Raw genomic sequence first — 56,044 nt, forward strand, 5'->3', positions numbered from 1 at the left:
CGCCCGGTTACATTCCGAACCCGGAAGCTAAGCCTTACAGCGCCGATGGTACTGCAGGGGGGACCCTGTGGGAGAGTAGGACACCGCCGAACAATCTTTGGGAAGGACCCCTGGTCACCAGCGTTCAGCTGGGACCAGGGGTCCTTTCGTTTTTACAATGCTTGTGTACCGAAGACAGGAGTCACCGATGTCCACCAACTCTCCCGACGACCGACCGGAGCGCGACCAGCGGCGACGGGACAGTGGTGACCGCGGCGGCTACCGAGGGGACCGTGGCGGCTTCCGTCGCGACAACGACCGTGGTGGGGACCGAGGCAGCGACCGAGGCCGCTTCCGGCGTGACGACAGCCGTGGCGGATACGGCCGCCGCGATGACCGTCGCGATGACCGTGGAGAGCGTCGGGACGACCGGCGTGATGTCCGCCGTGACGACCGTCGTGACGACCGCCGTGATGGGGACCGTGGTCCCCGGCCCTCCTTCCGGCGGGACGACCGGCCGGCCGGGCCTCGTCGGGACGACCGGGACCGTGATCGCGGGTTCCGGCGGGACGGCGACCGTCCGTCCTACCGTCGTGACGACCGTGGGGAGCGTCGGGACGACGACCGTGGCGGTTATGGCCGGCGCGATGACCGCGGTGGCTACGGCCGCCGTGACGACCGGCGCGGCGACGACCGTGACCGTGGCTTCCGCCGCGACGACCGGCGTGACGACCGCCGCGATGACCGACGAGACGACCGCGACCGCGGGTTCCGTCGGGACGACCGACGTGATGACCGACGCGACGATCGACGTGACGACCGCCGGGATGACCGCCGCGACGACCGGCGTGATGACCGTCGTGACAGCGACCGTGGTGGCTACCGCCGCGACGACCGCGACCGTGGCTTCCGGCGTGACGACCGTGGTGAGCGCGGTGACCGGGACCGTGGGTTCCGCCGCGATGACCGTCGGGACCAGGACCGCAGCGACCGCGGTGAGCGCAGCGAGCGTGGCGACCGTGGTGGCTTCCGGCGCGATGACAGCCGGGGCGAGCGCGGTGGATTCCGTGGGCGCGACGACCGTGGCGGGCGTGGGCCCCGTCGGGACGACCGCGGTGGGCGTCCCGGAGGGTTCCGTGGGCGTGACGACCGGCGTGACGACCGGCGTGGCGGTGGGCGGTTCCGTGATGAGCGGGACCGGGACCGGGACCGTGAGCCGATCAAGCGGCTGCCGATCCCCGAGGACGTCACGGGTGACGAGGTCGACAAGGACGTACGGCAGGAGCTGCAGAGCCTGCCGAAGACGCTCGCCGAGGATGTCGCCAGGAACCTGGTGATGGTGGCGCGACTCATCGACGAGGACCCCGAGGGTGCCTACGGCTACTCCAAGGTGGCCCTGCGGCTGGCGTCGCGCGTCGCCGCCGTACGAGAGGCGGCCGGGTTCGCGGCGTACGCGAACCAGAAGTACTCCGAGGCGCTCGCGGAGTTCCGGGCCGCGCGGCGGATGACCGGGACCGTGGATCTCTGGCCGCTGATGGCCGACTGCGAGCGTGGGCTCGGGCGGCCGGAGAAGGCGCTGGACATGGCCGGCGCGCCCGAGGTGCACAAGCTCGACAAGGCCGGGCAGGTGGAGATGCGGCTCGTCGCGGCCGGCGCCCGGCGTGACATGGGGCAGCTGGACGCGGCCATCGTGACGCTGCAGAGCCCCGAGCTGGCCTCCAACGCCGTACAGCCGTGGACGGCGCGGCTGCGGTACGCGTACGCCGACGCGCTGCTTGCCGCCGGGCGGCAGGGTGAGGCGCGGGAGTGGTTCGCGAAGGCCGTCGAGGCCGACAAGGACGGCAGCACGGATGCCTCCGACCGGCTCGCCGAGCTGGACGGTGTCGACTTCGTGGACGCCCTCGACGAGAACGACGGGCAGGGCGAGGGCGACGAGGGCACCAAGGGTGAGCAGGCTCCGGTCGACTCCGAAGAGGACGACAAGGAGTGAGCCGCGTGTGACGTGAGAAGGGCGGGATCCCGGGCTGGGATCCCGCCCTTCGGCGTTTCAGGCGTCCAGTGCGCGCAGTACCAGGCCCGATGCCGGCTTCGGGCCGAACGACGTCGACTTGCGGGGCATCGTGACTCCCTGGCGGGCGAGGTCGCGTACGACGTCCTCGCGGACGGGGTGCATCAGGACGGCCGTACCGCCGTCGCGTTCGGCCTTTCTGACGGTCGCGGCCGTGTCGTGGATGTAGGCGATGCGGGTGGGGTCGTCCTCGGGGATGTGCCAGACGTGGGCGAGGAGTGTCGCGTGCAGGACCGTCGCGTCCAGGGTGCGCCAGGCGGTGGGGCGGTCGGCCGGGACCGTACGGGCGAGGAGGCGGGGGTCCGGTCGGTCGACGAGGTGGAAGGAGCCGTCTCCGGCGAGGAGGAAGGCGTTGCCCGCGCAGGCCGCGTCGGCCAGCGCTTCCAGGGCCTCGGCCAGCGGGACTTCGAGGCGGCGTACGCGGAAGTGGCCGTCGAGGGCGGTGACGGCGTCCGGCACCGGCAGCGTGTGCAGGAGGCGGTGGATGGCGCGGACGCGCAGGGGGTAGCGGGCGGTGTCGACCAGGAGGACCAGGCCGTAGTCCCAGGGGCTGGGCGAACCGTGCTCCGCGCGTAGACGTCGATAGGTCGCCCAGCGGTGGTGGCCGTCGGCGATCAGTGCCTGGCGGCGGGTCAGGTCCGACTGGATGCGGGTGAGGTCCGCGGGGTCGGTGATCGACCACAGGCGGTGGCTGAAGCCGTCCTCGGTCGTGGTCGCGAGGAGGGGCGGGCCCTCGATCGTGCGCTCGATCACGGAGCTCGTGTCGGCCGTCGTGCCGTTGCCACGGTAGGTCAGCAGCAAGGGTTCCAGGTTGGCGGACGTGGCGCGCATCAGGGCCGCTCTGTCGGCGACCACGTGCGGCATGACGTCCTCGTGCGGCAGGACCAGGCCCTCCGAAGGGTCCGACACGCGCAGGGCGCCGATGACGCCGCGCTGGATCATGCCCTCGCCGTCCTGCTGTTCGTAGACGTAGAGGCCGGGCTCGCGGTCGGTGGTGAGGACACCTTCGGACAGCCAGCGGCGCAGGGTCTTCGCCGCCTGTTCGTTGCGGGCGTCGGGTGTGTCGGCCTGGGGGAGGATCAGGCGGACGATGTTGTGCGGGTCCGAGTCCTGGAGTTGGTGCAGGCCGTCAGGGCGGACCACGACGTCGTACGGAGGGGATGTCACGGCGGCCAGGCTGCCGACCCGGTCGGGGTCGTAGCGAAGCCCTCGGAAGGGGGTGAGTTCGAGGCCTCGGCGCGCCGTTGCTTCCGGGTGACCTGCTGTGTTCATCCAGGCATCGTACGGGTGTCAGTGGCATGGGGGATGATCGGGGGAAAGCCGTCGAACGAGGAGCGATGTCAAATGAGCCAGAGCGTCAGGAGGAGGCCCGAGGGCAGTGGCCAGGCCCTGAGCGAGGCGTACGACACGGCGCTGCTCGACCTCGACGGTGTGGTGTACGCGGGTGGGAACGCGATCGCGCACGCGGTCGACTCGCTCGCGGTGGCCCGCGCGGGCGGGATGCATCTCGCCTACGTCACCAACAACGCGTTGCGGACGCCTGACGTCGTGGCCGCGCATCTGACGGCGCTGGGGATACCGACGGGCGCCGATGACGTGATCACGTCGGCGCAGGCGGTCGCGCGGCTGATCAGTGAGCAGGTGCCGGCGGGGGCCCGGGTGCTGGTGATCGGCGGTGAGGGGCTGCGGGTCGCCCTGCGGGAGCGCGGGCTGGAGCCGGTGGAGTCGGCGGACGACGATCCGGCGGCGGTCGTGCAGGGCTTTGGCGGGCCGGAGCTGGTGTGGGGGCGGTTCGCGGAGGCGTGCTACGCCATCGCCCGCGGGGTGCCGTGGTTCGCGTCCAACACCGACCTGACGATCCCGAGCGCGCGCGGCATCGCACCGGGGAACGGGGCGGCGGTGGAGGTCGTCCGGATCGCCACCGGCGCGGAGCCGCAGGTCGCGGGCAAGCCGTTGCCTCCCATGCACCGGGAGACGATCCTGCGGACCGGCGCCGAGCGGCCGCTGGTGGTCGGGGACCGGCTGGACACGGACATCGAGGGCGCGTTCAACGGCGATGTCGACTCGCTGCTCGTCCTGACCGGCGTCACCGACGGCGCGCAGCTGCTGGCCGCGCCGCCGCAGCACCGGCCGACCTATGTCGACGCCGATCTGCGAGGGTTGCTCACCGGCCAGCCGGAGGTGGCCGAGGACGGGGAGGGTTTCCGGTGCGGCGGCTGGACGGCGACGGCGGGGGCGGAGCGGCTGGAACTGGCCGGTGACGGAGTGCCCTTGGACGGGCTGCGGGCGCTGTGCGCGGCGGCCTGGACGGCGGCGGGAGACGGCTCGTGTGCGCTGGACTCGGGGAAGGCGCTGGCCAGACTGGGTTGGTGAGGTGTCGCCCGGCGGGGCGGGCGTGACCCTCGCGAGGGCTTGCAGCGGGATCGTGGCTGAATGGGAGGGTAGGCTAACCTAACCGGGTGTTGGTCGACAGTCCTCCCGAACAGCGCGCGGAGTCCGTGTCCGCGCCCCCAACCCGACGGGCGATACGTGCCGTTGGGCTGCTCGTCTCTGTCCTGATTCTGGTGGTCGTCGTGGTGGCGAGCATCGCGATCGGGGCGAAACAGCTGTCCGTGGGGGAGGTCTGGCACGGTCTGTTCCAGAGTTCGGGGACCTACGGCGACGTCGTGGTCGACGACCGGATCTCGCGCACCGTCCTCGGACTGCTCGCCGGCGCCGCGCTCGGTCTCGCCGGAGCCGTGCTCCAGGCCCTGACCCGTAACCCGCTGGCCGACCCCGGACTGCTCGGCATCAACGCGGGCGCGTCCGCGGCGGTCGTCACCGCCATCACCTTCTTCGGCATCACCAGCCTGAACGTCTACGTCTGGTTCGCCTTCCTCGGCGCGGCCGCGGTCGGGGCGCTGGTCTGGTTCCTCGGCGGCAGCCGGGGCGCCACACCGGTCCGGCTCGCGCTGGCCGGCACGGCGATCAGTGCCGCGCTCTACGGCTATCTCCAGGCCGTAATGATCATGGACGACGTGGCGCTGAACAAGATGCGCTTCTGGACGGTCGGTTCGCTCGCCTCGGCGACGGACTCGACCATCAAGCAGGTACTGCCGTTCCTCGTCGCCGGCATGGTCCTCGCGCTCGCCCTCGCCCGGCCGCTGAACGCGATGGAGATGGGCGACGACACCGCCAAGGCCCTCGGCGCCAACCTGAACCGCACCCGGGTGCTGGCGATGCTCGCGGCCACCGTGCTGTGCGGTGCCGCGACCGCCGCCTGCGGGCCGATCGTGTTCGTCGGCCTGATGGTGCCGCACGTCGTGCGCTCGTTCACCGGGCCCGACCTGCGCTGGATCCTGCCGTACGCGGCCGTCCTGTCGCCGGTGCTGCTGCTCGGCGCCGATGTCCTCGGCCGGATGGCCGCCCGGCCCTCCGAGATCCAGGTCGGCATCGTCACCGCGATCCTCGGCGGACCGGTCTTCATCTTTCTCGTACGACGGCGGAGGACGGCCCAGCTGTGAGGACCGCAGTGAAGAGCGAAGCGAAGACCGCGGCGCCGGGCTCGGCGAGGTCCGCCCGCGCGGGCCGTGCCCTGCGGACCCCGGGCGGGCTCTCCGTCCGCCTCGACGTGCGGGCGCTGACCGTCGTCGTGCTGTTGCTGCTCGCCGGGCTCGGCGCGAGTGTCCTGTTGATCGGCACCGGCGACTTCCCGATCGGGGCGGGCGACGTGCTGAGAACGCTGTTCGGCGGGGGCAACGCCGGTCAGGAGTTCATCGTCAACGAGCTGCGGCTGCCGCGCGTGCTGGTCGGGCTGCTGGTCGGGGCCTCGCTCGGCCTCGGCGGGGCGCTGTTCCAAGCGCTGTCCCGCAACCCGCTGGGCAGCCCCGACATCCTCGGTCTCGGCCAGGGGGCCACGGCCGGCGCGCTCGTGGTGATCGTGCTGTTCTCCGGGAGCGCGGGCCAGGTGACCGTCGGCGCGCTCGTAGGCGGCCTCGCGACCGGTCTCGCCATCTATCTGCTCGCCTGGAAGCGGGGCGTGCACGGCTACCGACTGGTCCTGGTCGGCATCGGCATGTCCGCGATCATGACGGCGGTCAACGGCTATCTGCTGACCAAGGCCGACCTGGTCGACGCCGCCCGCGCGGTCGTGTGGATGACCGGCTCCCTCAGCGGCCGTGACTGGGCCCAGGTCTGGCCGCTGCTCGCGCTGTGCGCCGTCCTCGTGCCGCTGGTCCTCGCCAACGCGCGCGGGCTGCGGATGATGGAGATGGGCGACGACGTCTCGTACGCCCTCGGGGTGCGTGTCGAAGGCGTACGGCTGCTGCTGATGCTGGCGGCCGTGCTGCTCACCGCGGCCGCCACCGCCGCCGCCGGTCCCGTCAGCTTCGTGGCGCTCACCGCCCCGCAGCTCGCCCGGCGCCTGACCCGCTCGCCCGGCCCGAACCTGCTGCCCTCCCTGTGCATGGGCGCCGCCCTCCTCGTCACCGCCGACTGGATCTCCCAGCGGGTCTTCGGCGCGGACCAGATGCCCGTGGGCGTGGTCACCGGTGTGCTCGGCGGCGTATACCTGCTGTGGCTGCTGGTCACCGAGCGCAAGGCGGGACGGATATGAGCGCCGGCCGCACCGACAAGAACAGCAGTGGGCTGAACCACCGAAGGAGCACCGTGAACCGCCTGTCCGCCGACAACGTCACCCTCGCCTACGACCAGCGGGTCATCGCGGAGCAACTGTCGGTCGAGATACCCGACAACTCCTTCACCGTGATCGTCGGCCCGAACGCGTGCGGCAAGTCCACGCTGCTGCGGGCGCTGTCCCGGATGCTCAAGCCCAGCCAGGGCCGGGTCCTGCTGGACGGGCAGGTCATCCAGTCGATGCCGGCGAAGAAGGTCGCGCGCACCCTCGGGCTGCTGCCGCAGTCCTCGATCGCGCCCGACGGGATCACCGTCGCCGACCTGGTGGGCCGCGGCCGCTACCCGCACCAGGGGATCCTGCGCCAGTGGTCGACCGAGGACGAGCGGGTCGTCCAGGAGTCGATGGCACAGACCGGGGTCGCCGAGCTCGCCGATCGCTATGTCGACGAATTGTCGGGTGGGCAGCGCCAGCGTGTCTGGATCGCGATGGCGCTCGCCCAGCAGACGCCGCTGCTGCTGCTCGACGAGCCGACGACCTACCTCGACATCCAGCACCAGATCGACGTCCTCGACCTGTGCGCCCAGTTGCACGAGGAGCAGGGGCGCACGCTGGTCGCGGTGCTGCACGACCTCAACCACGCCGCCCGGTACGCCACCCACCTGATCGCCCTGCGCGGCGGGTCCGTGATCGCCGAGGGCGCGCCCAACGACATCGTGACGGCCGAGCTGGTCGAGGACGTGTTCGGGCTGCGCTGCCAGGTCATCGACGACCCGGAGACGGGGACCCCGCTGGTGGTGCCGGCGGCACGCAAGGCGCGCACGCAGGCGAAGGTGGCGGCTACAGAAGCTTCCTGAGCTGCAGCAGGTCGCGCACGCCCGCGTGCAGCTTCACCCGGCCCGAGCCCCAGGCCTTGGCGAAGTTCAGGTCGCCGCCGACCAGGGCGACCAGGTCGTCGCCCGTCATGCTCAGCCTGATCTGGGCCTTCTCGCGGGGCGGGCCCTGCAGTGTGTCGTGGACGTGGATCCTGCCGTCCTCCATGCGGCCGACGAACGTGACGTCCAGGTCGGTGATGTGGCAGCTCACCGAGCGGTCAAGGGCGGCGGCCGCACGGGCGTCCCCTTCGGCGCGCTGCATGTTGTCCGAGAGCTTTTCGAGTGCGACGCGGCACTCCTCAATCGTGGCCATCGCGATCGACGGTACCCCAGCGGTTCGGGGTAGCGTCTGGGCATGAGCGACACGGTTTGGCAGACGGAGCCCCCGCAGGAGGCCGCCGAGGCGGAGGCCGGGCCCGCGGCGGAGCCCGAGTACGACCCGGCCGCCCCCGCGCCGCTGAACGTCCCACTCGCCCCCACCGGCAACGCGGAGGTCGACGCCCAGCTGGAACGGCTCGGTGACGCCGACCACCTCGCCACCGACGGGCACCTGGAGGTGTACGAGGATGTACACCGGGGGCTGCGCGACGCGCTCACCGCGCTCGACGCCCGCCCGGGACCTCCGGTTCCCACCCGCCACCCGACCACCACCCCTCAACGAGACCCTTCGGGTCACACCTTTTGATCGTCGTACGGACAACACAGGAGCTGAACCGAACGTGGCAGGAGCCGCACGCCTCCGTCTCGACGCCGAGCTGGTCCGCCGGAAGCTCGCGCGTTCGCGTGAGCACGCCAGCCAGCTGATCGCCGCCGGCCGGGTGACCGTCGGCAAGACCGTCGCGACCAAGGCGGCCACGCAGGTGGAGACCGCCGCGGCGATCGTCGTCCTGGCCGACGACAGCGATCCCGAGTACGTCTCCCGGGGCGGCCACAAACTCGCGGGCGCGCTGGCGGCCTTCGTGCCCCAGGGGCTCGCGGTGGAAGGGCGCCGGGCGCTGGACGCCGGCGCGTCCACGGGCGGCTTCACCGATGTGCTGCTGCGGGCGGGAGCCGCGCACGTCGTCGCCGTCGACGTCGGATACGGACAACTGGCCTGGACTCTCCAGAGCGATGAACGCGTCACCGTCAAGGACCGTACGAACGTACGCGAGTTGACGCTCGAAGCGATCGATGGGGAACCAGTGGATCTTGTCGTGGGGGATCTGTCCTTCATCCCGCTCGGACTGGTGCTGCCCGCCCTCGTGCGGTGCGTGAAACCGGACGCCGATCTGGTGATGATGGTGAAGCCGCAGTTCGAGGTGGGGAAGGAACGGCTGGGCAGTGGGGGAGTCGTACGGAGTCCGCAGCTGCGGGCGGAGGCCGTGCGCGGTGTCGCCGAGAAGGCGTGGGAACTCGGACTCGGGGTGAAGGGGGTAACGGCGAGTCCGTTGCCCGGACCTTCCGGGAATGTCGAGTACTTTCTGTGGCTGCGTGCCGGGGCGCCCGCCCTGGACCCGGCCGACGTTGACCGTGCAGTGGCGGAGGGGCCGCGTTGATGCAGAACCGAGCTCGTACTGTTTTTCTCCTCGCCCACACGGGGCGGCCGGCGGCCATCCGCAGTGCCGAGCTGGTGGTCAAGGGGCTGCTGAGGGAAGGCATCGGGGTCCGCGTCCTGGAGTACGAGGCCGCCGACCTGCCGCTGCCCGACGAGGTGCAGCTGGTCAAGGAGGCGACACCGCAGTGCCTCGACGGGTGTGAGCTGCTCATCGTGCTGGGCGGCGACGGGACGCTGCTGCGGGGCGCCGAGTTCGCGCGGGCGTCCGGGGTGCCGATGCTGGGCGTCAACCTGGGCCGGGTGGGGTTCCTCGCGGAGGCCGAGCGGGACGATCTCGACAAGGTTGTCGACCGGGTCGTGACCAAGGCCTACGAGGTCGAGGAGCGGATGACCGTCGACGTCGTCGTGCATCAGAACGGCGACATCGTGCACACCGACTGGGCGCTGAACGAGGCGGCCGTGCAGAAGGCGGGCGCCGAGAAGCTGCTCGAGGTCGTGCTGGAGATCGACGGGCGGCCGGTGACGGGGTTCGGGTGCGACGGGATCGTGCTGTCCACGCCGACCGGGTCGACGGCGTACGCGTTCTCCGCGGGCGGGCCTGTGGTGTGGCCCGAGGTCGAGGCGCTGCTGATGGTGCCGATCAGTGCGCACGCGCTGTTCGCCAAGCCGTTGGTGACCTCGCCGGATTCGGTGCTGGCGGTGGAGGTGCTGCCGCACATTCCGCCGGGCGTGCTGTGGTGTGACGGGCGGCGGACCGTTGAGCTGCCGCCGGGGGCGCGGGTGGAGGTGCGGCGGGGGGCCGTGCCCGTGCGGTTGGCCCGGCTGCATCACGCGTCGTTCACGGATCGGTTGGTGGCGAAGTTCGCGTTGCCCGTGTCCGGGTGGCGGGGGGCGCCTCACTAGCCGATTCGCAGGGGCGTGCGGGGGTGCGTCGGCGGCTGCGGGACCGTCGTGCTTGGCGCGCCCACGCGGCGGAGCCGCAAATCGATACAGCCCCGCGCCCCTGGCGGCGCTCCACTCGGCTGGGTGACATGTGCGCCCGATACACATTCGTCACCTGCACCTTCACATCACGGACCCGGGGGCCGTCGCACTTCCGGCCCCCGACCTCGTAAGGTCGTGTCCGTGTTGGAGGAGATGCGGATACGGTCGCTCGGAGTCATCGACGACGCGGTCGTCGAGCTGTCGCCGGGGTTCACCGCCGTCACGGGCGAGACGGGTGCGGGCAAGACCATGGTGGTCACCAGCCTGGGGCTGCTGCTCGGCGGGCGGGCGGACCCGGCGCTCGTGCGGATCGGGGCCGACAAGGCCGTCGTGGAGGGGCGGATCGCCGTGCCCGAGGGCGCGCCGGTCGTCGTACGGGTCGAGGAGGCCGGAGCCGAGCTCGACGACGGTGCGCTGCTGATCAGCCGTACCGTTTCCGCCGAAGGACGGTCCCGGGCGCACCTCGGCGGGCGCAGCGTGCCCGTGGGCATGCTGGCCGAACTCGCCGACGAGCTGGTGGCCGTGCACGGGCAGACCGACCAGCAGGGGCTGCTGAAGCTGACCCGGCAGCGGCAGGCGCTGGACCGGTACGCCGGGGACGCCGTCGCCGTGCCGCTCGCCAAGTACGGCGAGGCCTACCGGCGGTTGCGGGCGGTCTCCGTCGAGTTGGAGGAGATCGTCACGCGCGCGCGTGAGCGGGCCCAGGAAGCCGACATGCTGCGGTTCGGGCTCGACGAGATCGCCGGAGTCGAGCCGCGCCCCGGGGAGGACGTGGAGCTCGCGGAGGAGGCCGAGCGGCTCGGGCACGCCGAGGCCTTGTCGTCCGCCGCCACGGCCGCTCACGCCGCTCTCGCGGGCAACCCGGAGGACCCCGAGGGCATCGACGCGGCCACGCTCGTAGCGGGCGCGCAGCGGGCCCTGGACGCCGTGCGCTCGCACGATCCGGCGCTGGCCGCGCTCGCCGACCGGATCGGGGAGATCGGGATCCTGCTGGGCGACGTCGCCGGGGAGCTGGCGGGGTACGCCGACGACCTGGACGCCGATCCGCTGCGGCTCGCGGCCGTCGAGGAGCGGCGGGCCGCGCTGAACGCGCTGACCCGGAAGTACGGCGAGAACATCGCCGCCGTGCTCGCCTGGGCCGAGGAGGGCGGCTCACGGCTGACCGAGCTTGACGGTGACGACGACCGGATCGGCGAGCTCACGGCCGAGCGGGACGCGCTGCGGACCGAGCTGGGCGGGCTGGCGCAGGCGCTGACCGACGCGCGGACCGAGGCCGCCGAGCGGTTCGCCGCCGCCGTGACGGCGGAGCTGGCGTCCCTCGCGATGCCGCACGCGCGCGTGTCGTTCGCGATCCGGCAGACCGAGGACCCGGAGGGCGTCGAGGTCGGCGGCCGCGCGGTCGCCTACGGGCCGTCGGGCGTGGACGAGGTCGAGCTGCTGCTCGCGCCGCACCCCGGCGCGCCGCCCCGGCCGATCGCCAAGGGCGCCTCCGGCGGTGAGCTGTCGCGCGTGATGCTCGCCGTCGAGGTCGTGTTCGCGGGCACCGATCCCGTGCCGACCTACCTCTTCGACGAGGTCGACGCGGGCGTCGGCGGCAAGGCGGCCGTGGAGATCGGCCGGCGGCTGGCCCGGCTGGCCCGGACCGCGCAGGTCGTCGTCGTGACCCACCTGCCCCAGGTCGCCGCCTTCGCCGACCGGCAGTTGCTCGTCGAGAAGACCAACGACGGCTCGGTCACCAGGTCCGGCGTGAAGGTCCTGGAGGGTGAGGAACGGATCCGGGAACTCTCCCGCATGCTCGCCGGCCAGGAGGACTCGGAGACGGCACGGGCCCACGCGGAGGAACTGCTGGAGACGGCCCGGGCGGACGCGTAGTCCGGGCCGGGCCGTAGGGTGACCGGATGATCAGGCAAGCCGTGTCCTTCGGTCTCTCCGCCACTCTCACGCGCGCCGCCGTCACCGCCCTGCGCGCCAAGGCCCCCGGCGGACGCGACCGCTGGGAGCGGAAGAACTACGCCGGGCGGAGCGTGGAGTTGTACGCCGGGCCCGCCTCGGCCCTGGCCACCGCGGCCGGGGCCGGGCGGGTGTCGCCGGCCGCCGGGGTCGCCGTGGCCGTCGCCGGGATCTGCGGGGCGTACGACGACGTCGCCGGGGCGGACGACGTACGGCGGGGCTTCAAGGCGCATCTGCGAGCCCTGCGGGACGGCGAAGTCACCAGCGGGGCCGTCAAGTTGTTCGGGATCTCGGCCGCCGGACTCGTCGCGGGCGCGTTCCTGAAGGAGCGGCCGCTGGACAAGCTGCTCGCCGGGGTCGTGATCGCCGGTGCAGCGCACTTCGTCAACCTCGTTGACGTACGGCCGGGTCGGGCCGCCGCCGCGGTGCTCGCGCTCGGCGCGCCGGGGCTGCTGCGCACCGGGCCGGGTGCCGAACTCGCCGCGACCGCCATGGGAGCCGCCGCTGCCGTCCTGCCCGACGACCTCGGTGAACGGGCGATGACCGGCGACACCGGGGCGCATGCGCTGGGCGCGGCCCTGGGCGCCGCCGTGGTCGCCGGGAACGGGCGTGCCGGGCTGGTGGCGCACGCAGCCGCCGTGGTCGCCGCGGCGGTGTACGGCGACCGGGTGAGCGAGCTCTCGCGCCGGGCGCTGGGGTGACACGGCGGCACCGGCGCGGAGTGCGCCACGCGCGCGTGTTCGTGCACCGCCGTCACCCCGGCTCACTCGTCCAGGTGACTCGGCCCGCCGCGTTGCCCGGCTCCCGTCCTCCCGCCGGTCCCGGAACGGCCGTGCGTCCTGGCATCCTTGGCGTAAACACGTCGTACGCGTAGGGATCCTCGCGGTACACCCCCTCCGCCCGATCCTTCTGTACTTTCTTCGTGACCGCCCCACCCACGACCAGGAGCCCCGGCCACGTGACCCCCGTGAGCAGCCACTCACCGCACGGCCAGTCGTCGCTGCGCACCGTGCAGGTGCTGGGCGGCGGCAACGCCGGCAGCAGCGCGCATGTGCGATCGCTGGCCTCGGGGCTGGTCGCGCGGGGTGTGCGGGTCACGGTGTGTGCCCCCGTCGAGGCCGACCGGGCCTACGACTTCACCGGAGCCGGCGCCGAGCATGTGCACGTGCCGCGCCGGAGCGATCCCGCCTCCGTGGCAGCGCTGCGGGCCGCCTGCGTGGACGCCGACCTGGTGCACGCGCACGGGCTGCACGCCTCCTTCCGCGCGGTCCTCGCGCTGAGCGGGCGGCGCATCCCGCTCGTGGTGACCTGGCACGACCGGGCGCACGCGGAGGGCGCCCGCGCCCATCTCGTACGGCTGTTGGAGCGGCGCGTCGTCAAGGCGGCCTCCGTGGTCCTCGGTTCCACGTCGGCCCTGGTCGACCGGGCCCGCCGGACCGGGGCGCGGGACGCGCGGCTCGCCGCCGTCGCGTTGCCCGGCCGGCGCCGCTCCGTCGAGCAGGACGACCCCGACCGGCTGCGGCCCAAGGTGCGCGCCGAACTCGGCGCCACCGGGCGGTCGTTGCTGATCGCCGTCGGCTCGCTGGAGCGGCACCGCGGGTACGACGTGCTGCTGGACGCCTCGCGTTCGTGGCGGCGGCTCGATCCCGCCCCGCTGGTCGTGATCGCGGGGGAGGGGGAGCTGCGGGCCGAACTGCAGCGCCGTATCGAGGACGAGGAGCTGCCCGTGCGGCTCATCGGGCGACGGGACGACGTCGCCGAGCTGCTCGCCGCCGCCGACATCGCGCTGCTGCCCAGCAGTTGGGAGTCCCGGTCCGTCCTCGCCCAGGAGGCCCTCCACGCGCGCGTGCCGCTCGTCGCCACCGACGTCGGCGGCATGCCGGAACTCGTCGGCGACGCGGCCGAACTCGTCCCCTACGGCGATCCGGAAGCCCTCGCCGACGCCGTCGTACGCCTGCTCGGCGATCCCGAGCGGCGGGAACTCCTCCGGGAGCGGGGCGTGCGGCAGGCGGCCACCTGGCCGAGCGAGGACGACACCGTGGCCCAAGTGCTCAGCGTCTACGACGAGTTGACGCAGCCCCGGCCCATGATCTAGGGCACGTGCCGGCGCGCCCGCAGCGCCAGGCTCAACGCCAGCACCGTCTGCGGGTCGTCGAGGTCGGTGCCGAGCAACTCACCGATGCGGGCGAGGCGGTTGTAGAGCGTCTGCCGGTTGAGGTGCAGCTCGCGGGCCGTCTCCGCCTTGCGGCCCGCGTGTGCCAGATACGTCTCCAGTGTGGGCAGCAGGGGTGGCCTGGAACGGTCGTCGTGGTCGCGCAGCGGGCCGATCGCGCGGTCCACGAAGGCCGCGAGGTCGGGATGGTCGCGCAGCCGCCACAGCAGCAGGTCGATGTCCAGGCGACGGGCGTCGTACCAGGGGCGGTCGGCCAGGCCCTGCGCCGCCGTGGCCGTCTCCGCCGCGTGTCTGAGGCCCACCGAGGCCGCCGGCCAGCCGCCCGCCACCCCGACGACCACCACCGGCGGCCGTGCCCCGGGCCGCTGGATCCCGGCCCGCTCCACGCCCGCCCGCAGCGCCGCCGCGACCTTGTCGGCGACCGCCGGCCGGTCCGCCTCCGCACGCAGGCCCAGCAGCAGCGGAACGCGGCCCTCCACCGGCCGTACGCCCAGCAGCACCGGCACCCCCACCGAGGCCAGCTCCTCCCCGACCGCGCGCGCCAGCACCGCCCAGCCGCCCGGCGCGGGCCCGTCGCCGAGCCGCATCACGACCGGCAGCAGCGGGGCCTCCCCGGGCTTGAATCCCAGGACGCGCGCCTGCGCCGGGGCGTCCTCGGCGGCGATCCGGCCCTCCGCGAGGTCGGTCAGGAAGTCACCCCGGCCACGGGCGGCCAGCTCCTCCTCCTGGCGTGCCTGCATCAGCACCACGGCGAGGATGCCCGCGGCCCGCTCGGCGGCGATCCGGTGCACGGGCGCGAGCGGGCCCAGCACGGGCAGGAGGGCGAGCCGGGCCCGGATCGCGCCGGCCCCCTGGCCGCCGCCCGGCACGTCCACCAGGACCGCCCCGGCGGGCGGCGGCACGTCCTTGTGCTGCCCCCGCAGCCCCTCCCACACCTGCAACGGATCCGTGCCCTGCGGACCGGCCCCTGCGGCGTACAGCAGCCGTCCGTCGGTCGTCTCAAGGAAGACCGGGTTGCCGCTGAAGTCCGCCAGGATGCCGAGCACTTGGGGCACTCCGCCGCCGCCGAGCAGGGCCTCGGTGCAGCGGCGGTGCACCTCCTCCGCGCGTTGCAGCAGCGCGTAGTGCCCGTTGACGATCTCCGTGTGGATCTCCTCCGTGACCGTCACGAACGGCACCTGGCGGTGCAGTTGCACGAGCGGGAGACCGGCCGCGCGTGCCGTGTCGACCAGTGCGGCGGGCAGCCGGGTGAAGCGGGCGCCGAGTTCGATGACGAGGGCCGCGATGCCGCGCTCGGCCAGGGTGCGCACGAACGCGCGCTGGTCCGCCGGGCGGGTACCGAGGCCGTAGCCCGTGGTCAGCAGCAGCTCCCCGCCCTTCAGCAAGGACGCGATGTTCGGCACCTCGCCCGCGTGCACCCAGCGCACGGTCCGGCCCAGCCGGTCGGCGCCCGCGAGGATCTCGGGCAGACCACTGCGCAGGCCGGGCAGCTCCAGCGCCCGCCGGACGGTGATCCCGGCGCCCTGGGTGTCGAATCCGCTGTTCATGCCGCTGTCCATGTGCGGACGCTACCCGTGCCGATGGCGTCCTGACATCTTCGAGGGCGTTCACGAGAGCAGGGGCCGGGGTAGCCGCGTCGGCATGGACTACAGCGTGGTAGCCGTGGCGCGGGAGGACGACAGCGCGATCGAGGAACCGCTGCGGGTGGCGGTGGCCGCCGATCGGCTCGGGTATCGCGAGGTGTGGGCGGGGGAGGGGCCGACCTGGGACTCGTTCGTCCTCGCCACCGCCATCGGGCGGGACACCGGACGGGTCGCGCTGACCGCCGGTCCGGTGGCGGTGTCGGTGCGCGACGCGTTCGGCATCTCGCGGGGTGCCGCCTCGGTCGCGGCCGTGACCGAGGCGGCCGGTCGGGGTGGCGCTGGGGACGTCCAGCAAGCGGGTCGTGGAGGGCGTGCACGGGGTGCCGCGGGTGCGGCCCGCGGCGGCGATGGAGGCGTCGGCGGCGGCCGTACGCGGCTTCCTGCACGGCGAGCCGGGCCGGCCGCTGGTGCCCGGCAGCGCTTTCCGGCGCCGTCACCGGCCGCCGGGCGGCCCGCTCACCGTGGCCGCTTTCGGGGACCGCGCCATCGCCACGGCGGCGGTCCACGCCGACCGGATGCTGCTCGACCTCGTCTCGCCGGATCAGGTCAGGGTGCTGCGGGCGAAGCTCGACGCCGCCGCCGAGCACGCGGGCCGCACGTCCCCGCCGGTCCTGGCCGCCTGGCTGCCAGCGGCCGTGGATCCCGACCCGGCCTCCCTCGCCCAGGTCCTGCGGAGCATCGCCGGGTATCTCACGGTGCCCGGCTACAGCGACATGTTCGAGGCGGCCGGCTTCGGTGAGGCGGTCGAGCTGGCCCGCACCGGCGCGGACCCCGACACGCTGGTGCGGGCCCTGCCCGCCGAGGCGGCCGGCACGGTCGGTCTGGTGGGCGACCTGGACGCCGTACGCGCGCGTGCCACCGAGTACGCCGAGGCCGGACTGGACGAGATCGCCCTGGTGCCGGCGACGGCGGGGGATCCCGGCGGGGAGCGGACGCTGACGGCGCTCAGGCCGGCCTGATGTTGTGGTTGAACCGGAAGACGTTGTCCGGGTCGTAGCGCCGCTTGAGATCCGCCAGCCGGCGCGTGTTCTCCGGGCCCAGCCCGGCCACGACCCGCTCGGCGCCCTCGTCCCCGATGAAGTTGAGGTAGACCGCGCCGGTGCTCCACGGCCGTGCCGCCGCGCGGACGTCGCGGACCCAGCTCACGCAGCGCTCGTCGTCCGCGGGGTTCTCCCAGATCGCGAAGGGGTGCACGGCCCAGGGCGCGTCCCGGTAGGGCACGGGGTACTCGTGGGGGCCCGCCGCGATCGCCCCGCCCTGGGGGAACAGCACATGGATGGTGCCGGTCGGCGGCAGCGCCTCGCCCCCGGCGCAGAACGCGTCAAGGTATTCGTCGGGCGCGCTCGTCAGATACTCCGCCGACCAGTAGTTACGCATCCCCGGCGGATCGTCGAGCATGCACTGGACGTCGGCGTACGGCATGACCCCGACGATCTCGGACTCGTGCGGCAGTGCCAGCAGGGGCTCGGCCAGCTTGCGCATGTCCTCCTCGGGCCCGGCGTACGTCAGCAGGGCCCCGCACAGGAGTGTGCCGACCAGGTGCGGCGGTACGAAGTCCTCGGGCGGACCGGTGAGATACAGCACGCCGCCGCTCGCCTCGTCCGGGGCGGCGGTGATCAGCTCCCGGTAGGTGCGGACGGCCTCGGGGCCGAACTCCGGGCGGTACAGCACCAGCGCGATGGAGAACACGGGCAGCTCGTGCAGCTTCAGGGTGAGCGCGGTCGCCACGCCGAAGTTGCCGCCACCGCCGTGCAGTCCCCAGAACAGCTCCGGGTTCTCGTCGGCGCTGGCGTGCACCCGCTCGCCGTCCGCGGTGACGAGTTCGACGCCCAGCAGGTTGTCGACGGCCAGCCCGCACCAGCGGTCCAGCCAGCCGGAGCCGCCGCCGAGGACGAACCCGCCGACCCCCGTCGTCGAGGCCCGCCCACCCGTCGTGGCCAGGCCGTGCGGCTGGCAGGCGCGGTCCAGGTCGCTCATCGTGGCGCCGCCCGCGACCCGCACCGCCTCGGCCCCCGGATTCACGCTCACCGCGCGCATGTGCCGCAGGTCGACGACCAGCCCGGCGTCGTTGACGGCCATGCCCGCGACGCTGTGTCCGCCGCCGCGCACCGCGATGTTGAGGTCCAGCTCCCGGCCGAACCGCACGGCCCGTACGACGTCGTCCTCGTCCACGCACTGGGCGATCACCGCCGGCCGGCGGTCGATCATGACGTTGAAGACGGCCCGGGCCTCGTCGTAGCCCGGGTCACCCGGAGCGAACACGTCGCCGACCAGATCCTCGCGCAGCGCGGCGAGGGCCGCGCCCGCCTTCGATGGGGAGGCCATGGGGCGCCCCCTTCCGTGCAGGGGCTGATGGATCCCAGCGTAGGCAGGCTTCGGCCGGTGGTCCTGTTCAGCCTCCGTAGGCCCCCGACGCCGTCAGACGCAGCGCCGTGTCGATCAGCGGAACGTGGCTGAAGGCCTGCGGGAAGTTGCCGACCTGGCGCTGACGGACCGGGTCCCACTCCTCGGCCAGCAGCCCGAGGTCGTTGCGCAGCGACAGCAGCTTCTCGAACAGCTTGCGGGCCTCGTCGACGCGGCCGATCATCGCGAGGTCGTCCGCCATCCAGAACGAGCAGGCCAGGAAGGCGCCCTCGTCACCGGGGAGGCCGTCGACGCCCTCGTGCTCGCCCTCGGTCGGGTAGCGCAGGATGAAGCCGTCCGAGGTGGACAGCTCGCGCTGGATCGCCTCGATGGTGCCGATGACGCGCTTGTCGTCCGGCGGCAGGAAGCCCATCTGCGGGATCAGCAGCAGGGAGGCGTCCAGCTCCTTGGAGCCGTAGGACTGCGTGAAGGTGTTGCGCTCCTTGTCGTAGCCCTTCTCGCAGACGTCCCGGTGGATGTCGTCGCGCAGTTCCTTCCAGCGCTCCAGCGGGCCGTCCGCGTCGCCGGACTCGATCAGCTTGATCGTGCGGTCGACGGCCACCCAGGCCATCACCTTGGAGTGCACGAACTGGCGGCGCGGACCGCGCACCTCCCAGATGCCCTCGTCCGGCTCCTGCCAGTGGTCCTCCAGGTAGCGGATCAGCTTGAGCTGGAGCAGGGAGGCGTAGTCGTTGCGGGCCAGGCCCGTCATGTGCGCCAGGTGCAGGGCCTCGGTGACTTCGCCGTACACGTCCAGCTGGAGCTGGTGCGCGGCGCCGTTGCCGACCCGCACCGGTGCGGAGTTCTCGTAGCCGGGCAGCCAGTCCAGCTCGGCCTCGCCCAGCTCGCGCTCACCGGCGATGCCGTACATGATCTGCAGGTTCTCGGGGTCGCCCGCGACCGCCCTGAGCAGCCACTCCCGCCAGGAGCGGGCCTCCTCGCGGTAGCCGGTGCGCAGCAGCGAGGACAGGGTGATCGCCGCGTCGCGCAGCCAGGTGTAGCGGTAGTCCCAGTTGCGGACGCCGCCGATGTCCTCCGGCAGGGAGGTGGTGGGTGCCGCGACGATGCCGCCGGTCGGGGCGTACGTCAGCGCCTTCAGCGTGATCAGCGAACGGATCACCGCCTCGCGGTACGGGCCGTGGTACGTACAGTGATCGACCCAGTCCCGCCAGAAGTCCTCCGTCGCCTCCAGCGACTGCTCCGGCTCCGGCAGCGCGGGCGGCTCCTTGTGCGAGGGCTCCCAGGAGATCGTGAACGCGATCCGCTCCCCAGGGGCGACCGTGAAGTCGGAGTACGTCGTGAGCGACTTGCCGTAGGTCTCCGCCTCGGTGTCGAACCACACCGAGTCCGGGCCGGCCACGGCGACCGTACGGCCCTCGTGCCGGTGCACCCACGGCACCACCCGGCCGTACGAGAACCGCATCCGCAGCGTCGAGCGCATCGGGACCCGGCCCGAGACGCCCTCCACGATCCGGATCAGCTGGGGGGCGCCGTCACGCGGAGGCATGAAGTCGATCACCCGGACCGTGCCGCGCGGCGTGTCCCACTCGGACTCCAGGATCAGGGAGTCGCCGCGGTAGCTGCGCCGCGCCGCGGTGGGTGGCTCGGCGTCGGAGGCGTGCGCGGGGCCGAGCCGCCAGAAGCCGTGCTCCTCGGTGCCCAGCAGGCCGGCGAAGATGGCATGCGAGTCGAAGCGGGGCAGGCACAGCCAGTCCACTGTGCCGTCCCGGCAGACCAGTGCGGCGGTCTGCATGTCTCCGATGAGTGCGTAGTCTTCGATGCGCCCGGCCACGTGCAACTCCAGTCGAACGGCCACGTCACCCCCTTGTCGAAAGGGGGTTCTCGCTAGTGCGGTCAAGGGGTGGTTGTAATGCTTGGTTGAGCGGTGAAGCAAAGCAGTCGTCCGCGCTGTGAGGCAAAACGACAGTCTCTTCTCGACGATCTCTGCTCAACGAACTGACGAGCTCTCGTTGTTCCGGTGGTTACGGGCGAGGGGTGGTGCCGTGTTGCCGGCCGGGCTCGGCAGCGAATGTCCGAGCAGGATACGACGCACGTAGATGATCTGCGTGCCGCTCCGGGCAACCCGGGTCCGCCGAACGGGTGAGCAATGGGTGACCGATGCGCGGGAAATCGGTGAAGTGTGCCGATCCGTGCCGACACGTGCGCGGAGAGTGGCCGGAAGCCATCGGTCGCTGTCGCTGATACCCTGGTAGCCCGTGGACCGGTGGGCGTGATGACCCCCGAACCGCACTTCAAGACAGCGACCACGGGAGCCCCCTCTTGGCCATGACGCCAAAATCCACGACGACCAAGCACATCTTCGTCACCGGGGGTGTCGCCTCCTCGCTCGGCAAGGGCCTGACGGCCTCCAGCCTCGGCATGCTCCTGAAGGCGCGAGGCCTTCGCGTGGTGATGCAGAAGCTGGACCCGTACCTCAATGTCGACCCTGGCACGATGAACCCCTTCCAGCACGGTGAGGTGTTCGTCACCAACGACGGCGCCGAGACCGACCTGGACATCGGCCACTACGAGCGGTTCCTCGACCGCGACCTGGACGGCTCCGCGAACGTCACCACCGGCCAGGTGTACTCGACCGTGATCGCCAAGGAGCGGCGCGGTGAGTACCTGGGCGACACCGTGCAGGTCATCCCGCACATCACCAACGAGATCAAGCACCGCATCCGCCGCATGGCGACGGACGAGGTCGACGTCGTGATCACGGAGGTCGGCGGCACGGTCGGCGACATCGAGTCGCTGCCGTTCCTGGAGACCGTCCGCCAGGTCCGTCACGAGGTCGGCCGTGACAACGTCTTCGTCGTCCACATCTCGCTCCTGCCGTACATCGGCCCCTCGGGAGAGCTGAAGACGAAGCCGACCCAGCACTCGGTTGCGGCTCTGCGCAACATCGGTATCCAGCCAGACGCGATCGTGCTGCGCTGCGACCGTGAGGTGCCGACCGCGATCAAGCGGAAGATCTCCCTGATGTGCGACGTCGACGAGGCGGCCGTGGTCGCCTGCCCCGACGCCCGCTCGATCTACGACATTCCGAAGACCGTGCACGGCGAGGGCCTGGACGCCTATGTCGTCCGCAAGCTGGACCTGCCGTTCCGCGACGTGGACTGGACGACCTGGGACGACCTGCTCGACCGCGTCCACAACCCGGACCACGAGATCACCCTCGCGCTGGTCGGCAAGTACATCGACCTGCCCGACGCCTACCTCTCGGTCACCGAGGCGCTGCGCGCCGGCGGCTTCGCCAACAAGGCCCGCGTGAAGATCAAGTGGGTCACCTCCGACGACTGCAAGACCCCGGCCGGCGCCAAGCAGCAACTCGCCGACGTCGACGGCATCTGCATCCCGGGCGGCTTCGGCGACCGCGGTGTGCTCGGCAAGGTCGGCGCGATCAAGTACGCCCGCGAGAACAAGATCCCGCTGCTCGGTCTGTGCCTGGGGCTGCAGTGCATCGTGATCGAGGCGGCCCGCAACCTCGCCGACATCGGCGACGCCAACTCCACCGAGTTCGACCCGGCGACCTCCCACCCGGTCATCTCCACCATGGCCGAGCAGCTCGACATCGTCGCCGGTGAGGGTGACATGGGCGGCACCATGCGACTGGGCATGTACCCGGCCAAGCTGGCCGAGGGCTCGATCGTGCGCGAGGTGTACGACGGCAAGGAGTACGTCGAGGAGCGGCACCGTCACCGGTACGAGGTCAACAACGCCTACCGCGCGGAGCTGGAGAAGAAGGCGGGCATCCAGTTCTCCGGCACCTCCCCCGACGGCAAGCTGGTCGAGTACGTCGAGTACCCGCGTGACGTCCACCCCTACCTCGTGGCCACGCAGGCGCACCCGGAGCTGCGCTCGCGTCCGACGCGACCGCACCCGCTGTTCGCCGGCCTCGTGAAGGCCTCGGTCGAGCGGAAGAATTCGAAGTAACACGAGAGTTGTACGGTGGCCGGGGTGCAAACCTTCAAAGGTTGGCACCCCGGTTTTCCTTGGCGGGTTCTTTTTGAAAGCGTGTGGAAGGGCAGGCATGACGATCAAGGACACCCCCGAGGAGTGGGAGGTCCGGGCGACGGACACCCCCTTCGTGGGCAACAAGACCTCCGTCCGCACGGACGACGTGGTCATGCCCGACGGTTCGGTGGTCCGGCGTGACTACCAGGTCCACCCCGGTTCCGTGGGGGTCCTCGCCCTGGACGACCAGGACCGCGTCCTGCTCATCAAGCAGTACCGGCACCCGGTGCGCCAGAAGCTGTGGGAGATCCCGGCCGGCCTGCTCGACATCCCCGGCGAGAACCCGCTGCACGCCGCCCAGCGCGAGCTGTACGAGGAGGCCCACGTCAAGGCCGAGGACTGGCGGGTGCTGACGGACGTCTACACCACCCCCGGCGGTTGTGACGAGGCCATCCGGATCTTCCTCGCCCGCAACCTCTCCGAGGCGGAGGGGGAGCGCTTCGTGGTGGAGGACGAGGAGGCCGACATGGAGCACGCGCGCGTGCCGGTCGACGAGTTGGTCCGCGGGGTGCTCGCCGGCGAGCTGCACAACAACTGCCTTGTCGTGGGCGTGCTGTCGCTGGTCGCGGCGCGGGCCGGGGACGGTCTGGACGCGCTCCGTCCGGCTGAGGCGCCCTGGCCCGCACGCCCCTTCGAGGCCTGAGCGATCGCGCCCGGTCCCGAGCCGACGGGACCGCCGCGGTGTGAAGATCGGCTGATCCGATCGAGCGACCTCCTGGCCGTGCCCGCCACGCTCCGCCCGGAACGTAGCAGAGCGTGAACTAGGCTCTGAATACGCCCGAACCGGAGTCCCGGCGGGCTTGCGCGTGCGTGGGACGGGAGCGTGGCCCGTGACGGATCAGGTGGTGGACACAGGCGGCGTGCAGGTGTCGGCACGGAAATCCGACCGGAACCAATTCCTCGGCCGCACCCGCGAGTTGAAGGAGCTGCGCGCCGACATCGAGCGCGCGGGCCTGGACACCCTCTCCGGCCGCAAGGCGCCACGCGCGCGCGTACTGCTCATCGCGGGCCGCCCCGGCTCGGGACGCACGGCGCTCGCCGAGGAGCTGGTACGGCAGGTGGCGGACCGTTACTGCGACGGCGTGCTGCGCGCCCGCCTGAGCGAGCCCGACGGCACCCCCGTCCCGGTCGAGCGCGTCGCCCGGCACCTGCTCACCGCCCTGGACCTGCCGACCCCGGCCGGCGCCGCCGAGGACGACCTCACGGCCGCCCTGCGCGAAGGCCTCGCCGACCGCCGGGTCCTGCTGCTGCTCGACGACGCAGCCGAATCCGAGCAGGTCGACGCCCTGCTGCCGGACACCCCGGACTGCCTGGCCGTCGCCGTCTCCGGCGGCCCGCTGACCGGCATCTCGGACGTGCGGCCCTGCACGCTCGGCGGCCTCGACACCAAGTCGGCCGTGGAGCTGCTGTCCCGGCACGCCGGCTCGGTGCGCATCACCGTCGATCCACGGGCCGCCGAGGGCCTGGTCGAGGTGTGCCAGGGGCAGCCGGCCGCCCTGATGCTGGCCGGTGGCTGGCTCGCCGCCCGGCCCAAGGCGGCCGTCGCCGACCTCGCCAAGCAGCTGCGGGCCGAGGGCGAGGAGGGCACACCGCTCAGCCGCATGTTCCGCCTCGCCTACGCCGGCCTGCCGGCGCCGGCCGCCCGCATACTGCGGCTGCTCTCCCTCGCCCCCGGCGGCCTCGTCGACCCGCACACGGCCTCCGCGCTCGCCGGCTCCTCGGTGGACAGCGCCCACACCACCCTGGACGACTTCGTCGCCCTCGGTCTGCTGCACTCCGTCGACTCGCCGCTGCCCCAGTACGAGGTCCCGGCCTGCCTGCACCCGTTCCTCCAGGCCCTCACCGAGACCCAGGACCGCCCCGCCGAGCTCCAGCTCGCCCGCGCGCGGATGCTGGAGCGGACCGTACGGCTGCTGCAGTCCTGCCGCGCGATCACCGAGACCGACAGCCCCGAGACCCGGCAGAAGCTCATCGGCATGCCCCGGGCCCTGCGCTTTCCCAACCCCCGTGCGGCCGCCGACTGGCTGCGCATCCGCAGGCCCGTCCTGCTGGCCTCGGCGCGGGCCGCGGTCGCCGACGGGGAGCTGGACACGCTCGCCAGGCGGCTGATGTCCCAGCTGGTCAGAGCGCTGGTGGCGCACTTCGGCACCCAGGCCGCCGCCCCCGAGCTGTACGAGGTCCACGGCCTGGTCCTCGACGTGGCCGAGCGCCGGGACCTGCCACGCGAGAAGGCCGCGGCGCTGCTGAACCTCGGCGATCTCGACGCCCGGACCGGACGGGCGCGTGAGGCGCTGGTGCGCTTTCGCGCCGCGCTGGACGCCGGACGGGAAGCAAATGACCCGTACGCGACGGGTCGCGCGATGGAATCCGTAGGTGGCGCCCATCTGGAGCTCGGGGACTACGACCGGGCCGCCGACTGGTTCGGCCGCGCGCTCGCCCAGCGGCTGGCGCGGGCCGAGCGCGCGGACGCCGCCCGGCTGTACGGCCGTATCGCCGAGGCGCACACCTATGCGGGCCGGTACGGCGAGGCCATGCGGAGCTGGCGGGCCGCGGTCGCCGGGCACCGCAAGAACGGCGATGTCGGCGGCCACGCGCGGGCGTTGAGCGAGCTGGCCCGGGTCCAGGAGTACGCCGGGCGGCCCGAGGAGTCGCTGCGTACCTGCCAGGAGGCGGTGGACTGGGCGCGGCGCGCCGAGGATCCGCGGCTCCAGGGCGCCCTGTACCTCAGGCTGGCCGACACCCTGGACCGCCTGGGTGACCCGGCGGCGGCTCAGCTGCACCGGGGCGCGGCGGAGCGGATGCTGGGAGAGGAGCCCGATGCGGCCGAGTCCGACCCCCAGCAAGAGGTATTCCAGCCGGAACAAGACCCTAACGCCTGCGAAATCCGTAGTACATCCGCTGAAGATTGATGCAATGAAAGGCTAGACAGCGGGAACACCTTCATTAGACTGGCTCTGCCGCACCTTCTCCTGCGGTGTCTCCCGGTGTGCCCAGCACGCCTGGGTATGTCATGTAATGCCCTACACCCTCTGAGCCAAGGACCGTGATCGACGTGAAGGTCGGCATCCCCCGCGAGGTCAAGAACAACGAGTTCCGGGTGGCCATCACCCCCGCCGGCGTGCTTGAGCTGGTGCGCCACGGCCACCAGGTCGTCATCGAGCAGGGAGCCGGTGTCGGCTCGTCGATCCCGGACGCGGAGTACATCGCCGCGGGCGCCCAGATCCTCCCGACTGCCGACGAGGTGTGGGCCACGGCCGACCTGCTGCTGAAGGTCAAGGAGCCCATCGCGGAGGAGTACCACCGCCTCCGCAAGGACCAGACGCTCTTCACCTACCTGCACCTGGCCGCCTCCAAGGAGTGCACGGACGCGCTCATCGAGTCCGGCACCACGGCGATCGCCTACGAGACGGTCGAGCTACCCTCGCGCGCCCTGCCGCTGCTCGCCCCCATGTCCGAGGTGGCCGGCCGCCTCGCCCCGCAGGTCGGCGCCTACCACCTGATGCGCGCCAACGGCGGCCGTGGCGTCCTGCCCGGCGGCGTTCCGGGTGTGCTGGCCGGCCGGGCCGTGGTCATCGGAGGCGGTGTCTCCGGCTGGAACGCCGCGCAGATCGCCATCGGCATGGGCTTCCACGTGACCCTGCTCGACAAGGACATCAACAAGCTCAAGGAGGCGGACAAGATCTTCGGCACGAAGATCCAGACCGTCGTCTCCAACACCCTGGAGCTGGAGAAGGCCTGCCTGGAGGCCGACCTCGTCATCGGCGCCGTCCTCATCCCGGGCGCCAAGGCCCCGAAGCTCGTCACCAACGAGCTCGTGTCGCGCATGAAGCCGGGAAGTGTCCTTGTCGACATCGCGATCGACCAGGGCGGCTGCTTCGAGGACTCCCGCCCGACGACCCACGCCGAGCCGACCTTCCCGGTCCACAACTCGGTCTTCTACTGCGTCGCCAACATGCCCGGCGCGGTGCCCAACACCTCCACCTACGCGCTGACCAACGCCACGCTGCCGTACATCGTCGAGCTCGCCAACAAGGGCTGGGTCGAGGCGCTGCGCCGTGACCCCGCGCTGGCCAAGGGCCTCAACACGCATGACGGCAAGGTGGTTTACCGGGAGGTCGCGGAGGCGCACGGCCTGGAGCACGTGGAGCTCGCCGAGCTCCTCGGCTGAGCCGATCGGCTAAGTCACTTTCTGGTAAAGGCGATACGTCAACACGAGTCGTCAACCGTACGCACCCGGCCGGACCTTGCCCGAAAAGGTCCGGCCGGATGTGTGTATGGTCACTTTGCGACTCTCGGTCAACTCGCCTCGAACGCAACCCTTCGACCGATTCGCACACCCGTGAAACCTGCCGTGCGACGGCCGTACGCCCTTGACAGCGGGATGTTTCATTGTCGACACATCTGCTCGGTCCGGCGGATTGTGTTGCTGCGGACCACCGACACGCCATAGAGTCGCCAACCGTCGGCATGGTGCCACGCTGACCTGTCTAGAAGTTTCCTGGTCACCAAGGAGGTAAGACGACTTGTGAATGAGTCGACATTTTCTCCCGGGGGTGGTCAACCAGGAATGCCGGTACGGGACCAGGGTCCCGCGGGATTCGAGGCTGTCGGCTCCGTTGCGGTGCGCACCTTCGCAGCCCACCAGAGTCACCAGATCTCAGGGTTGACTCAGACAGCACACCAGAGCATGGATGGCCATCACGTGAACGCCATGGCCGGCGACGGAAGTGGCGCGCCCCACAACCAATTCGCCGACTACGACGAACTGCCCGACGGGCACTTCTACGATCCCGACGCGGAGTACGAGCCCGACCCCGAGTACGCGGCCACGCTCGCGCCCGACGCTGCCCGGCAGCGCCGTGAGCGCATCGGTCCGACCGGGCGCCCGCTGCCGTACTTCCCGATCCCGGGTCCCCTGACCGACCACGGCCCCGCGAAGATCATCGCGATGTGCAACCAGAAGGGCGGCGTGGGCAAGACCACGTCGACCATCAACCTGGGTGCCGCGCTCGCGGAATACGGACGCCGGGTCCTGCTCGTCGACTTCGACCCCCAGGGCGCGCTCTCGGTCGGTCTCGGCGTCAACCCGATGGAGCTCGACCTCACCGTCTACAACCTGCTCATGGAGCGGGGCATGTCGGCGGACGAGGTGCTCCTGAAGACGGCGGTCCCCAACATGGACCTGCTGCCGAGCAACATCGACCTCTCGGCGGCCGAGGTCCAGCTCGTCTCCGAGGTCGCGCGCGAGTCCACGCTCCAGCGTGCCCTGAAGCCGCTGATGGACGACTACGACTTCATCGTCATCGACTGTCAGCCCTCGCTCGGTCTGCTCACGGTCAACGCGCTGACGGCCGCCCACAAGGTGATCGTCCCGCTGGAGTGCGAGTTCTTCGCGCTGCGCGGTGTGGCGCTGCTGACCGAGACGATCGAGAAGGTCCAGGAGCGGCTCAACCCGGACCTGGAGCTCGACGGGATCCTCGCCACGATGTACGACTCGCGCACCGTGCACAGCCGTGAGGTGCTCGCGCGTGTCGTCGAGGCGTTCGACGACCACGTCTACCACACGGTCATCGGGCGCACGGTCCGCTTCCCGGAGACCACGGTCGCCGGTGAGCCGATCACCACCTACGCCTCCAACTCCGTCGGTGCCGCCGCCTATCGCCAGCTCGCCAGGGAGGTGCTCGCCCGGTGTCACGCCGAGTGAGTCTGCCGGGGGCCGACGAACTGTTCCGTACGACAGGGGGTATGGCGCTCCAGCCGTCCACTCCCCGGCGCCCCGCCAACGGCGAGGCCCGGGTGCCGGCTCCCGCGGGGGAGAGCGACGAGACCGCCGCCGCCGAGGACGCGCCGCAGTCGGTGCCCGTGCAGGGCGGTGACGGCGACGGCGCCGAGCACGTGGCGGCCGAGGCGGAGTCCGCCGACACCGGCGAGTCCCGCAGCCGCTCCGCGGCCGCGGAGCGCACCGGGCGGCGGCAGGGGGCGCAGGAAGGTTCTGCCGCGACGGCGACCCCCTCCGGCGGTTCCGGCGCGTCCGGTTCCGGAGCAGCCGCCTCCGCCTCCGCCTCGGCCGCTCCGCGCAAGCGGGGGCGGTCGGCCTCGCGCCGGCCCAGTGGGCGTGAACGGCACGACGAGAAGATCACCGTGTACGTCTCCGCCGAGGAGCTCATGGATCTGGAGCACGCGCGGCTGGTGCTGCGCGGCGAGCACGGGCTGGCCGTCGACCGCGGGCGGATCGTCCGCGAGGCCGTGGCCGTGGTGCTCGCGGATCTGGAGAGCCGGGGAGACGCCAGCATCCTGGTACGACGACTCCGCGGGCGGTAGCGGTAGCCTGCGGGGGCCATGACCTCGAACGACGTTCCAGCCCCGCGCGCCGGTGCCTCCGGCGGCCGTCGGCGTGCGCTCGGGCGGGGGCCGGGAGCGTCGCCGGTGGGGACACCGGGTCCCGTCGAACCGGAGCCCGAGGCGGCAGCGGTCGCCGAGGTTCCCGTGGCCGTGGTCCCGGAAACGGAATCCCAGGTTGGTCTACCGGGGGTCGAGCGGGAGTACGCGCCCGCGCCTGATCCCGAGTCCGCGCCCGCGCCCGATCCCGCGTCCACGCCCGAGCTCGCGCCGGTTCCCGAGGCGGTGTCCGAGCCCGCGCCGGTCTTCGAGCCCGCGTCCGAGCCCGCGCCGGTTCCCGAGCCTGCGTCGGCCCCCGAGCCCGCGCCGGTTTCCGAGCTTGCGTCGGCCCCCGAGCCCGCGCCGGTTCCCGAGCCTGCGTCGGCCCCCGAGCCCGCGCCGGTTCCCGAGCCCGCGCCCGTCCTCCCCGCCCAGCGGGACGAGCCCGCCTCCGCCAAGGCGGCTGCCGAAGGAGCCGGCGACGGAGCCGCCGACGACGGCGTCTTCAAGGTCCGCCTCGCCAATTTCGAGGGCCCCTTCGATCTCCTCCTCCAGCTGATCTCCAAGCACAAGCTGGACGTCACCGAGGTCGCCCTGTCCAAGGTGACCGACGAGTTCATGGCCCACATCCGGGCGATGGGGCCGGACTGGGACCTCGACGAGACGACCGAGTTCCTGGTGGTCGCGGCCACGCTGCTCGACCTCAAGGCGGCCCGGCTGCTGCCCGCCGCCGAGGTGGAGGACGAGGCCGACCTGGCGTTGCTGGAGGCGCGCGACCTGCTCTTCGCGCGGCTGCTGCAGTACCGCGCGTACAAGCAGATCGCCGACATCTTCAGCCGGCGGCTAGACGACGAGGCCCGGCGCTACCCGCGGACCGTCGGGCTCGAACCGCACCACGCCGAGCTGCTGCCCGAGGTCGTCATCAGCATCGGGGCGGAAGGATTCGCCAGGCTCGCGGTCAAGGCGATGCAGCCCAAGCCCAAGCCGCAGGTCTACGTCGACCACATCCACGCGCCGCTGGTGAGCGTGCAGGAGCAGGCCGGGATCGTCGTCGCTCGGCTGAAGGAGCTCGGCGAGGCCAGTTTCCGGGCGCTGATCGAGGACACGGACGACACCCTCACCGTCGTGGCGCGGTTCCTGGCCCTGCTGGAGCTCTACCGCGAGAAGGCCGTGGCCCTGGACCAGGAGACCGCGCTCGGGGAGCTGCTGGTGCGCTGGACCGGCGGGGACGGGGACGCGACGCCCACAGTGACCGACGAGTTCGACCGGCCGCCGGAGCAGCCGAAGGAGGAGAAGAAGGCGTGAGTGAGGAGACCACCGAGCTTCCGGCCGGGCTGCGCGCCGTCGCGGACCTCGACCTCAAGCCCGCCCTGGAGGCGATGCTCATGGTCGTGGACGAGCCCGCGACCGAGGAGCATCTGGCAAAACTCCTGGAGCGGCCCAAGCGCCGGATCGCGGACGCCCTGCGGGCGCTCGCCGACGAGTACGCCGTGCAGGGACGTGGCTTCGAGCTGCGCTTCGTCGCGGGCGGCTGGCGGTTCTACACCCGCCCCGAGTACGCGGCCGCCGTCGAGCGGCTCGTCCTGGAGGGCCAGACGGCCCGCCTCACCCAGGCCGCCCTGGAGACACTCGCCGTGGTCGCCTACCGCCAGCCGGTCAGCCGCAGCCGCGTCTCCGCCGTACGCGGAGTGAACTGTGACGGTGTCATGCGCACCCTCCTTCAGCGCGGGCTGATCGAGGAGGAGGGCACGGAACCCGAAACAGGTGCGATCCTGTACAGGACGACGAACTACTTCCTGGAGCGGATGGGCCTGCGCGGTCTGGACGAGCTCCCGGAGCTCGCGCCCTTCCTCCCGGAGGCGGAGGCGATCGAGGCCGAGACCCAGGAGGGGGTGCCGTCGTTCGACCCGGACGCTCCCGATGACGGTCCGGGCGCCCCGGCACCAAGGGGCACCGACGACGCAGACGACCAGACGGAACTTTGATGCGAAGCAGCAGCGGCAGGAACAGCAGCGGAAACAACGGCGGGAGCCGTGGTGGCAACAGCGGCGGCCGCGGCGGGAGCAGCGGGGGCCGCGGTAACTACCGCGGCGCCGGTAACAACCGCGACGACAAGCAGGGCGGCCGGCCGAAGAAGCCGCGCCCCGAGGAGCGGCGCTACGACGTTGGCCCCGGCGCCACCCAGGACGGCCCGAAGTCGGGGCGTGGCGCCTCGGCGCGGGGCGGCGCCAAGGGCGGCCCCAGGCAGGGCCAGGGCACCGGGCGCGGCCGCACGGCTCCGGCGACCTCCCGCGAGTACGACGCCCGGGCCGAGGAGCGCAACCGGGAGCGGTACGCCGGGAAGAAGGACGTCAAGCTGCCCAAGACCTTCCCGGGCGCCGAGCAGGAGGGCGAGCGGCTCCAGAAGGTGCTCGCGCGGGCCGGTTACGGCTCCCGGCGGGCCTGCGAGGAACTGGTCGACGAGGCCAGGGTCGAGGTCAACGGCAAGATCGTCACCGAGCAGGGCCTGCGGGTCGACCCGGAGAAGGACGAGATCAAGGTCGACGGGCTGACCGTCGCCACGCAGTCGTACCAGTTCTTCTCGCTCAACAAGCCCGCCGGTGTCGTCTCCACGATGGAGGACCCCGAGGGCCGCCAGTGCCTCGGCGACTACGTCACCAACCGTGAGACCCGGCTCTTCCACGTCGGTCGGCTCGACACCGAGACCGAGGGCGTCATCCTGCTCACCAACCACGGTGAGCTGGCCCACCGCCTCACGCACCCCAAGTACGGCGTGAAGAAGACCTACCTCGCGCACATCGTCGGCCCCATCCCGCGCGACCTGGGCAAGAAGCTCAAGGACGGCATCCAGCTGGAGGACGGCTACGCGCGCGCGGACCACTTCCGGGTCGTCGAGCAGACCGGCAAGAACTACCTGGTCGAGGTCACCCTGCACGAGGGCCGCAAGCACATCGTGCGCCGCATGCTCGCGGAGGCCGGCTTCCCCGTCGACAAGCTGGTGCGGGTCTCCTTCGGTCCGATCGCCCTCGGCGACCAGAAGTCGGGGTGGCTGCGCCGCCTTTCGAACACCGAGGTGGGGATGCTGATGCAGGAAGTCGACCTCTAGGCAGCCCCTTGTGTCGGCCGGTCCCGGAATCGATCCGGGTCCGGCCGATTCGTTTTCGCCGCTCCGCCGGTCTGTATCCATGACGGAGGGAGCGGGGATGAGTGCGACCACAGTGGACCGTGACGAGTTCGTACGGCTGACCGACCCGTACCGGCGCGAGCTGCTCGCGCACTGCTACCGGATGCTGGGGTCGGTCGACGAGGCCGAGGATCTGGTGCAGGAGACGTATCTGCGGGCCTGGCGGGCCTACGACGGCTACGAGGGCCGGGCGTCCCTGCGGACCTGGCTGCACAGGATCGCCACCAACACGTGTCTGACGGCGCTGGAGGGCCGCGCGCGCCGTCCGCTGCCCTCGGGGCTCGGCGGGCCCTCGGAGGCGCCTGAGGAGCCGCTGAGGGCCTCTGCGACGGACGTCCCGTGGCTCCAGCCGCTGCCCGACACGTTGGTCGACCCGGCGAACGTCGTCGCCGCCCGCGGGAGCCTGCGGCTGGCGCTGGTCGCGGCCCTCCAGCAGCTGCCCGCTCGCCAGCGTGCCGTGCTGATCCTGCGGGACGTGCTGGCGTGGCGGGCGTCCGAGGTGGCCGCGCAGCTCGGCATGTCCACCGCGGCCGTGAAGAGCAGCCTGCAACGCGCGCGTGCCCGCCTCGACGAGGTGGCGCCCGACGAGGACCTCGTCGAGGAGCCGGAGGGCGCCGCCGACCGCGACGTGCTCGACCGGTACGTGGCCGCCTTCGAGAACGCCGACCTGGACGCGCTGATCGGGCTTCTCCAGGACGGCGTGGAGCTCGAGATGCCGCCCTTCCTGGAGTGGTACAGCGGCAAGAAGGACGTGCTGCGCTTCCTGCACGCGCGGGTGCACGAGAAGGGCACCCTGCGGATGCTGCGCACGCGCGCGAACGGGCAGCCGGCCGTGGCGATGTACGTACGCGGGGACGACGGGGTCAACCGGGTGCATTCCTTGCAGGTGCTCACCGTGCGGGAGGGCGCCCTCGCCCGCATCACGGCCTTCCTCGACCCGGACGCACTCGACCGCTTCGGGCTGCCGAAGGAGTGGTCGTGAACTCCGGGGAGCTGCTGGAGCGCTCCCTCGCCTACGCACTGGGCAGCGTCGCTGAGGTCCCGGCAGGGGGCATGGGGCGCAGGACGCCCTGCGCCGAGTGGGACCTAGGGGAGCTGCTCGCACACCTCGACGACTCGCTGGACGCGCTGTACGAGGGGCTGACGGGCGGGCGGATCGGGCTGTTCCCGCGTGCCGACCGGGCCTGCGGCTTCCGTACGCGCGCGTGCGCGCTGCTCGGCGCCTGGGCCGCCGGGCCGCCCGGGTCGGTGTCCGTGGGCGAACGGCCGCTGGACGTGCGGGTGATGGGAGCCGTGGGGGCGGTGGAGATAGCCGTGCACGGATGGGACGTCGCCCAGGCCTGCGGCCGGCCCCGGCCCATTCCGGCCCCGCTCGCGGCCGAGCTGCTGGGTGTCGCCCGCTGTGTGGTCGCGGACGAGGACCGCGGGGTGCGGTTCGGCGCGCCGGTCGTCGTGCCGCCACGCGCGCGTGCCGACGTCCGCCTGCTGGCCTTCCTGGGCCGGCGCGATTCCTTTCCGGGGTGAGCCCGGTCTGCCTTCCGTGAGTGACCGTCGTGATCTCACGGAAGGCATCGTCATGACCGAGACCCTGAAAGCTCCCCTCGGATCACCACCACGCGCGCAAATGGCGCCGTCACGGCGTGCGTGGACCGTCGCCCTCGCCGGACTCGGCGCCCTGCTCTGCTCCCTCGACGTCGTGGTCGTGGCCACCGCGCTGCCCGCGCTGCGGGCCGACTTCGGGGCGAGCCTGTCGGAGCTGGAGTGGACGATCAACGCCTACAACCTCGTCTTCGCCTGCCTCACCCTGACCGGCGCCGCGCTCGGCGACCGGTTCGGGCGGCGGCGGATGTACGTCGTCGGGCTCGCCGTCTTCACCCTCGCCTCGGCCGCGGCGGCCCTCGCCCAGGGCCCGGGCCAGCTGATCGGCGCGCGGGTGCTCCAGGGCGCCGGGGCCGCCGTCCTGCTGCCGCTCACGCTGACCCTGATCAGCGAGGCGTTCCCGGCTGAGAAGCGGGGCGTGGCCATCGGGATGTGGGGCGGGGTGACCGGGCTCGGCGTGGCGGCCGGGCCGGTGCTGGGCGGGGCCGTCACCGAGGGGCTGTCCTGGCAGTGGATCTTCTGGCTGAACGTGCCCCTCGGGCTGGCGATGCTGCCTCTGGCCGCCACCAAGCTGCGCGAGAGCTACGGGACGCGCCCCCAACTTGACCTGGTGGGACTGGTGTTGGCGGCCATCGGCCTGACCGGTCTCGCCTGGGCGCCGGTGCGCGCGCCCGAGGCCGGGTGGGGGAGCGCCGAGGTGCTGACCGCGCTGGCGGTCGGAGCGGTGTTCGTGGCGGCCTTCCTGGGCTGGGAGCGGAGCGGCGCCCGCTATCCGATGCTGCCGCTGTCGCACTTCCGCCGCCGGGGCTTCTCGACCGCGAACGCCTCCGGCTTCCTCCTCTTCGCCTCGCTGCTCGGCGCCCTGTTCATGATCACGCAGCTCTTCCAGCTCGGCCTCGGCTACTCCCCGCTGGAGGCGGGCGTGCGGATCCTGGTCTGGAACGCCACGCCTCTCCTGGTCGCGCCGATCGCCGGTGCGCTCGCCGACCGGTTCGGGAACCGGCCGTTCATGTTCGGCGGACTGGTCCTCCAGGCGACGGGCCTGGCCCTGCTGGCCTGGCAGCTCGAACCCGGCGTCGCATACGGCAGCCTCGTCGTCCCGCTGATCGTCGCGGGCGTCGGCATCTCCATGGTGTTCCCGAGCGTGGCCAACGCCGTGACCTCGTCCGTCCCGCTGGGCGACGCGGGCGTCGCGGCCGGCGTCAACAACGCGCTGCGCGAGCTGGGCGGGGTCTTCGGGGTGGCCGTCGCCGCGGCCGTGTTCACGACGTACGGCGCCTACGGCTCCCCGCAGGCGTTCATCGACGGGGCCGGCGCGGCGCTGTGGGTGAGCGCGGGCGCGGCGGCCGTGGGGGCGGCCGTGGCGGCGTTCGCGCCCTCCCGCGGGCGAGCGTAGGCAGGGGGTTGCGGCGACATCTCCACCCTCTTTATAGTCGTACTGACTATTAAGGGGGTGGGTTCGCATGGAGTACGACAAGTACGCGCATGAACCCTTCGCCGTCACCGCCGACCTCGCCGTCCTCACGATCCTCGACGGCGTCCTGCACGTCCTGCTCGTCGAACGCGGGCAGGAGCCGTACCGGGGGCACTGGGCGCTGCCCGGCGGCTTCGTGCAGCCGGACGAGTCGGCCGAGACGGCCGCCCGGCGCGAACTCGCCGAGGAGACCGGCCTGTCGGACGTCTCCGGGCTGCACCTGGAGCAGCTGCGCACCTACAGCGAACCCGACCGCGACCCCCGGATGCGGGTCGTGACGGTCGCCTTCACCGCGCTGCTGCCGCACCCGCCCGAACCGCACGGCGGCAGCGACGCCGCGCAGGCGCGCTGGGTGCCGTACGACGAGGCGGGGCCGCTCGCCTTCGACCACGACCGGATCCTGGCCGACGCCCACGAGCGCGTCGGCGCGAAGCTGGAGTACTCCGGCCTGGCCACCGCCTTCTGCCCGCCCCAGTTCACGCTCGGCGAGCTCCAGCAGGTCTACGAGACGGTGTGGGGCACCGCCCTCGACCGGCCCAACTTCCGCCGCAAGGTGCTCGCCACGCCCGGCTTCGTCGAGCCCGTCCCCGGCGCCGCCCGGCTCACCGGCGGCCGCGGCAAGCCGGCCGCGCTGTATCGCGCGGGCCGTGCCACCACCCTCCACCCGCCCCTGCTGCGGCCCACCCCGGAAGGACGCCCCGCATGACCACGACCACCGTCCGCAAGCGCGCCGCCACCGGCGCACTGCTCGGCCTCGCCCTCGGCGACGCGCTCGGCTTCCCGACCGAGTTCAGCGACGTGCCGTCGATCCTCGCCAAGTGCGGGCCGTGGCGCGAGATGGAGCTGCCGACGCCGGCGATCGTCACCGACGACACGCAGATGACGCTGGCGTTGGGGAAGGGGCTGCGGACGGCGATGGACCGGGGCGTGCTCGGGCCGAAGCGGCTGGAGCGTCCGGTGCGCGAGGAGTTCGTGGACTGGTACCAGTCACCGGAGAACAACCGCGCGCCGGGCCGGACCTGCCTGGTCGCCTGCGACCTGCTGAAGGACGAGAACAGGCCCTGGCAGGACGCCAGCCAGATCAGCTCCAAGGGCTGCGGCGCCAACATGCGCGTCGCGCCGATCGGGCTCGTCCCCGGTCTCAGCGACGAACAGCGCGCGGGCGCCGCCCAGTTGCAGTCCGCGCTCACCCACGGCCATCCGACGGCTCTCGCCGCGTCCGACCTGACCGCGCACGCCGTGCGACTGCTCGCCCAGGGCGCCGAGCCGACCGGGCTGGTCGGGCTGCTGCGGTCGTACGCCTACGAGAACCGCACCCGCTACCACGAGCGCTGGCTCGGCGACCTGTGGACCCGCAGCCAGGATCCCTCGGCCGAGCACTTCATCGCGCGCGGCTGGGACGAGTGCCTGGGCGTCCTGGACCGGCTCCAGGAGGCCGTGCGCGGCGTCTCGCCCGAGACCGACCCGTGCCTGGCGACCGGCGAGGGCTGGATCGCCGAGGAGGCCATGGCCACCGGGCTGCTGTGCTTCCTGTGGTTCGTCGACGAGCCGCTCACCGCGCTGCGGCGGGCCGCCTGCACCGCCGGGGACTCGGACTCGATCGCCTGCCTGGCCGGCGCGTTCGCGGGCGCCTGGCTAGGCGCGGACGTCTGGCCGACGGCGTGGGCGGACCGGATCGAGTACCGGGGGGACCTGCTGACCCTCGGCGCCCTCTGGGACGCTTGACGGATGATCGACGCCCTGGACCTCGACCTCGCCCCCGTCGTCGCCGAACAGCCCGACCCGGTGCTGTTCGCCACCGTCTCCGGCGCGCACCTGTACGGCTTCCCGTCACGCGACTCGGACGTCGACCTGCGTGGTGTGCACCTGCTGCCGGCCGCCGACCTGGTCGGCCTGCGCGAGCCGGACGAGACGCGGTCGCGGATGTGGCTGCGGGACGGCGTCGAGATGGACCTGGTCACGCACGACCTGCGCAAGTTCGTCCGGCTGATGCTGCGCCGCAACGGATACGTCCTGGAGCAGTTGCTCTCACCGCTCGTCGTGCACACCACCGACGCCCACCGGGAGCTGGCCGAGCTCGCTCCCGGTGTGCTCACCAGCCACCACGCGCATCACTACCGGGGGTTCGCCGGCACCCAGTGGCGGCTGTTCGAGAAGACCGGCGAGCTCAAGCCGCTGCTGTACACCTTCCGGGTGCTGCTCACCGGCGTGCATCTGATGCGCAGCGGTGAGGTGCAGCCCCATCTGCCGACGCTGATCGGCGAGGTCGACGCGCCCGGCTATCTGCCGGAGCTGATCGCGGCGAAGGCGGAGCAGGAGCACGGTGGCACCGATGTCGACCACGCGCGCGTGGCGGCCGATATCGAGCGGCTGCACGGCACGCTCGACGAGGCGCAGGCGGCCTCAGCCCTGCCCGACGCCCCGCGCGGATACGACGCCCTGCACTCCTTCGTCGTACGGACCCGGCTGGAGGGCTGACGCGCGGCGGACCCGGATCAGGAACTCCTCCACCAGGCGACGGTCCGGCCGGTCCGGGAGCGGGCTGCGTCGGGCGGCCTCCTCCGCCTCGCTCGCCAGACGGGTCATCCGGCACTCCACTTGCGACCAGGGCACCTCGCCCCGCTTGACCTCCAGCAGCGCCTCGCGCCGGTCGCCCACGTCGATCGTCAGGCGGCCGGTGCGCAGCGTGTCGCGGGCGCTCGCGAGAAGACGGAGGAGATGCATGGCGTGCTTCCAGCGCGGGGCGCCGTGGACGCGGATGTCCGCCTCCAGCTTCTTGCGCTGACCGAGCGCGTAGCGCGTGAACGTCTCGTGGACCTGGCGGGACAGGAACGCCCCGCGCAGGGCGAGCAGCTCACGGCCGGTGTCGTCGACGTGCTCCACGAGCGGGGAGTGCAGGCACTCCAGGATGTTCGGGTTGGCGCGCAGGGCCAGCTCGCAAAAGCGCTCCAACTCCCAGCTGAACTGCTCCTCCAGCGGGCCGTCGACATGCGTCGGCGGCTTGTCGAAGCGCCAGAAGAGGGGCGTGGGGGCGAGGAAGACGCCCCGGCGGTCGGTGTCGCTGTCGTCCGTGGCCAGACCGAAGGCGCGCGAGCCCATCACACAGGCGTAGATCGTGTGGTCGCGTACCAGGGTCTCGGGGTCCATGCCCGGGAGGGTACGCGGCGGATCACACCAGCCGGATCGAATTTCCGTCCACGGTGATCTCCTTCGCGGGCAGTGGTCGCGTGGCCGGGGGGTTCTCCACCGCTCCGTCCGTGATGCTGAACTTGCTGCCGTGACAGGGGCAGTTGATCGTCCCGTCCGAGACACTGCCGACCGTGCACTGCTGATGCGTGCAGATGGCGGAGAAGGCCTTGAACTCGCCCTGCTGCGGCTGGGTCACCACCACCTTCTCGTCCTTGAAGATCGTGCCGCCGCCCACCGGGATGTCGGACGTGCTCGCCAGCTCCTTGCCCTCCTCGCTGGTCTGGCCGTCCTGGCCGGGGGAGGTGGTGGAGGTCGAGGTCGAGCCGCCGTCGTCGCCGGAATCGCCGCAGCCCGCGACGAGCGCCGCCGCGCCTGTCGCGCCCGTGGCGATGAGGATCGTGCGCCGCGTCGGACCGTTGGTCATGTCGTGACTCCGAAGGTGCGGAAGAACCAGCGGCGGAGGTCAGCCGCCGGGAATGTTGCTCCGAGCGGAGCAACAGCATCTTTGCACTCAAAACAACGAAGGAGAAGCAACCCAGGAGGGAGGGCGGTAAACGGCGCATTTCGTACATCGGGTAGCCCAGTGCGCACCGGCCGCGCCCGCCGCACGCGGGCTGACTAGGCTGGACAGTCGTAGAGCCGATCCGTACTTCAGCAAGGAGCAGCGCCGTGGCGGTACGAGCGGTCCGGGGGGCCGTCCAACTGGAGCAGGACGAGGCCGGCCACATGGACGAGCAGGTCGGTGCCCTGCTCACGGCGATCCTGGAGCGCAACGGCCTGACCGCGGACGACCTGATCAGCGTCTGGTTCACGGCCACGCCCGACCTGCACAGCGACTTCCCGGCGGCGGCCGCGCGCAAGCTCGGCATCGTGGACGTCCCGCTGATCTGCGCCCAGGAACTGGACATCGCCGGCGCCATGCCCCGGGTCGTCCGCGTCCTCGCGCACATCGAGTCCGACAAGCCCCGCGCCCACATCGCGCACGTCTACCTCGGTGCCGCGGCCGCCCTGCGCAAGGACATCGCCCAGTGAGAACCGCCCTCGTCATCGGTACCGGCCTCATCGGTACGTCCGCAGCGCTCGCCCTGTCCCAGCGAGGCGTCGTCGTCCACCTCGCCGACCACGATCCCGAGCAGGCCCGTACGGCCGCCGCGCTCGGCGCCGGCACCGACGAGGCCCCCGACGGGCCCGTCGACCTCGCGATCGTCGCCGCCCCGCCCGCGCACGTCGCCCGGGTGCTCGCCGACGCGCTGCGCCAGGGCGTGGCCCGCGGCTACCTCGACGTGGCCAGCGTCAAGGGCGGGCCGCGCCGTGAGCTGGAGGCGCTCGGGCTCGACCTGTCCTCGTACATCGGCTCGCACCCCATGTCGGGCCGCGAGAAGTCCGGCCCGCTGGCCGCCACCGGTGACCTCTTCGAGGGCCGGCCCTGGGTGCTGACGCCGACCCGCGACACCGACACCGAGGTGCTGAACCTCGCCCTGGAGCTGGTCTCGCACTGCCGCGCCGTGCCGGTGGTCATGGACGCCGACGCCCACGACCGCGCGGTCGCCCTGGTGTCCCACATGCCCCACCTGGTGTCCAGCATGGTCGCCGCGCGCCTGGAGAGCGCCGAGGAGGCGGCCGTACGGCTGTGCGGCCAGGGCATCCGGGACGTGACCCGGATCGCCGCCTCCGACCCGCGGATGTGGATCGACATCCTCTCCGCGAACCCCGGCCCGGTCGCCGACCTGCTCACCGACGTCGCCGGCGACCTGGAGGAGACCGTACGCGCGCTGCGCGCGCTCCAGTCGTCCGACGAGGCCAAGCGGGTCGAGGGCACGGCCGGGATCGAGGACGTGCTGCGGCGCGGGAACGCCGGACAGGTGCGGGTACCGGGCAAGCACGGGGCCGCTCCGCGGGTCTACGAGGTCGTGGCCGTGCTCATCGACGACCAGCCGGGGCAGCTGGCGCGGATCTTCGCGGACGCCGGGCTGGCCGGGGTCAACATCGAGGACGTGCGCATCGAGCACGCGACGGGACAGCAGGCCGGTCTGGTGCAGCTGATGGTGGAGCCGAAGGCGGCGCCGGTGCTGAGCGCCTCGCTGCGCGAGCGGGGCTGGGCGATCCGCCAGTAGGGCGCTGAGCAGCGCGCGGCCGGACGAGTGACGCGAACCCAGTAACCTTGTGCGGGGCGCCCTCGCGTCCCCGTACTCCCGCCACACCGCACCAGGAAGGTGTCCCCCCGTGGAAAACGGTGCCGCCAAGCCCGTGATTGTCGCCATCGACGGCCCGTCCGGCACGGGCAAGTCGAGCACGTCGAAGGCCGTCGCCGCGCAGCTCGGGCTGAGCTACCTCGACACCGGCGCCCAGTACCGGGCGATCACCTGGTGGATGGTGACCAACGGCATCGACATCGAGGACCCCACCGCCATCGCCGCCGTGGCCGGCAAGGCGGAGATCGTCTCCGGCACCGACCCGGCCGAGCCGACGATCACCGTCGACGGCACCGACGTCTCCGGCCCCATCCGCACCCAGGAGGTCACCTCCAAGGTCAGCGCGGTCAGCGCGGTGCCCGAGGTGCGTGCGCGGATCACCGAGCTGCAGCGCTCGCTGGCCAAGTCCGCCGAGTACGGCATCGTCGTCGAGGGCCGCGACATCGGTACGACCGTGCTGCCCGACGCCGACCTCAAGATCTTCCTCACCGCCTCCCCGGAGGCCCGCGCGGCGCGCCGCAGCGGTGAGCTGAAGGGCGCCGACGTCAACGCCACCCGCGAGGCCCTGATCAAGCGTGACGCGGCCGACTCCAGCCGCAAGACCTCGCCGCTCGCCAAGGCGGACGACGCGGTCGAGGTGGACACCACCGCGCTCACGCTGCCGCAGGTCATCGAGTGCGTGGTGACCCTGGTCGAGGAGAAGCGAGCCGCGAGGTGAGTGTTCCGTCCGAGCGGGGCGCGGACATCGGGCGGCGCATCGGCGTCCCCCTGATGTACGGGCTGTGGCGCCCGCGGGTCCTGGGCGCCTGGAAGGTGCCCGCCGCCGGGCCGGTGATCTACGCGGTCAACCACAGCCACAACATCGACGGGCCGATGGTGATGGGCGTCTCGCCCCGGCCCGTGCACTTCCTGATCAAGAAGGAAGCCTTCATCGGTCCGCTCGACCCCTTCCTGACCGGCATCGGCCAGGTGAAGGTGGACCGGCACGCCGCCGACCGCACGGCCATCACGCAGGCGCTCGACGTCCTGTCGCACGGCGGTGTCCTCGGGATATTCCCCGAGGGCACGCGCGGGCACGGCGACTTCGCCGCGCTGCGCGCCGGGCTCGCCTACTTCGCGGTGCGCAGCGGCGCGCCGATCGTCCCGGTCGCCGTGATGGGAAGTTCCGAGAAGCGGGGACGGTTGATAAAGGGGCTGCCTCCGCTGCGGCACCGCGTCGACGTCGTCTTCGGCGACCCCTTCGAGGCGGGCGACGGCAGCGGGCGGCGTACCCGCACGGCGCTGGACGAGGCGACCGAGCGCATCCAGAAGCAGCTCACCGAGCACCTGGAAATCTCCAGGCGGCTGACCGGCCGCTAGGCGACACTGAGTAGTGGATCAGACGGGGGAAACCCGGACGTTCCACCGATCACCACGATGAACGACGAGGTACGGACTTCATGAACGACCACATCCACTCCGACGGCTCGCGCGAGGAGCACGACCACGGAGAGCTTGGCGACGCCGAGTACGCGGAGTTCATGGAGCTCGCCGCGGAAGAGGGCTTCGACCTCGAGGACGTCGAGGGTGCCATCGAGGCGGCCGGCCACGGCCCGCTGCCCGTGCTCGCCGTCGTCGGCCGGCCCAATGTCGGCAAGTCGACTCTCGTCAACCGGATCATCGGGCGCCGCGAGGCCGTCGTCGAGGACAAGCCGGGCGTCACCCGTGACCGGGTGACCTACGAGGCCGAGTGGGCGGGCCGCCGCTTCAAGGTCGTCGACACCGGCGGCTGGGAGCAGGACGTCTTCGGCATCGACGCCTCCGTGGCGGCGCAGGCCGAGTTCGCCATCGAGGCCGCCGACGCCGTCGTGTTCGTCGTCGACGCCAAGGTGGGCGCCACCGACACCGACGAAGCCGTCGTACGACTGCTGCGCAAGGCCGGCAAGCCCGTGGTGCTCTGCGCCAACAAGGTCGACGGACCCAGCGGTGAGGCAGACGCCGCCTACCTGTGGTCGCTGGGCCTGGGCGAGCCGTACCCGGTCTCCGCCCTGCACGGCCGTGGCACCGGCGACATGCTGGACGCCGTCCTGGAGGCCCTGCCCGAGGCACCCCAGCAGACCTTCGGCGGCACCGGGGTCGGCGGCCCGCGCCGCATCGCGCTCATCGGCCGCCCGAACGTCGGCAAGTCCTCGCTGCTGAACAAGGTGGCCGGCGAGGAGCGTGTCGTCGTCAACGAGCTGGCCGGCACCACCCGTGACCCGGTCGACGAGCTCATCGAACTGGGCGGCGTGACCTGGAAGTTCGTCGACACCGCGGGCATCCGCAAGCGCGTCCACCTCCAGCAGGGCGCCGACTACTACGCCTCGCTGCGTACCGCGGCCGCCGTCGAGAAGGCCGAGGTCGCGGTCGTCCTGATCGACGCCGCCGACAGCATCTCGGTGCAGGACCAGCGCATCGTCACCATGGCGGTGGAGGCGGGCCGCGCGATGGTGATCGCCTACAACAAGTGGGACACCCTCGACGAGGAGCGCCGCTACTACCTGGAGCGGGAGATCGAGACCGAGTTCGGCCAGGTCGCGTGGGCGCCCCGGGTGAACGTCTCGGCGCGCACCGGGCGGCACATGGAGAAGCTGGTTCCGGCGATCGAGACGGCCCTCGCGGGCTGGGAGACCCGGGTCCCGACCGGCCGGCTGAACGCGTTCCTGGGCGAGCTGGTCGCCGCCCACCCCCACCCGATCCGCGGCGGCAAGCAGCCCCGCATCCTGTTCGGCACCCAGGCGGGCACCAAGCCCCCGCGGTTCGTGCTGTTCGCGTCCGGGTTCATCGAGGCGGGCTACCGGCGCTTCGTCGAGCGCCGGCTGCGCGAGGAGTTCGGCTTCGAGGGGACGCCGATCCACATCTCGGTGCGGGTGCGCGAGAAGCGCGGCAGGAAGAAGTAGCGAACACAGGTGAAGGGCGGCCCGCGTCGGGCCGCCCTTCACCTGTGTTCAGCCTCTGCGCGCCGGCGGCAGGGCGGGCGGGACATGGTGCATGCCCTGGCCCTGCGGGCCGATGTGCCCGACGCGCTGCCACTGCGGCTGCTGACCGCTGCCGTGCCGGGCGCTGTGCGCCCCCGCGCTGTAGGCGCTGTACGAGCTGCTGAACGACCCCGGACGATGGCCGCCGTAAGGGCCCGTACTGTGCTGCATGCTCCCGAACGCGACGAACCCGAGGTCCTCCTCACCGCTGCGATCACCCGGCAGCGAACGGAAGGACTTGACGTACTCGGCGTAGAGCGCGTCGTAGATCGGCGTGGGCGATGGGCCGCCCTGGAGGCGGGGAACGTCGTATGCGTGCACGTATGTCCAAACGACCCCGAGCCTGATGAGATGCGGTCGGGGTGCGCCCCTTTGGGGGCGCGGGGCTGCGACCTCATACGGCTCCGCCGCGAGGGACTGCAAATGACCCGCGGCCGCCGACGAACGCGCAGCCCCTTCGGAGTCGGCGCCGTCACGTCCCCGCGAGAGGCAGTGCCGCGGCGACCAGCTTTCCGTTGGCGGCCGCCTTGTCCAGCGCGTCCCGCAGCAGATCCTCCCGGGGCTGACGTCCGATGGAGCCCACCGGGGCCGCGAACATCAGGACCTGCTGGTGCTTGTTGGCCGCGGCCCGCCAGCCGTCGGTCACCAGCAGCGGCTGGTGCGCCTGCCACCACGCGACCGGCTGCCCGCCATTCGAGCCGGGCTGGAGCACCGCGTGCAGCTGACCCATCGCCAGCAGCACGGACCAGCCGTGCAGCACCGGAGGCACGTCGGCCAGCTCCGGCACCGGCATGAACCCCTGTTCGATGAGCAGCGGCAGGAAGTCGTCCCCGGCGCCGACCGCCCCGGGGCGCACGATGGGCCCGGTGGGCTCCACGACCAGGGCGGGGTGCAACTCCCCGGAGATCAGCACCAGTCCGCTGGTCACGCCGAGCACGGCCTGCTCCGGCACGATCGCGTCCGGCTCCAGGTCGACCGTGTCGCCGGTGATGGACTTCACGGCGCCCTTGAGCTGCTCCTCGGTGACCTGGACGACCTGCGAGGGCAGACAGGTGGCGTGGGCGAAGGCGAGCACGGCGGTCTCGTCCCCGATGAACAGGACGGTGCTGGTGCGCTCCTGTTCGGAGTCGCCCGGGGTGCGGCAGGACGTGCAGTCGTAGCTGCCGGGGGCGTTCTCTCCGGCGAGCAGCCGGTCGGCTTCCTCGTCGCCGATCTCGGCACGTACCTCGTCGCTGACGTCGAGCATGCGTGGCACGGGTGGCTCCTCGGGATGTGGTGCGTCGTGGGGCCGGGTGGCTCCCGGCCCGTGAACCGGGCGGGTCCCGGGCTCATGAAGAAGACAACGGGCGATCTGTGGCGGGAGTCACGCACCAGGGCGAACGGAATCGAACCATCCAACGCGGACCGTCACGTTGCGCGCGGAATCGCCTACTCACTGTCAAGTCGATGCAAATGCAGGGTAGTTGGTTGCGTGGGGTGTGTCACAGATCGCCGGGTTCGGTGGTCGACAAATCCGGAAATCAGCGAATGAAGTGGGTGGCTGAAAATTGCCGATACCGAAGGTAACGGCGAACTGGCCTGGAACGACAAGGAGTTGGTTGATCTCCGCTGGTCAAAGTCCCTACATTCCTCCGCCGTGTGCAACGAGCACCGCTCGGGTACGTCCGCCGAACCGCACCAACCGGCTTCACAGCACGCCCTTCCGGCGGACGGGACGAGCGCGGCCCACGCGCCCCATGGCGTGGGGGAGTCGCGCTCCGTCCGGGGGAGCCCGGGTCCTTCGAGAGGGACCTACATGTCCGAATGTGCCGATAACACTCACGACAACGCTCGCAAGACGGCCAAGGCTTCGAACAGGGGCCAGACGCGTACGACGGCGGTCCTCGCCGGGGCGGCACTGCTCGCCCCGCTCGGACTGCTGGCCGCGACCGGCAACGCCGCAGCGGCGGACAGCGGAGTGTGGGACCGCATCGCGCAGTGCGAGAGCGGCGGCAATTGGCGCATCAACACCGGCAACGGCTACTACGGCGGACTGCAGTTCTCCGCCTCCACCTGGCGCGCGTACGGCGGCACGGCCTACGCGCCGACGGCCGACCAGGCCAGCAGGGCCCAGCAGATCGCTGTGGCCACCAAGGTCCAGAAGGCCCAGGGATGGGGCGCGTGGCCGACCTGTTCGGCCCGGGCCGGGGCTTATGGCGGCGCACCCGCGGCTCCCGCCACCGGCTCGCAGTCCTCTGCCACCAAGGCGGCTCCGTCGACCGCCGAGGCGGCCCCCTCGACTCCTTCGCGGACACAGGAGCGTTCGGAGGGCGGCCACACGACCCGCGACGCGTCCCGTGGTGACTACACCGTCCGCGAGGGCGACACGCTGAGCGGCATCGCCGAGCAGAACGGCACCACCTGGCGCCGGCTCTACGCGGCCAACAAGTCCGTCATCGGCGGCGATCCCCACCTGATCGTGCCGGGGCAGCGCCTCGAACTCTGAGCGCCTCCAGGGGCCCACCCGGTCCGCCGACCGGGTGGGCCCCCTTCGGCCGTCGGACGCGCCGCACCGATCGACGGCAATAAGCTGCCTAGCGTGCTCATATGAAATACGCACCGCTCAGCATCGCCGTCGCCGCCGCCCTGTTGACCGCCGTCGTCCCGGGCACGTCGCACGCCACCCAGGCGCCCCAGGTGGCGCCCGCACCACACATGTCCGGACCACCGCCCAAACCCGCGTCCCTGTCCTGTGCGAAACACCATTGGCCCTGGGGCTGTGTCGCCAAGTGCGAGAGCGGCGGCAATTGGCGCATCAACACCGGCAACGGCCACTACGGCGGGCTTCAGTTCTCGCAGCCGACGTGGGAGGGCTTCGGCGGGCTGAAGTACGCCCCGCGCGCGGACCTCGCCACCCGCAAGGAGCAGATCGCCATCGCCCGCAAGGTCGTGGCCGTGCAGGGCTGGGGAGCCTGGCCGCACTGCTCCCGGCGCTACGGGCTCAAGGGCCGCATGAAGTGGGAGGAGCCCGGCCGTGCCCAGCCCGTCAAGCAGCGGCTGACCGACGCGCTGCTGCTCATGCCGAGGAAGTCGGTCCGGTTGGTCGCGTCGCGGTCCGGGCTTCGTACTCGCCCGCTTCTCCACTGAACACGACAACCCCGCGCCGCAGTTCGTACACGAGTGCCGCCCGGCCCCGCAGGACGGGCGGCACTCGCTGTTCGGCGACGACCACGCACGCGTCCAGTCCGCTCAGCAACTCGTACGTACGGGCCGCCACGGCGGGCGACATGCCCTGCGCGGGTTCGTCCACGAGCACGACACGCGCGCGTGCCGACAGGGCGCGGGTGAGGGCCAGCATCCGCTGTTCGCCGCCGGACAGGGTGCCGGCACGGCGTGTCAGGAGGCGTTCGAGCCGCGGGTAGGCGTCGAGGGCTATGTCGTACGACGTGGCCGTGAGTTCGAGGTTCTCGCGCACGGTGAGCGAACCGAACACCGCCTGCCGCTCGGGGACCAGGCACAGTCCGCGGTGGGCCCGCTCGTGGGCGGGCAGCCGGGTCACGTCGACGCCGTCCCACACCACCGCGCCGCCCGACAGCCGCACGCTTCCCGCGAGGGCGCGCAGGGCGGTCGTACGGCCGGAGCCGTTACGGCCCAGCAGCACGGTGAGGCCGGGGCCGTGAGCGGCGATCGTGACGCCGTGGAGGGCCTCCAGGGGGCCGTAGCGCACGCGCGCGTGGCGCAGGGAGATCGTGGTCATGCCGGGGTCTCCCGGGCGCCTGCCGCGTCCAGGACGCGGTCCGGTGGGCCGGAGGCGACGATGCGGCCCGCGGCCATGACGTGCACCGTGTCCGCGAGGTCGGCGACCAGGTCGAGGTCGTGCTCGACGACGAGCAGGGCCATGCCGTCCGCGGCGAGGGCCTTCAGGACCCGGGCCAGCGCGTCGACTTCCGCGGTGTCGAGGCCGGCGGCGGGTTCGTCCAGCAGCAGGACGCGCGGGCTGCCCGCGAGGGCCCGGGCCAACTCGACACGCCGGAGCGTGCCGGTGGGGAGGCCGGCGGCGGGCAGGGAGCGCACGGGGCCGTCCAGGGCGAGCAGCCGCAGGGCCCGTTCCACGGCCGACGGGTCGTGGACGCGGCCCTGCTCGGCGCCCACGCGGACGTTGTCGGCCACGGTCAGCGAGGGGAAGACGGCCAGCTGCTGGAAGGTGCGGGCGATGCCGAGGCGGGTGCGGGCGTGGGCGGGCAGGCGGGTGATGTCGCGGGAGCCGAGTCGGACGTGTCCGTGGGCGGGGCGGTGGGTGCCGGCCAGGCAGTGGAACAGGGTGGACTTTCCCGCGCCGTTGGGGCCGACGACCGCGGTGATGCGGCCGGGGGGCACGGTGAGGGTGATGTCGTCCAGGGCGGTGAAGTTGTCGTAGCGGGCCTGGAGGTGGTGGGTGGTGAGTGCGGGGGCGGGGGAGGGGGTGTGGGGGTGCACGCGGCCTTCGGCTTCCGCGTTCGGGTGCCCACTCGCACCGCCCGTGGCGCTTTCGTCGTCGGGTGCCGGTGGCCCTTGTGGGGGCCCGCCGCCGTCGGCGGCCGCGGCTCTGATGACGCTCGACCGCACCCGCGTCCCCACCGCCGTAAGCCCCGCTCCGCGCCCCGGCCGCAGCCGCCTGGCCGCCGTCCGTACCGCCTCGTACGGCCCTCCGGGAAACCGCCCCACCAACACCGCCAGCACCCCGATCAGCGCCGCCGCCACGCCGCCCCGGGCGCCCGCGTCGAGGCCGACCAGGAGGGCCGCGGCGGCCAGGGCGCCCAGGGTGCTGTCGGCGCCGAGGACGACCACCGCGGCGAACCAGAGGAGGCCGCGGACGGGGTCGTAGGCGGCGGGGTCGAAGGCGCGCAGGCCCATGCCGAGCATGCCGCCGCCGAGGGCCGCCAGGGCGGCGCCCGAGACGAAGGCCAGGAGCTTGAGGGCGGGTACCTGCACGCCCGCCGCCGACGCCCCGGACTCGTGGTCCCGCATCGCCGCCAGGGCCCGGCCCGTGCGGCCCCGGCGCAGCAGCCAGGTGGTCAGCAGGGCGGCCGCCAGGAGGCAGAGCTCCAGGACGTAGTACGCGCGGTCGCCCTCGAAGCCCGCCGGGCGGCCGAGGGACAGGCCCGCGATCGCGTACGGCTGGGCGAAGACGAAGCGGCTCACGCCGACGCCGACCGCGAAGGTGGCCAGGGCCAGCGCGAGGCCGCGGCGGCTGATCGCCGGCCAGCCGGTGAGGAGGCCGAGCGGGGCCACCAGGACGACCGCGAGGGCCAGCGCCGCGAGCTCCGGCAGACGGGGCAGGCCCGGGAAGCGGCCCGCCGCCAGCAGGGCCGTGAACAGGGCGCCGAGGCCGGCGTAGGCCGCCTGCCCGAGCGAGATCTGGCCGCCGCGGCCGGTGACGACGACCAGGGACAGCAGCACCACGCCGAGGGCCGGCACCTGCACCGACGTGTGCAGGTCCGAGCCCGCGAAGCCCAGGGGCAGCAGGAAGAGGACGACCGCCACGATCCAGGCGCCCGCGGGGGTCGGCACGCGCGCGGTGGCCGTGCGCGGGAGCGCGTCGCGCGTGCCCACGCTCGGCAGGGCCAGGGCCGCGATCAGCAGGGCGACGACGAAGAGGTTGGTGCCGACCGCCTGGAGCAGGGGCGCGGCCCAGCCCGACGGATGCAGACGGGTGAGCTGGCTCTGCGCCACACCGATCGCCAGCGCCGTCACCACCGCGACCGGCAGACTGCGCATCCGGGCGACCACCGCGACCGCGACGACCTCCATCACCAGCAGCGGCAGGCCGTACGGGTCCAGGCGCACGTACGGGGCCAGCAGGACGCCCGTCAGGCCCGCCGTGAACGAGCCGAACGCCCAGCCGGCCGCCGCGACCCGGTCCGCGTCGATGCCGCCCAGGACAGCCAGCCGCCGGTCGTCGACCACGGCACGCAGCTCCCGGCCGAAGCGCGTCCAGCGGATCACCGCCCCGACCCCGGCCGCGAGGACGAGCGCCACCGCCAGCTGCCCCCACGGGTCCGCCGACACCAGCTGCGGCGCGTCGTCCCGCGCACCCTGGCCCCACAGCAGCGCCGCCCCGCCCACCAGCAGCACGAACACCCCGATGGACGCCACCAGGGTCTGCGCGGGGTCGCCGCCCAGGACGGACAGCGGGCGGAAGACGAATCGTTCCAGCGCCATCCCGATGCCGGGCGCCAGGACCAGCAGCGTCACCGCCGCGCCCGCCCACAGCGGCCAGCCCCACTCCACCACGCACTGGCGCAGCGCATAGGCGCACACCATCGCGATCGCCCCGTGCGCGAAGTTCAGCACGCCGGTCGCGCGGTAGGTGACGACCAGGCCGATCCCGGTGAGCGCGGCTGCGCTGCCGACCGAGAGGCCGGCCAGGGTGAGGTCGTATGTCAGGGCGGACATCAGTCGTCCGCTTCGGCCGGCTCACAGATCGGGCACGGGCTCAGCTCGCCGCCGCGCACCAGCTTCGCGTCGACGGGCACGGCCTCCGCCTTCCCCGCGACCAGCGGGCAGTCCGCCCGGTGCCAGAGCGTGCCGCCGGGCACCATCAGCAGGTTCCCGCTGACCGCCAGGGGCGCCGTGGCCGACTGCCCGGCCTCCCCGGCGTCGGCGGGCTCCGCGGCCACCAGCAGGGCGTACAGCTCCTCCACGCGCGCCGCGGCGAGCGCGCCGCGCCCGTGGGTCAGCAGCACCGACCCGGCGATGATCAGCGCGGCGCCGGGGACCGTGCAGGAGGCCAGGTAGGGCAGCTGCTGCTCGGCGAACCGCTCGCCGGAGACGCCGTACCAGCCGATGACGCACAGCACCGCGCCGGCCGCGAGGGCGGCCCAGCCGGCCCAGAGGACGGGGTGCACGGTCCGCAGTCGGGCTGTCCGCATCGCTGGCTCCCACACGTCGGGTCTGTGTGTCTGTGCATCGGGTTTCTGCGCATGTGGCCGGCCGTCTTCCAAGTCCGCCAATGGACTTGCACTATGCCTCCTGCAAGCTGACCCTGAAAGCACCGGGCGCACACGGCCCGGATGGACACCCGGTGGTGAGCCAGATGGTTCTCGGGAGCGACCTCAGGCGGCGCGGCGCACACAGGGGACGGGGGGCGCTGCTGGCGGCCGCCCTGCTCCTCACCCTCGCCCCGGGCCTCGTGGCCTGCAGCGACGACGAGGGAGGCGGCGGCGACGAGTCGCCACCGGCACCGACCGTCGAGCGGTCCGGGCAGTCGCCGTCCGCGACGGCGCCCGCGGACCTGGGGGCGGCCGAGACGGAGATCAAGCAGAACTGGCAGAAGTTCTTCGACCCGAAGACCTCGCTTGAGGACAAGCAGACCGTCCTCGAGAACGGCGAGCGGATGGCACCGGTCCTCCAGGCGTTCAGCGGCGACGAGCGCGGCGGGCAGGTCCAGGCGCAGGTCTCCAAGATCGAGTTCACCTCGCCGACCGAGGCGAACGTGACCTACGACCTCACGCTGAAGGGCGCCACCGCCCTGCCGAACGCCTCCGGAACCACGGTCGAGCAGGACGGCACCTGGAAGGTGTCCGCCAAGACCCTGTGCGCGCTGGTCCAGTTGAGCGGCAATGGGTCGCCGGTCCCGGGTTGCTGAGGCGGCGATCGCCGTGCTGTTGCTGACTCTGAGTACGGCGTGCGGCAGCCGGCTGCCGGAGAGCGACTTCGAACACCGCGACCGGGACAGGGCCTCCGAGCCGCCCGTGGACCGCACCCCGATCCGCGTCGGCATCATCACGAGCGCCACCAGCCCGGTCGGCGGCGACGCATTCACCGGCCCGCGCGACGGCGCCAAGGCCTACTTCGACCGCCTCAACGCGCGCGGCGGCATCGACGGCCGCCGGGTCGAGGTGCGCGAGTGCGACGACGGCGGCAGCGGGGTCGGCAACAACGAGTGCGTGCACGACCTGATCGACGAGGAGAAGGTCGTCGCGCTCGTCGCCACCACCGCGCTGGACTACGCGGGCGCCTCCCGCGTCTCCCACGCGCGCGTGCCCGACATCGGCGGCCAGCCCATCGGATCCGCCTACGACACCTACCCCCACCTGTACGGGATCTACGGCAGCCTCGCGCCACGCGACGGCACCACCGGCTGGGACGGCGAGCAGTACGGCGGCACCGAGGTCTACCGCTACTTCAAGCGGGAGCACGGCGCCCGCACGGCCGCCGTCGTCTCGTACAACCAGCCCGCGTCCGCCGCCTACGCACGGCTCGTCGAGCGGGGGCTGAAGGCCGAGGGCTACAAGGTCGTCACCGAGCAGGTCGACTTCGCGCTGCCCAACTTCCGCGCGGCGGCGGCCGATCTGAAGGAGCAGGGCGCCGACCTCGTCTTCGACGCCATCGACAGCCACGGCAACGCCCGGCTGTGCGAGGCGATGGACGACGTCGGCGCGTTCGTCACCGCCAAGGTGACCAACGTGCAGAACTGGACCTCCACCGTCGCCGAGGACTACAAGGACTCCCCGCGCTGCCGCAACGCCCTGTGGGCGACCGGGTCGTCCCGCAACTACGAGGACACCGACCAGGAGGCCGTACGGGAGTTCAGAGACGCAACCGAAGGCCTGGGGACGCACTCCCAGTGGCAGCTGGAGGGCTGGGCGGCGGCCATGTGGTTCACGGACGCGGCGAAGGCGTGCTCCGGGCAGGGCGTCACGCGCGCGTGCGTCGACGGCCACATGAACCGCAGCCACGGATACACCGCCGACGGCCTGCTGATCCCGGTCACGTTCGAGCGGCTGCCCGAGCCGCCGAAGAGCCGCCGGACCTGTCTGTCGGTGGCCCGCTGGGAGGACGGCCGGGGCTGGGTCTCCCAGGCGGACATGAACGACACGTGCTTCGAGGTGCCGCAGCTTTCGTACGTGCCGTGAGGCGCAACCAAAAGGCCGTATCGCCGGTCCAACCGAGAGAGCCGAGAGCCGAGGGAGGAACCGCAGCGCATGACGCCCGTCTCGCAGGCATCACCCTTGCGCGCCGACTGCATCGCGGACTCGGCCGGCGGGCTGACCTTCGACGTCCGCGCGCCCGGGGCCACCGAGGCGGCCCATCTCGTGCTGCGCCACCGCGAGGGCCCCGAGGAGGTCACGCTGCCGCTCGCCCCGGCCACGAAGGGCCACCTGCGCGCCGCGCTGCCCAGCAGCGTCGTGCTGCTGGAGGGCCACTGGGACGCCTACGCGAGCGTGACGGAGGAGGACCCCGACCACCGGGTGGCCTCGGGTGCCATGGACGTGCATCCCCAGGCCTCGCGGGTCCCCTACGAGACCCGCCAGGGGAACCTGAGCGTCGAGTGCCGGTTACCGAGATCCCCGTCCGGGGCGCCGGGAACCGCGCGGTCGGCCACCATGGACCCGCATCCACCCGCGAGATCCGCCCTCCCGAGCCGTTAGGCGCCGCATGCCCACCCCCTTAGGCAGTGGGGGAGGCCAAGGGCCGAACTGGCCCACCGCCTCGGCGTCACCCCGCGCACGGTCCGCCGCGGCCTCGATCGCCCTGCTGCGCACCGGCGCGTTCGAGGTCGTCGAGCCCGCCGAGCTCGTCGAGGCGATCAGGACGGCTCACGGCCGGCTTGCTCGCTCTTCGGCTCGGGCTGCGGAGCCTCCAGCGCGTGCTCGGGGTGGTGCAGGTCGAACGCCGGGGATTCCGAGCGGATCTTCGGCAGGGTGAGGAAGTTGTGCCGCGGGGGCGGGCAGGAGGTGGCCCACTCCAGGGAGCGGCCGTACCCCCAGGGGTCGTCGACCTCGACCTTCTTGCCGTACTTGGTGGTCTTCCAGACGTTGTAGAGGAACGGCAGCGTCGACAGGCCGAGCAGGAACGCGCCGATCGTCGAGACCGTGTTCAGCGCGGTGAAGCCGTCGGCGGCGAGATAGTCGGCGTACCGGCGCGGCATGCCCTCCGCGCCGAGCCAGTGCTGCACCAGGAACGTGGTGTGGAAGCCGATGAACAGCGTCCAGAAGTGGATCTTGCCGAGCCGTTCGTCGAGCATCTTCCCGGTGAACTTGGGCCACCAGAAGTGGAACCCGGCGAAGATCGCGAAGACGACCGTGCCGAAGACGACGTAGTGGAAGTGGGCGACCACGAAGTAGGAGTCGGAGACGTGGAAGTCCATCGGTGGGGAGGCGAGGATCACCCCGGTCAGACCGCCGAACAGGAACGTCACCAGGAAGCCCGTCGCCCACAGCATCGGGGTCTCGAAGGACAGCGAGCCCTTGATCATGGTCCCGGACCAGTTGAAGAACTTCACGCCCGTCGGGACGGCGATCAGGAAGCTCATGAAGGAGAAGAACGGCAGCAGCACCGCGCCCGTGACGAACATGTGGTGCGCCCACACGACGATGGACAGACCGGTGATCGCCATCGTCGCCCCGACCAGCGTCAGATACCCGAAGATCGGCTTGCGGCTGAAGACCGGGATGATCTCCGTGATGATGCCGAAGAACGGCAGCGCGATGATGTACACCTCGGGATGCCCGAAGAACCAGAACAGGTGCTGCCACAGCAGCGCTCCGCCGTTGGCCGCCTCGAACACCACCGAGCCGAACCGGCGGTCCGCCTCCAGCACCAGCAGCGCCGCCGCCAGGACCGGGAACGCCATCAGGATCAGGATCGACGTGAACAGCGTGTTCCACACGAAGATCGGCATCCGGAACATCGTCATGCCGGGCGCGCGCATCCCGATGATCGTGGTGATGAAGTTGACCGCGCCGAGGATCGTGCCGAAGCCGGCCAGCGCCAGGCCCATGATCCACAGGTCGGGTCCGATGCCGGGGGAGCGCTCCAGGCTGTTGAGGGGCGCGTAGGCGAACCAGCCGTAGGCGGCCGGCCCGTCCGGCACGATCAGCGAGCCCATCACGATCAGGCCGCCGAACAGGAACAGCCAGTACGAGAACATGTTCAGCCGCGGGAAGGCCACGTCCGGGGCGCCGATCTGCAGCGGCATCAGCTCGTTGGCGAAGCCCGCGAAGGTCGGGGTCGCGAACAGCAGCAGCATGATCGTGCCGTGCATGGTGAACAGCTGGTTGAACTGCTCGTTGCTCACGATCTGCATCCCCGGCCGGGCCAGTTCCGCCCGCATCAGCAGGGCCATGACACCGCCGGCCAGGAAGAACGCGAACGACGTGATCAGGTAGAGATGGCCGATCTTCTTGTGATCGGTGGTGGTCAGCCAGTCGACGATCACCTTGCCGCCGGGCTGGATCTTCCGCATCGGCCGTGCCGTCGCCTGTGCGGTGTGCGTCCCCATCGCTCGCTCGCCCCTTCGCTCGTCGCGTCCCGGGCCCGCTGAAGCCCGCGTCGCACGCGCCGACGCGAGCTCACGCCATGATGCTCGCGCCGCCGGCGCTCCGACAGAGGGCGTACGGAGGTTCTGTGGTGGAACCATGTGCTTTCTGTGCTGCTCCGGCTCCGGTGGGCCGCGCGGAATCGAGCGGAAAAGGAGTCCGGGGACGGTTTCTCGGGAACTTTTGCGCCGGGTGGACGCACCCGCCCGCGCGACACGCGGAAATTACGATCGAATGCCTGCGGAAGGCCCAGAGAATCCCCCGTCCGTGTGACTGCCCGTAGCCGTGGAAGCGGTCGAAACGCGTGTCGTGAACCTGTGACAAAAGCGTGACCGGAGGGGGATGTGTGACCCGGATGGCCGCTACAAAGGATCGCGGTCGGCACTGGCCCGATCCCTTGGCGAGGCCCTAGCGTGGGCGGCATGGCACCCATTCCGAAACCCCCCGCAGAACCGCAGGACAACCCGGACGCGTATGTCGGACTCGACGCCGGCGGGGCCGAGCGGCTCGCCCGTGAACGCGGGTGGTCGACGGTGCGCTCGCTGCCGCCGGGGGCGATCATCACCATGGAGTACCGGAGCGGTCGCCTGAACTTCGAAGTGAAGGACGGCCAGGTGGCGCGGGCCTGGAAGGGCTGACGGACGGCGACGGCCCCGGTTCCTGTCGACGAACCGGGGCCGTCGCCGTGCGGAAATTCTCGCGTGCGGAAGTTCGTGCGTACCGAATCCGCCGTTCGAGTGTTCGGGGCGGTCAGCCGCCCGTCAAGGGCCGGGCTGTGGGGGCCCCGCCGCGGGTGGGGCGGTCCGGGTGCGCCGGGCGGCGGCTGCCGGCCGGTGTGACCGGCATGCGCTCCGCGCGGACCGTGTGCGGGCCGGGCGCCAGGTGGTAGGCGGTCTGCCGGGCGGAGCGCGGCGTGGACGACGTCTCGCGCGCCGCGGTGGACGCCTCGCGTGCCGCGGCCTCGTCGTCGGTGGCCGTGGTGAGCGGCTTGAGCAGCACCGGAGCCTCGACCGGGACGGTCCCCTGGGGGACGGCGTCGGCGCGGCGGGCACGCCAGCGGTCGCGCAGGTCGAAGATCCAGGTCTCGGAGCGGGCGATCAGCGGCTCGAACCATGGCAGGGCGAGCAGGATCAGCAGGCCGGCGGCCCAGCCCAGCAGGACGTCGCTCAGCCAGTGCGTACCGAGGTAGACGGTGGACAGGCCGACGCCCAGCGAGGTCACCGCCGACAGGGCCGACAGCCAGCGGCGCGCTCTCGGGGTGGAGGCCAGATAGGCCAGGATTCCCCAGGTCACCACGGCGTTGGCGGTGTGGCCGCTGGGAAATATATCGCCGCCCAGCCACATCTCGTTCGAGCCGATGGCGGTCGCGTAGTGCGGTCCCAGGCGGCCCATGCCGAGCTTGGCGGCGCCGACGGTGAGGTTCAGCAGGAGCAGGGAGACGCCGAGCGCGAGCAGCGGGCGCAGGGTGTGCTGCCGCCAGGAACGCCAGCCCAGCCAGGCCGCGACCATGAC

At 72.1% G+C, this 56,044-nt stretch carries 53 protein-coding genes and 1 rRNA gene (1 of these 54 cut by a window edge); 39 read left to right on the plus strand and 15 right to left on the minus strand.

The genetic code is table 11. From position 1 onward, the window contains the following. Both rrf and ACIRD7_RS31325 read left to right on the plus strand, forming a co-directional pair. A 5S ribosomal RNA gene (gene rrf / locus ACIRD7_RS31320) occupies window positions 1–92 on the plus strand; the annotation flags it as partial. A gap of 1,115 nt (window positions 93–1,207) precedes the next feature. Next, window positions 1,208–1,969 (plus strand): hypothetical protein, encoded by a 762-nt coding sequence (locus ACIRD7_RS31325; RefSeq protein WP_403459369.1) that lies wholly within the window; start codon window positions 1,208–1,210, stop codon window positions 1,967–1,969. Between the two features lie 57 nt (window positions 1,970–2,026). On the opposite strand, the gene ACIRD7_RS31330 is transcribed toward ACIRD7_RS31325, so the two are convergent. Then, the gene (locus ACIRD7_RS31330) at window positions 2,027–3,319 is read right to left on the minus strand and encodes a DUF1015 domain-containing protein (protein ID WP_403458896.1); all 1,293 of its coding nucleotides are present in this window, start codon (window positions 3,317–3,319) and stop codon (window positions 2,027–2,029) included. 72 nt (window positions 3,320–3,391) lie between these two features. Between ACIRD7_RS31330 and ACIRD7_RS31335 the strand changes: the two genes are divergently transcribed. The 4 genes from ACIRD7_RS31335 (at window position 3,392) to ACIRD7_RS31350 (ending at window position 7,516) form a co-directional block, all read left to right on the plus strand. Continuing rightward, complete coding sequence (locus tag ACIRD7_RS31335) at window positions 3,392–4,420, plus strand: HAD hydrolase-like protein (protein WP_403458897.1); 1,029 nt, start codon at window positions 3,392–3,394, stop codon at window positions 4,418–4,420. 86 nt (window positions 4,421–4,506) lie between these two features. Beyond that, a complete protein-coding gene (locus ACIRD7_RS31340) occupies window positions 4,507–5,550 on the plus strand; it encodes a FecCD family ABC transporter permease (protein WP_403458899.1) in 1,044 nt (347 codons plus the stop codon). Between the two features lie 8 nt (window positions 5,551–5,558). Beyond that, the gene (locus tag ACIRD7_RS31345; protein WP_403459370.1) at window positions 5,559–6,641 is read left to right on the plus strand and encodes a FecCD family ABC transporter permease; all 1,083 of its coding nucleotides are present in this window, start codon (window positions 5,559–5,561) and stop codon (window positions 6,639–6,641) included. Continuing rightward, window positions 6,638–7,516, plus strand: a complete 879-nt coding sequence (locus tag ACIRD7_RS31350) for an ABC transporter ATP-binding protein (protein ID WP_403458901.1) — start codon at window positions 6,638–6,640, stop codon at window positions 7,514–7,516. Before ACIRD7_RS31345 ends, ACIRD7_RS31350 begins: the two co-directional genes overlap by 4 nt. Here the strand turns inward: ACIRD7_RS31350 and ACIRD7_RS31355 are convergent. After that, entirely contained in the window at window positions 7,500–7,847 is a 348-nt protein-coding gene (locus ACIRD7_RS31355) for an SCP2 sterol-binding domain-containing protein (RefSeq protein ID WP_403458904.1), read from the minus strand. The two genes, ACIRD7_RS31350 and ACIRD7_RS31355, sit on opposite strands and share 17 nt — an antisense overlap. Before the next feature lie 42 nt (window positions 7,848–7,889). Here ACIRD7_RS31355 and ACIRD7_RS31360 point away from each other — a divergent pair, with 42 nt between their 5' ends. From ACIRD7_RS31360 to ACIRD7_RS31385, 6 genes are all read left to right on the plus strand, one after another. Then, on the plus strand, window positions 7,890–8,219 hold the full coding sequence (locus tag ACIRD7_RS31360; RefSeq protein WP_403458905.1) for a hypothetical protein: 330 nt from the start codon (window positions 7,890–7,892) through the stop codon (window positions 8,217–8,219). A gap of 34 nt (window positions 8,220–8,253) precedes the next feature. Beyond that, window positions 8,254–9,069, plus strand: coding sequence for a TlyA family RNA methyltransferase (locus ACIRD7_RS31365; RefSeq protein ID WP_403458907.1), 816 nt, complete (start codon window positions 8,254–8,256; stop codon window positions 9,067–9,069). Next, a complete protein-coding gene (locus ACIRD7_RS31370) occupies window positions 9,066–9,971 on the plus strand; it encodes an NAD kinase (RefSeq protein WP_403458909.1) in 906 nt (301 codons plus the stop codon). The genes ACIRD7_RS31365 and ACIRD7_RS31370 overlap by 4 nt, the downstream gene beginning before the upstream one ends. A 234-nt stretch (window positions 9,972–10,205) precedes the next feature. Beyond that, complete coding sequence (recN, locus tag ACIRD7_RS31375; RefSeq protein WP_403459371.1) at window positions 10,206–11,924, plus strand: DNA repair protein RecN; 1,719 nt, start codon at window positions 10,206–10,208, stop codon at window positions 11,922–11,924. Between the two features lie 26 nt (window positions 11,925–11,950). Beyond that, window positions 11,951–12,703 carry a hypothetical protein gene (locus ACIRD7_RS31380; RefSeq protein WP_403458911.1) on the plus strand — a complete coding sequence of 251 codons (753 nt, stop codon included), beginning with the start codon at window positions 11,951–11,953 and terminating at the stop codon, window positions 12,701–12,703. Window positions 12,704–12,960: 257 nt separating this feature from the next. Then, on the plus strand, window positions 12,961–14,097 hold the full coding sequence (locus ACIRD7_RS31385; RefSeq protein ID WP_403458912.1) for a glycosyltransferase family 4 protein: 1,137 nt from the start codon (window positions 12,961–12,963) through the stop codon (window positions 14,095–14,097). Here ACIRD7_RS31385 and ACIRD7_RS31390 read toward each other — a convergent pair. Together ACIRD7_RS31390 and ACIRD7_RS31395 are read right to left on the minus strand one after the other, a co-directional pair. After that, the gene (locus ACIRD7_RS31390) at window positions 14,094–15,734 is read right to left on the minus strand and encodes a PucR family transcriptional regulator (protein WP_403458914.1); all 1,641 of its coding nucleotides are present in this window, start codon (window positions 15,732–15,734) and stop codon (window positions 14,094–14,096) included. The genes ACIRD7_RS31385 and ACIRD7_RS31390 overlap by 4 nt on opposite strands. 87 nt (window positions 15,735–15,821) lie before the next feature. Beyond that, complete coding sequence (locus ACIRD7_RS31395) at window positions 15,822–16,040, minus strand: hypothetical protein (protein WP_403458916.1); 219 nt, start codon at window positions 16,038–16,040, stop codon at window positions 15,822–15,824. Window positions 16,041–16,090: 50 nt separating this feature from the next. On the opposite strand from ACIRD7_RS31395, the gene ACIRD7_RS31400 reads away from it, so the two are divergent. Beyond that, on the plus strand, window positions 16,091–16,777 hold the full coding sequence (locus tag ACIRD7_RS31400) for an LLM class flavin-dependent oxidoreductase (RefSeq protein ID WP_403458917.1): 687 nt from the start codon (window positions 16,091–16,093) through the stop codon (window positions 16,775–16,777). On the opposite strand, the gene ACIRD7_RS31405 is transcribed toward ACIRD7_RS31400, so the two are convergent. Together ACIRD7_RS31405 and ACIRD7_RS31410 are read right to left on the minus strand one after the other, a co-directional pair. Next, window positions 16,764–18,143 (minus strand): FAD-binding oxidoreductase, encoded by a 1,380-nt coding sequence (locus ACIRD7_RS31405; protein ID WP_403458919.1) that lies wholly within the window; start codon window positions 18,141–18,143, stop codon window positions 16,764–16,766. The genes ACIRD7_RS31400 and ACIRD7_RS31405 overlap by 14 nt on opposite strands. Window positions 18,144–18,210: 67 nt before the next feature. Beyond that, window positions 18,211–20,013: a glycoside hydrolase family 15 protein gene (locus ACIRD7_RS31410; protein ID WP_403459372.1), complete on the minus strand. Its 1,803-nt coding sequence runs from the start codon at window positions 20,011–20,013 to the stop codon at window positions 18,211–18,213. A 494-nt stretch (window positions 20,014–20,507) separates the two neighbouring features. On the opposite strand from ACIRD7_RS31410, the gene ACIRD7_RS31415 reads away from it, so the two are divergent. The 15 genes from ACIRD7_RS31415 (at window position 20,508) to ACIRD7_RS31485 (ending at window position 37,351) form a co-directional block, all read left to right on the plus strand. Next, window positions 20,508–22,157 (plus strand): CTP synthase, encoded by a 1,650-nt coding sequence (locus tag ACIRD7_RS31415; RefSeq protein ID WP_403458921.1) that lies wholly within the window; start codon window positions 20,508–20,510, stop codon window positions 22,155–22,157. A gap of 97 nt (window positions 22,158–22,254) precedes the next feature. Continuing rightward, entirely contained in the window at window positions 22,255–22,881 is a 627-nt protein-coding gene (locus ACIRD7_RS31420) for an NUDIX domain-containing protein (protein WP_403458924.1), read from the plus strand. A gap of 187 nt (window positions 22,882–23,068) precedes the next feature. Continuing rightward, the gene (locus ACIRD7_RS31425) at window positions 23,069–25,147 is read left to right on the plus strand and encodes a tetratricopeptide repeat protein (protein WP_403458927.1); all 2,079 of its coding nucleotides are present in this window, start codon (window positions 23,069–23,071) and stop codon (window positions 25,145–25,147) included. A gap of 134 nt (window positions 25,148–25,281) precedes the next feature. Continuing rightward, complete coding sequence (gene ald / locus ACIRD7_RS31430; RefSeq protein ID WP_403458928.1) at window positions 25,282–26,406, plus strand: alanine dehydrogenase; 1,125 nt, start codon at window positions 25,282–25,284, stop codon at window positions 26,404–26,406. A 399-nt stretch (window positions 26,407–26,805) separates the two neighbouring features. Beyond that, window positions 26,806–27,942 (plus strand): ParA family protein, encoded by a 1,137-nt coding sequence (locus ACIRD7_RS31435; protein ID WP_403458929.1) that lies wholly within the window; start codon window positions 26,806–26,808, stop codon window positions 27,940–27,942. Next, window positions 27,927–28,559 (plus strand): hypothetical protein, encoded by a 633-nt coding sequence (locus ACIRD7_RS31440; RefSeq protein ID WP_403458930.1) that lies wholly within the window; start codon window positions 27,927–27,929, stop codon window positions 28,557–28,559. Before ACIRD7_RS31435 ends, ACIRD7_RS31440 begins: the two co-directional genes overlap by 16 nt. Before the next feature lie 18 nt (window positions 28,560–28,577). Next, the gene (locus tag ACIRD7_RS31445; protein WP_403458932.1) at window positions 28,578–29,921 is read left to right on the plus strand and encodes a segregation/condensation protein A; all 1,344 of its coding nucleotides are present in this window, start codon (window positions 28,578–28,580) and stop codon (window positions 29,919–29,921) included. Beyond that, entirely contained in the window at window positions 29,918–30,601 is a 684-nt protein-coding gene (scpB, locus tag ACIRD7_RS31450) for an SMC-Scp complex subunit ScpB (RefSeq protein WP_403458934.1), read from the plus strand. The genes ACIRD7_RS31445 and scpB overlap by 4 nt, the downstream gene beginning before the upstream one ends. Continuing rightward, window positions 30,601–31,722, plus strand: a complete 1,122-nt coding sequence (locus tag ACIRD7_RS31455) for a pseudouridine synthase (RefSeq protein ID WP_403458935.1) — start codon at window positions 30,601–30,603, stop codon at window positions 31,720–31,722. Before scpB ends, ACIRD7_RS31455 begins: the two co-directional genes overlap by 1 nt. A gap of 97 nt (window positions 31,723–31,819) precedes the next feature. Beyond that, window positions 31,820–32,782, plus strand: a complete 963-nt coding sequence (locus tag ACIRD7_RS31460) for a sigma-70 family RNA polymerase sigma factor (RefSeq protein ID WP_403458936.1) — start codon at window positions 31,820–31,822, stop codon at window positions 32,780–32,782. Continuing rightward, a complete protein-coding gene (locus tag ACIRD7_RS31465) occupies window positions 32,779–33,324 on the plus strand; it encodes a TIGR03086 family metal-binding protein (RefSeq protein ID WP_403458938.1) in 546 nt (181 codons plus the stop codon). The genes ACIRD7_RS31460 and ACIRD7_RS31465 overlap by 4 nt, the downstream gene beginning before the upstream one ends. Before the next feature lie 52 nt (window positions 33,325–33,376). Then, complete coding sequence (locus tag ACIRD7_RS31470; RefSeq protein ID WP_403458939.1) at window positions 33,377–34,795, plus strand: DHA2 family efflux MFS transporter permease subunit; 1,419 nt, start codon at window positions 33,377–33,379, stop codon at window positions 34,793–34,795. Between the two features lie 67 nt (window positions 34,796–34,862). Further along, the gene (locus tag ACIRD7_RS31475; RefSeq protein ID WP_403458940.1) at window positions 34,863–35,579 is read left to right on the plus strand and encodes an NUDIX hydrolase; all 717 of its coding nucleotides are present in this window, start codon (window positions 34,863–34,865) and stop codon (window positions 35,577–35,579) included. Then, window positions 35,576–36,598 (plus strand): ADP-ribosylglycohydrolase family protein, encoded by a 1,023-nt coding sequence (locus ACIRD7_RS31480; RefSeq protein ID WP_403458941.1) that lies wholly within the window; start codon window positions 35,576–35,578, stop codon window positions 36,596–36,598. The genes ACIRD7_RS31475 and ACIRD7_RS31480 overlap by 4 nt, the downstream gene beginning before the upstream one ends. Window positions 36,599–36,601: 3 nt before the next feature. After that, window positions 36,602–37,351, plus strand: coding sequence for a DNA polymerase beta superfamily protein (locus ACIRD7_RS31485; protein ID WP_403458942.1), 750 nt, complete (start codon window positions 36,602–36,604; stop codon window positions 37,349–37,351). Here ACIRD7_RS31485 and ACIRD7_RS31490 read toward each other — a convergent pair. After that, a complete protein-coding gene (locus ACIRD7_RS31490; protein ID WP_403458943.1) occupies window positions 37,277–38,020 on the minus strand; it encodes a DNA polymerase beta superfamily protein in 744 nt (247 codons plus the stop codon). The two genes, ACIRD7_RS31485 and ACIRD7_RS31490, sit on opposite strands and share 75 nt — an antisense overlap. Window positions 38,021–38,042: 22 nt before the next feature. Then, the gene (locus ACIRD7_RS31495) at window positions 38,043–38,486 is read right to left on the minus strand and encodes a Rieske (2Fe-2S) protein (protein WP_403458945.1); all 444 of its coding nucleotides are present in this window, start codon (window positions 38,484–38,486) and stop codon (window positions 38,043–38,045) included. A 245-nt stretch (window positions 38,487–38,731) separates the two neighbouring features. Here ACIRD7_RS31495 and aroH point away from each other — a divergent pair, with 245 nt between their 5' ends. The 5 genes from aroH (at window position 38,732) to der (ending at window position 43,172) form a co-directional block, all read left to right on the plus strand. Beyond that, window positions 38,732–39,094, plus strand: coding sequence for a chorismate mutase (gene aroH, locus ACIRD7_RS31500; protein WP_403458946.1), 363 nt, complete (start codon window positions 38,732–38,734; stop codon window positions 39,092–39,094). Further along, entirely contained in the window at window positions 39,091–40,176 is a 1,086-nt protein-coding gene (locus tag ACIRD7_RS31505; RefSeq protein WP_403458947.1) for a prephenate dehydrogenase, read from the plus strand. The genes aroH and ACIRD7_RS31505 overlap by 4 nt, the downstream gene beginning before the upstream one ends. A 109-nt stretch (window positions 40,177–40,285) precedes the next feature. Continuing rightward, the gene (cmk, locus tag ACIRD7_RS31510) at window positions 40,286–40,972 is read left to right on the plus strand and encodes a (d)CMP kinase (protein WP_403458949.1); all 687 of its coding nucleotides are present in this window, start codon (window positions 40,286–40,288) and stop codon (window positions 40,970–40,972) included. 53 nt (window positions 40,973–41,025) lie between these two features. Next, complete coding sequence (locus ACIRD7_RS31515; protein ID WP_403459373.1) at window positions 41,026–41,613, plus strand: lysophospholipid acyltransferase family protein; 588 nt, start codon at window positions 41,026–41,028, stop codon at window positions 41,611–41,613. A gap of 80 nt (window positions 41,614–41,693) precedes the next feature. Next, window positions 41,694–43,172, plus strand: coding sequence for a ribosome biogenesis GTPase Der (der, locus tag ACIRD7_RS31520; RefSeq protein WP_403458950.1), 1,479 nt, complete (start codon window positions 41,694–41,696; stop codon window positions 43,170–43,172). Between the two features lie 48 nt (window positions 43,173–43,220). Here der and ACIRD7_RS31525 read toward each other — a convergent pair whose 3' ends face one another. Together ACIRD7_RS31525 and ACIRD7_RS31530 are read right to left on the minus strand one after the other, a co-directional pair. Then, the gene (locus tag ACIRD7_RS31525) at window positions 43,221–43,571 is read right to left on the minus strand and encodes a hypothetical protein (RefSeq protein ID WP_403458951.1); all 351 of its coding nucleotides are present in this window, start codon (window positions 43,569–43,571) and stop codon (window positions 43,221–43,223) included. Window positions 43,572–43,722: 151 nt separating this feature from the next. Further along, window positions 43,723–44,505, minus strand: a complete 783-nt coding sequence (locus tag ACIRD7_RS31530) for a hypothetical protein (RefSeq protein WP_403458952.1) — start codon at window positions 44,503–44,505, stop codon at window positions 43,723–43,725. Between the two features lie 540 nt (window positions 44,506–45,045). On the opposite strand from ACIRD7_RS31530, the gene ACIRD7_RS31535 reads away from it, so the two are divergent. Both ACIRD7_RS31535 and ACIRD7_RS31540 read left to right on the plus strand, forming a co-directional pair. After that, window positions 45,046–45,735: a transglycosylase family protein gene (locus ACIRD7_RS31535; protein ID WP_403458953.1), complete on the plus strand. Its 690-nt coding sequence runs from the start codon at window positions 45,046–45,048 to the stop codon at window positions 45,733–45,735. A 101-nt stretch (window positions 45,736–45,836) separates the two neighbouring features. Next, window positions 45,837–46,376, plus strand: a complete 540-nt coding sequence (locus ACIRD7_RS31540; protein WP_403458954.1) for a transglycosylase family protein — start codon at window positions 45,837–45,839, stop codon at window positions 46,374–46,376. Here the strand turns inward: ACIRD7_RS31540 and ACIRD7_RS31545 are convergent. The 3 genes from ACIRD7_RS31545 to ACIRD7_RS31555 are packed head-to-tail and all read right to left on the minus strand — an operon-like array spanning window position 46,306 to window position 50,140. After that, window positions 46,306–46,986 (minus strand): ATP-binding cassette domain-containing protein, encoded by a 681-nt coding sequence (locus tag ACIRD7_RS31545; RefSeq protein ID WP_403458955.1) that lies wholly within the window; start codon window positions 46,984–46,986, stop codon window positions 46,306–46,308. The two genes, ACIRD7_RS31540 and ACIRD7_RS31545, sit on opposite strands and share 71 nt — an antisense overlap. Continuing rightward, window positions 46,983–49,664, minus strand: a complete 2,682-nt coding sequence (locus tag ACIRD7_RS31550; RefSeq protein ID WP_403458956.1) for an ATP-binding cassette domain-containing protein — start codon at window positions 49,662–49,664, stop codon at window positions 46,983–46,985. The genes ACIRD7_RS31545 and ACIRD7_RS31550 overlap by 4 nt, the downstream gene beginning before the upstream one ends. Then, window positions 49,664–50,140: a hypothetical protein gene (locus ACIRD7_RS31555; protein ID WP_403458958.1), complete on the minus strand. Its 477-nt coding sequence runs from the start codon at window positions 50,138–50,140 to the stop codon at window positions 49,664–49,666. The genes ACIRD7_RS31550 and ACIRD7_RS31555 overlap by 1 nt, the downstream gene beginning before the upstream one ends. A 164-nt stretch (window positions 50,141–50,304) precedes the next feature. On the opposite strand from ACIRD7_RS31555, the gene ACIRD7_RS31560 reads away from it, so the two are divergent. The 3 genes from ACIRD7_RS31560 (at window position 50,305) to ACIRD7_RS31570 (ending at window position 52,642) form a co-directional block, all read left to right on the plus strand. Then, the gene (locus tag ACIRD7_RS31560; protein WP_403459375.1) at window positions 50,305–50,856 is read left to right on the plus strand and encodes a hypothetical protein; all 552 of its coding nucleotides are present in this window, start codon (window positions 50,305–50,307) and stop codon (window positions 50,854–50,856) included. Next, a complete protein-coding gene (locus tag ACIRD7_RS31565) occupies window positions 50,831–52,126 on the plus strand; it encodes an ABC transporter substrate-binding protein (RefSeq protein ID WP_403458959.1) in 1,296 nt (431 codons plus the stop codon). The genes ACIRD7_RS31560 and ACIRD7_RS31565 overlap by 26 nt, the downstream gene beginning before the upstream one ends. Before the next feature lie 69 nt (window positions 52,127–52,195). Further along, window positions 52,196–52,642: a hypothetical protein gene (locus tag ACIRD7_RS31570; protein ID WP_403458961.1), complete on the plus strand. Its 447-nt coding sequence runs from the start codon at window positions 52,196–52,198 to the stop codon at window positions 52,640–52,642. A gap of 158 nt (window positions 52,643–52,800) precedes the next feature. Here the strand turns inward: ACIRD7_RS31570 and ctaD are convergent, their stop codons facing one another. Further along, entirely contained in the window at window positions 52,801–54,495 is a 1,695-nt protein-coding gene (gene ctaD / locus ACIRD7_RS31575) for a cytochrome c oxidase subunit I (protein WP_403458963.1), read from the minus strand. Between the two features lie 459 nt (window positions 54,496–54,954). Between ctaD and ACIRD7_RS31580 the strand changes: the two genes are divergently transcribed. After that, complete coding sequence (locus ACIRD7_RS31580) at window positions 54,955–55,170, plus strand: I78 family peptidase inhibitor (RefSeq protein ID WP_403458964.1); 216 nt, start codon at window positions 54,955–54,957, stop codon at window positions 55,168–55,170. Between the two features lie 112 nt (window positions 55,171–55,282). Here the strand turns inward: ACIRD7_RS31580 and ACIRD7_RS31585 are convergent, their stop codons facing one another. Continuing rightward, window positions 55,283–56,044, minus strand: partial view of a phosphatase PAP2 family protein gene (locus ACIRD7_RS31585; RefSeq protein ID WP_403458965.1) — the 3' portion only. The gene runs 288 nt beyond the window's last position; only the last 762 of its 1,050 coding nucleotides appear in the window; the start codon falls outside the window, past its right edge — the gene reads right to left on this strand; it ends in the stop codon at window positions 55,283–55,285.

Origin of the sequence: Streptomyces sp. NPDC093568 (assembly GCF_044764945.1) — a bacterium.
Taxonomy (GTDB): domain Bacteria; phylum Actinomycetota; class Actinomycetes; order Streptomycetales; family Streptomycetaceae; genus Streptomyces.

Bases quoted from the DNA above. Each gene is read 5' to 3' on its own strand.
- ACIRD7_RS31570 (WP_403458961.1), top strand. From the start codon at position 52,196: ATGACGCCCGTCTCGCAGGCATCACCCTTGCGCGCCGACTGCATCGCG.
- recN (WP_403459371.1), top strand. From the start codon at position 10,206: ATGCGGATACGGTCGCTCGGAGTCATCGACGACGCGGTCGTCGAGCTG.
- ACIRD7_RS31445 (WP_403458932.1), top strand. From the start codon at position 28,578: ATGACCTCGAACGACGTTCCAGCCCCGCGCGCCGGTGCCTCCGGCGGC.
- ACIRD7_RS31475 (WP_403458940.1), top strand. From the start codon at position 34,863: ATGGAGTACGACAAGTACGCGCATGAACCCTTCGCCGTCACCGCCGAC.
- ACIRD7_RS31535 (WP_403458953.1), top strand. From the start codon at position 45,046: ATGTCCGAATGTGCCGATAACACTCACGACAACGCTCGCAAGACGGCC.
- ACIRD7_RS31580 (WP_403458964.1), top strand. From the start codon at position 54,955: ATGGCACCCATTCCGAAACCCCCCGCAGAACCGCAGGACAACCCGGAC.
- ACIRD7_RS31355 (WP_403458904.1), bottom strand. From the start codon at position 7,847: ATGGCCACGATTGAGGAGTGCCGCGTCGCACTCGAAAAGCTCTCGGAC.
- ACIRD7_RS31360 (WP_403458905.1), top strand. From the start codon at position 7,890: ATGAGCGACACGGTTTGGCAGACGGAGCCCCCGCAGGAGGCCGCCGAG.
- ACIRD7_RS31485 (WP_403458942.1), top strand. From the start codon at position 36,602: ATGATCGACGCCCTGGACCTCGACCTCGCCCCCGTCGTCGCCGAACAG.
- ACIRD7_RS31540 (WP_403458954.1), top strand. From the start codon at position 45,837: ATGAAATACGCACCGCTCAGCATCGCCGTCGCCGCCGCCCTGTTGACC.
- ACIRD7_RS31405 (WP_403458919.1), bottom strand. From the start codon at position 18,143: ATGGCCTCCCCATCGAAGGCGGGCGCGGCCCTCGCCGCGCTGCGCGAG.
- ACIRD7_RS31480 (WP_403458941.1), top strand. From the start codon at position 35,576: ATGACCACGACCACCGTCCGCAAGCGCGCCGCCACCGGCGCACTGCTC.
- ACIRD7_RS31350 (WP_403458901.1), top strand. From the start codon at position 6,638: ATGAGCGCCGGCCGCACCGACAAGAACAGCAGTGGGCTGAACCACCGA.
- ACIRD7_RS31495 (WP_403458945.1), bottom strand. From the start codon at position 38,486: ATGACCAACGGTCCGACGCGGCGCACGATCCTCATCGCCACGGGCGCG.
- ACIRD7_RS31420 (WP_403458924.1), top strand. From the start codon at position 22,255: ATGACGATCAAGGACACCCCCGAGGAGTGGGAGGTCCGGGCGACGGAC.
- ACIRD7_RS31330 (WP_403458896.1), bottom strand. From the start codon at position 3,319: ATGAACACAGCAGGTCACCCGGAAGCAACGGCGCGCCGAGGCCTCGAA.
- ACIRD7_RS31490 (WP_403458943.1), bottom strand. From the start codon at position 38,020: ATGGACCCCGAGACCCTGGTACGCGACCACACGATCTACGCCTGTGTG.
- ACIRD7_RS31550 (WP_403458956.1), bottom strand. From the start codon at position 49,664: ATGTCCGCCCTGACATACGACCTCACCCTGGCCGGCCTCTCGGTCGGC.
- ACIRD7_RS31435 (WP_403458929.1), top strand. From the start codon at position 26,806: ATGCCGGTACGGGACCAGGGTCCCGCGGGATTCGAGGCTGTCGGCTCC.
- ACIRD7_RS31545 (WP_403458955.1), bottom strand. From the start codon at position 46,986: ATGACCACGATCTCCCTGCGCCACGCGCGCGTGCGCTACGGCCCCCTG.
- ACIRD7_RS31335 (WP_403458897.1), top strand. From the start codon at position 3,392: ATGAGCCAGAGCGTCAGGAGGAGGCCCGAGGGCAGTGGCCAGGCCCTG.
- ACIRD7_RS31515 (WP_403459373.1), top strand. From the start codon at position 41,026: ATGTACGGGCTGTGGCGCCCGCGGGTCCTGGGCGCCTGGAAGGTGCCC.
- ACIRD7_RS31555 (WP_403458958.1), bottom strand. From the start codon at position 50,140: ATGCGGACAGCCCGACTGCGGACCGTGCACCCCGTCCTCTGGGCCGGC.
- ctaD (WP_403458963.1), bottom strand. From the start codon at position 54,495: ATGGGGACGCACACCGCACAGGCGACGGCACGGCCGATGCGGAAGATC.
- ACIRD7_RS31380 (WP_403458911.1), top strand. From the start codon at position 11,951: ATGATCAGGCAAGCCGTGTCCTTCGGTCTCTCCGCCACTCTCACGCGC.
- der (WP_403458950.1), top strand. From the start codon at position 41,694: ATGAACGACCACATCCACTCCGACGGCTCGCGCGAGGAGCACGACCAC.
- ACIRD7_RS31560 (WP_403459375.1), top strand. From the start codon at position 50,305: ATGGTTCTCGGGAGCGACCTCAGGCGGCGCGGCGCACACAGGGGACGG.
- ACIRD7_RS31455 (WP_403458935.1), top strand. From the start codon at position 30,601: ATGCGAAGCAGCAGCGGCAGGAACAGCAGCGGAAACAACGGCGGGAGC.
- ACIRD7_RS31395 (WP_403458916.1), bottom strand. From the start codon at position 16,040: ATGCCGAACGCGTCGCGCACCGACACCGCCACCGGACCGGCGGTCAGC.
- ACIRD7_RS31565 (WP_403458959.1), top strand. From the start codon at position 50,831: ATGGGTCGCCGGTCCCGGGTTGCTGAGGCGGCGATCGCCGTGCTGTTG.
- ACIRD7_RS31390 (WP_403458914.1), bottom strand. From the start codon at position 15,734: ATGGACAGCGGCATGAACAGCGGATTCGACACCCAGGGCGCCGGGATC.
- ACIRD7_RS31460 (WP_403458936.1), top strand. From the start codon at position 31,820: ATGAGTGCGACCACAGTGGACCGTGACGAGTTCGTACGGCTGACCGAC.
- ACIRD7_RS31415 (WP_403458921.1), top strand. From the start codon at position 20,508: ATGACGCCAAAATCCACGACGACCAAGCACATCTTCGTCACCGGGGGT.
- ACIRD7_RS31470 (WP_403458939.1), top strand. From the start codon at position 33,377: ATGACCGAGACCCTGAAAGCTCCCCTCGGATCACCACCACGCGCGCAA.